This window comes from Streptomyces sp. CA-288835 (assembly GCF_050936385.1).
Classification (GTDB): domain Bacteria; phylum Actinomycetota; class Actinomycetes; order Streptomycetales; family Streptomycetaceae; genus Streptomyces.
The window spans coordinates 7,963,483-8,020,029 of sequence record NZ_JBNJMW010000001.1 but is presented as its reverse complement, the minus strand read 5'-3'; the positions used below and the strand labels follow the sequence as shown (position 1 = coordinate 8,020,029).

The window sequence follows — 56,547 nt, the reverse complement described above, 5'->3', positions numbered from 1 at the left end:
CCTCGACGCCCCGGCGGGCGTCCGGGCCGACCGCCGCGGTCGCGCCTCCGCCGAGCAGCTCGGCGGCCCTCTCGGCGGACAGCCGTTCCGTACCGGACGGGCCGGGGTCGGCGACGAGCTCCGGCGCGGGGAACCAGGTGTCGAGAACGGTGCCGTCGGCGGCGACCGTGGCGAGGCCGGCGGCGACAGCGCCGGTGGTGCGAGAAGCAGTCGTGTCGGTCATGAGGGAAACCTAACCGGCCGGGGGCGCGAGGGGCCAACCGGTGCGCCCGGCATCTCACGTGCCGGGCGCCACGCCGCTCCGCTCAGCCGCCGCTCAGGGGCGCTCGCCCTTCTTGTCGACGACCGCCAAGGCCAGTCGCGCATTGCTGATGACGGCTTCCCCCTTCTTCCACTCCTCGCCGTCGCGCTGGGCCACATCCCGCCGACCGCTGTAGAGGTAGGTGCCGGGATCCAGGAGCAGTTCGTACCGGTCCCACCCATTGCTCTTGTCCGGCCGGTACAGCGCGATGGCATCGCGTCCCTGCACGTCCTGAACCTGGGCGGCCCGTACACCGGGGATCGTGGCCATGGCCCGGTAGACCTTGGCGAGGTCCTCGGCGTCGTACGCGTACGCCCGGCTGATGACGACGGTCAGAGCGCGGTATTCGTGTGCGGTACGGGTCTCGGACTTGTCGGTGGCGTAGAAGAACTCGCGCGCCTTCTCCCGCACCTTCTTCGGGTCGTCGGGCAGGCTCTTGAGGAACTCGTACTGTTCCCTGGGCGAGTGATCGTCACCTGCCCGCCCGTCCTCCATGGATGGATCGGCGTACTTCGTCCAGTTCTCGTCCGTCTGCGGTCCCGGCCGCTCGTCGTCCGTGATGTTCACCTCGACGGCCTTCTCGTAGATCCACTGGCCGTCGCGCGCGGTGACCGGGGGACCGGCCTCGACCACGTCCGCGGCCTCGTTCAGCAGGTCCTTCGCGCTGCCCAGCTCCATGACGTACGTCGGCTGGGCCCCCGGCTGCGCTCCATCTCGGTCGTTGCCCACCACCTGGGTGCCGAGCACCGCCGCCGCCGTGATCGCCGCGGCGGCGCCCACCGCGGCGAGCCGCCAGTCGGCGCGCAGCCTCCGGCTCCGGCGGCCTCGCGCCGCCTCCCGCAGCAACAGCTCACGCCCAGGGGCAAGCCTCGTGTGCGGGGGCACGGGGGCCTCAGACCGCAGGTCACGGACCGCTGTCATCTCGTCCATCGTCAGACCACCTCCGTGGCGTCCAGAGTGAATGCGGGATCCGCGCCGAGTGCCGAACGCACCTTGCGCCGGGCGCGGTTGAGGCGGGAGCGGACGGTGCCGACGGGGATGTCGAGGGCCTCGGAGACCTCGACGTACGTCAGCTCCGCCCAGGCCACGAGCAGCAGTACGTGTCGGTCGCCGGCGGACAGCGAGGCCAGCGCTCCGGCAAGCGGGCCCTGTGCCGCCACGCGGCGGTCGGTGTCCTCGACCCAGGAGGCGGCGACGGGGTCGTGTCCGGTACGGGCCAGCGCCTTGAGGGCCCGTACTTCGGCGCGGCGCTGTTTGCCGATGAGGTTGCCCGCGATGCCGTACAGCCAGGGGCGCGCGTTGGGGCGCGTCAGGTCGTAGCGGGCGCGGATGCGGAAGGCCGTGAGGAAGGTGTCGGCGGTGATGTCGTCGGCGGGGCCGTCGCCGAGACGCCGGGTCACATACCGGTGGATGTCCGGCGCGTACTGGTCGTAGAGGCGGGCGAACAGCTCCGGGTGCTCAAGCGACTGGGCGACGACCTCCGCGTCGTCCCGCACGTCTGCACCCTGCGCCTGTTCATCCTGGTCCTGCGCCTCCGGTGGCGGTGGTGGTCCCGTCACAAGGCCTCCCCGTGCTGTGTCGTGCCGAGCTTGTCACCCCCTGTTCCCCGGTGGACCGAGGAAGGTTCACGGCTCACACGCCACGCACAGCCAAAGCTCAGGGGATCACGCGGGCCAGCACGTCACGGGCGTACTCCTCGTCGTACTCCACTCCCGTGAGCAGTACCTGGAGGCAGATGCCGTCCAGCAGTGCGACCAGGGCGCGGGCGGTGACCGGGTCGGTGCGGCGGGCGATGCTGTCGGCGAGGTCCTGGCACCATTCGGCGGCTACGGGGCGCAGGGCGGGGCGGCGGAGGGCGGCGAGGTAGAGCTCGTACTCGAGCTCCACTCCCGTACGGTCGCCCGCCAGCCACTCGCCCACCAGCCCGGCGAGTTCGGCGGCCACATCGCTCCCCGGGTCCTCCAGGGCGCCGCGCGCGGCGACCAGCTTGGCGAAGCCCTCGTTCGCCTGTCGGAGCGCGGCGACCATCAGCTCGTCGAGGGTCTTGAAGTGGTACGTGGTGGAGCCCAGCGGAACATCGGCCTCGGCCGCGACGGAGCGATGGCTCAGCCCGGCTATGCCCTTGGCGCCCACGACCCGGATGGCCGCGTCGATGATCCGCCGGCGCCGGTCGGGGTCGTAACGCCGGGCCATCAGCGCACGCCCCTCATGCCATGGCAGCCCATCAGTGCCCCCCGCCCAGGTGCAGCACGACCACGCCGACGATGATCAGCGCGATCCCGGCCGCCTTCGCCGCGTTCAGCCCCTCCCCCAGCCACACGATCCCGATCGCCGCGATGGCCGCTGTGCCGACCCCGGCCCAGATCGCGTACGCCGTGCCGACCGACACGGTCTTCAGCGTCTGCGCGAGCAGCACGAAGGAGATGACGTAGCCGACCCACGTCCCCACGGTGGGCCACAGCTTGGTGAACCCGTGGCTGTACTTCATGGCGGTCGTGGCGGCCACCTCGGCCGCGATGGCGGCCATGAGCGTTGCGTATCCCATGCGTACGAGCGTACACATCGATGCGTACGCCCGTACATAAGCGGGATGGGACGGTTTCAGTCGAGGAGCGTCTTCTTCGGCCGCAGTACGCAGAATTCGTTGCCCTCGGGGTCGGCGAGAACGGTCCAGGTCACGTCCTCGCCCTGGCCGACGTCGGCTCGGCGGGCCCCGAGCGCGAGCAGCCGCTCGACCTCGGCCGCCTGGTCGTCCGGCGTGAGGTCGATGTGCAGCCGGTTCTGAGTCGTTTTGCGTTCGTCGACGGGCAGGAAGCAGATCCCCGGCAGCGCGTCGGGGGCGGACGCGATGACGACCTCCTCCTCGGACTCGAACACCACGCGCCAGTCCAGGACTTGGCACCAGAAGCGGGCCAGCGACAGCAGATCGTGTGCCTGTACGGCGACTTGATACCAGCGGACAGCCATACGCCGCAGTCTCCCCCGGCCACCCCGCCCTCGCCACCAGAACGGACCCGCGACCGGGCGGCGGTGTTGTGCGGATCCGCGCAAGGCGCGCCACCGCTTGCGCGTATTCCGTTGTAGAGCCGGTGAGTTACCGCTGGTTAGGTGCGGTCATGAGCAAAGGAGCCGCACATCGCAACAGGCCCTGGACGCGCGCACTGGCCGCCGGAGCGCTGGCCGCGGCGGCGCTGACCGTGGCACCGTCGGCGGACGGGACAACGGGTCGTACCGAGAAGGCCGTGGAGTCCACGTCCCCGGTCACCGACGTCATCGAGACCAAGGTGTCGGTACGGATCCCGTTGCCGGCCTCGGTCGGCAGCCACCCGGCGCGCTGCGACTGGCTGTCGTATCTGCGCTACCGGTCCGCGGACGGGCCGTCGAAGTCCGCCGACGCCGACCGGATCCTGGTCGCCCAGCCGGGCATTCTGGAGGGCGCGGGCGCCTTCGACAGCGTGGCCCGGAACACGGTGAAGGCGGCGGCCGAGAAGGGCCGGCACATCGAGTTCTGGGCGCTGGACCGGCGTTCCAACTGCCTTGAGGACAACGCCGGGATCGCAACAGGCAGTGCGGCCAAGGCAGTTGACTACTACTACGGCGGCAAGCAGGTCGAAGGGCGTAAATTCGACGGCTTTCTGACGAGCGACAAGGCGGGCTGGCTCGCCGAGGTCGGCCTGGAGCAGACCGTACGCGACCAGTACGACCTGCTGGCCGCCGAACTGCCCGGCCAGAAGCTGCGCAAGGAGAAGGTGCTGTGCGGCGGGCATTCGCTGGGCGGCGTTCTCACCGGTGTCTTCGCCACCTGGGACTTCGACGGGAACCCGGCGACGAAGGCGGACGCGGGCTTCAACCAGTGCGCGGGCTACTTCGCCCTGGACACCACGATCTCCACCTCGCTGGACGACCTGAACGGCACGCCGTCCGGCGGGAACGGTCCCGGCGGGTCCCTGTTGCCGGGGCTGATCCCGGACACGAGCATCGGTTACGCCGCCGTACAGGCCGGGCTGCGCACCGGAGTTCTGCCCCGCTTCCTCGCACTGCCCGCGGTGCTCAACCCCGAGACGATGAACCTGCTCGCACTGAGCGGCCTGGCGGCCCGCGAAGCGCCCGACGCCGAATCCGCGCTGCTCGACTCGGTCCCGTCGAACACCAACATCGAGACGACGGGCCGCATGCTCTTCTCCAAGAACTCCGAGGTCTTCCTGAAGGGCAGCCCGACCATCCGCGACTTCCGGCTCACCAACGAGGCCGTACTGGGCGCCTTCATGGACGACCACTCGGCACCGCTCGCCTTCATCCAGACGAGCGTGGGCTTCTTCGACAGTGCGGGCGGTGCCGACGGCGGTGGCGGCCGGATCGTGGACAAGAACTTCCCCGTCTCGAACGATGCCCCGTCCCAACCAGCCCTCTTCGGTACGGAGTTGAAGGCCATCCCGGATGAGCCGGGCGGCCCTCTCTACACCTGGCGCAACTACAACCGGGTGGGCGCGGCCGACGACCCGGTGTACCGCTCGGCCAATGGCACCCCGTTCACCGCCGCCGCCAAGGAGGTCACCGACATCGGGGAGTTGGCCCGCAGCCTCTCCGAACAGCCGCTGGACTTCACGGAGGACTACTTCCCGACCAGGCTGGTCACGGACATCCAGCTGATCGACGATCCACAGCTCGCGCGCAAGTTGGTGCACAAGGAGGGCCTCACCGCGAACCCCAAGGTCACGTTCATCGCGGGCGACGGCATCCTGGCGGACCACATTCCGCAGGACGAGAACCCGGTGGTCCTGCCGGGCTACCAGCACCTGGACGTGCTCACTGCGGCGCCGGTTCAGAACGACGGCAGCCGGGAGCGGATCGCCGCCGGACTGTCGGCATTCGCCCGCTGACGTCACGTCATGTCCCGTGCGCTGCCTGCGCGGAGCGCACGGGACGGTGCAGGTCGGAGGGCCAAGTCAGGGCAATTTGCTTCAGGTTATGAAATTGTTCTCTGCGTTTTGAAACCGCTCTCTGAAACGTCTGCTCAGAACGTGCCGGGTCCACTACTGTTTCCACGTCGCGCACCGGAGTCCCCCGGCTACAGCCGTATGTTCCGGACGCCGCGACCTCCGCTTCCTCTCGTGTTCCGCCCCTGGCGAGAACACATGACCAATCCTCGTTCGCCTCAGGGCGACGCTGGAGGAACAGCGCATGCCAGACAGCAAGCCCGGACCCGGTCCGGACCAGCCCGCGCCCGAGCCGAAGGGTGCGCAGGCTCGCCCCCCACGTGCCGCTGCCCGTACGGCCGATCCGAAACTCCCCGCCGCCGCGGAAGCGCCCCCGAAGGTATGGGAGACCGGCGAGGACCTCGACGGCGGCCGCATACCCGGGACGCGCCGCCTCTACCTGGCCGGCGTACTGGCCGTGGCGGTGCTGGCCTCCACGGTGACCGCGATCGCGGTCCTCGACCAGACCGAGGGCAAGGAGTCGCAAGGGCCGCAGACCACCTCCGCCTCGCAACCGGTCGTCCCCGACTTCACGCCTCCCGAGGGCCCCACCACGGAGCCCAGCGGAAAGAGCGGCCTTGCCTCACCGCAGCCGAGCCCCGAGGAAGCCGCCTCGGACGGCAAGGGCGACTCCTCCGAGGAGCAGGGGCGGGGCTCCGAGCCCATCAAGCAACCGTCGAAGCCCTCCGCCCCCAACAAGCCCCCGGCCAAGCCGCCGGCTTCCACCTCGCTGAAGTCGGTCCAGGCGGTCAACTACCCGGACCGCTACTGGCACTTCAGCGACGGCACCGGCCGTCTCGACCAGGTGAGCTCCGGTAGCTCCGCCGAGACGCGGCAGGATTCCAGCTTCACGCTCGTGCCCGGCCTCGCCGACTCCAACTGCGTGTCCTTCTCCACGGGCGACGGCGGCTATGTCCGCCACCTCAACTTCCAGCTCCGTACGGGCCGCCACGATGGCTCGGAGCTTTTCAAGAAGGACGCCACCTTCTGCCCGCGCCCGACCTCGCACTCCGGCGCCGTGATGCTGGAGGCGGTCAACTTCCCCGGAAGCTTTGTGCGCCACCGCAACTTCCAGCTCCGCCTTGAGCGGTACGAGCACAGCGGTCTCTATCGGGCCGACTCGGCGTTCCGGCTGGTCGATGGCCTGAGCTGAGCCGACCGACAGAAGTGATCCCAAACGTGTGGGGGCCCCGGCAGCTGCCGGGGCCCCCACACACGTATAGGCGAACTCAGAGGTCTCAGACGTTGAACCCGAGTGCCCGCAGCTGCTCGCGTCCGTCGTCCGTGATCTTGTCGGGGCCCCACGGGGGCATCCAGACCCAGTTGATGCGGAGCTCGCTCACGAGGCCGTCCGTGGCGGACTTGGCCTGGTCCTCGATGACGTCCGTCAGCGGACAGGCCGCCGAGGTCAGCGTCATGTCGAGCGTCGCGATGTTCGCGTCGTCGATGTGGATGCCGTAGATCAGGCCGAGGTTGACGACGTCGATGCCCAACTCGGGGTCGACCACGTCGTACAGCGCCTCGCGGACCTCTTCCTCCGAGGCCGGTTTCATCTCAATGGTCTCGCTCATGCCGTCTTCCTTTCGGCGTCGGCCTCGCCCAGGGCCTGGGCCGTCGCATCCTTCCAGGCCATCCAGCTCAGCAGGGCGCACTTCACACGGGCGGGGTACTTGGAGACCCCGGCGAACGCGACTGCGTCCTCCAGGACCTCCTCCATCGCGTCGTCCGGCTCGAGGCGGCCCTTGGACTGCATCAGCTCCAGGAAGGTCTCCTGGATCTTCTGCGCCTCGGCGAGCTGCTTGCCGACGAGCAGTTCGTTCAGTACGGAGGCGGAGGCCTGGCTGATCGAGCAGCCCTGGCCCTCGTAGCTCACGTCAGCGATCTGCGTGCCCTCGTACTTCACGCGCAGCGTGATCTCGTCACCGCACGTCGGGTTGACGTGGTGCACCTCGGCGTCGCCATCCCGCAGACCACGCCCGTGCGGGTGCTTGTAGTGGTCCAGGATGACTTCCTGGTACATCGAATCCAGCTTCATGCGATCGCTCGCCAATCCCTCAGCCGAAGAAGTTCCGTACGTAGTCCAGGCCTTCCACGAGTGCGTCGATCTCACCCGGCGTGGAGTACAGATAGAACGACGCTCGCGTGGTCGCAGGAATTCCGTACCTCAGGCAGACGGGGCGGGCGCAGTGGTGGCCGACCCGCACCGCGATGCCCTGCTCGTCGAGGACCTGGCCCACGTCGTGGGGGTGGATGTCGCCGAGCGTGAAGGAGATCGCGGCGCCGCGCTCCTCGGCCGTGGTGGGGCCGATGATCCGCAGGTCGGGGACCTCCGACAGGCGCTTGACCGCGTACTCGGTCAGCGCGTGCTCGTGGGCCCAGATCTTCTCCATGCCGATGGAGTTCAGGTAGTCGATCGCCGCGCCGAGGCCGACCGCCTGCGCGATCGGCGGCGTACCGGCCTCGAATTTGTGCGGCGCCGGTGCGTACGTCGACGAGTGCATCGACACGGTCTCGATCATCTCGCCGCCGCCGAGGAACGGAGGCAGGTCCTCGAGGAGTTCCTGGCGGCCCCACAGGATGCCGACGCCGGTCGGGGCGCACATCTTGTGGCCGGTGAAGGCGACGAAGTCGGCCTGGAGTGCCTGTACGTCCAACGGCATGTGCGGCGCGGCCTGCGAGGCGTCGATGCAGACGAGGGCGCCGACCTCCTGCGCCCGGCGGATTATCGCCTCGACCGGGTTGAAGGTGCCGAGGATGTTGGAGACCAGCACGAAGGAGACGATCTTCGTCTTCTCGGTGATGATCTCGTCGATGTTCGACAGGTCGAGGCGGCCGTCGTCGGTCAGGCCGAACCACTTCAGCTTCGCGCCCGTCCGCTGCGCCAGTAGCTGCCACGGGACGATGTTGGAGTGGTGCTCCATCTCCGTGATGACGATCTCGGTCTCGTGGTCCACGCGGTAGGGCTCATCGGCCCAACCGAGCATGTTGGCCACGAGGTTGAGGGACTCGGAGGCGTTCTTGGTGAAGATCACCTCGTCGCGGCTGGGCGCGTTGATGAACTCCGCGACCTTGTCCCGCGCGCCCTCGTACAGCGCCGTGGCCTCCTCGGCGAGCACATGCACACCGCGGTGGACGTTGGCGTTGTGGCGCTCGTAGTACTCACTCAGGGCGTCCAGTACCTGGCGCGGTTTCTGCGAGGTCGCCGCGTTGTCCAGGTACACCAGCTTCTTGCCGTCGTGGACCTGTCGGTCCAGGACGGGGAAGTCCTTGCGGATCGCCTCGGTGTCGAGGAGGCCCGGCAGCTGTGTCACGCGGATACGCCACCCTTCGTGTATGCCTCGTATCCCTCGGCCTCGAGCTTGTCGGCGAGCTCGGGACCGCCGGACTCGGCGATGCGGCCGCCCGCGAAGACGTGGACGTGGTCGGGCTTGATGTAGCGCAGGATGCGCGTGTAGTGCGTGATGAGCAGCGTGCCCACCTCGCCGGTCTCGCGGACGCGGTTGACGCCCTCGGAGACGACTCGTAGCGCGTCGACGTCGAGGCCGGAGTCGGTCTCGTCGAGGATCGCGATCTTCGGCTTGAGCAGCTCCAGCTGAAGGATCTCGTGGCGCTTCTTCTCACCGCCGGAGAAGCCTTCGTTCACGTTGCGCTCGGCGAAGGAGGGGTCCATGTTGAGGTTCTGCATGGCCTCCTTCACCTCCTTGACCCACGTACGCAGCTTGGGGGCCTCGCCGCGGATGGCGGTGGCGGACGTACGGAGGAAGTTGGAGACCGAGACGCCGGGGACCTCGACCGGGTACTGCATGGCGAGGAACAGGCCGGCGCGGGCGCGCTCGTCGACGGACATCTCCAGGACGTCCTCGCCGTCGAGGGTGACGGTGCCCTCGGTGATCGTGTACTTGGGGTGACCCGCGATCGAGTAGGCGAGAGTCGACTTGCCGGAGCCGTTCGGGCCCATGATGGCGTGCGTCTCGCCCTGCTTCACGGTGAGGTCGACGCCCTTGAGGATCTCCTTCGTGGCGTTGTCGGCCTCGACGGTGACGTGCAGGTCTCGGATTTCAAGCGTTGCCATGGGTGCCTCAGGACTCCTGGGTGAGGGAGACGAGCACGTCGTCCCCTTCGATCTTGACGGGGTATACGGGAATGGGGCGGGTCGCGGGAAGGGCGTCGGGTTTCCCGGAGCGCAGATCGAAACGCGAGCCGTGCAGCCAGCACTCGATGTGGCAGTCGTCCACCTCGCCCTCCGACAGCGAGACGTTCGCGTGCGAGCAGATGTCGTGGATCGCGAACACCTCGCCCTCGGTCTGCACGACGGAGACCGGCGTGCCGTCGAGTTCCACCCGCTTCGGGGTGTCCTCCTCCAGCTCGCTCAGCCCGCAGGCGCGTACGAACGCGATGGCCATCAGACCGACGCCTCCAGCTCCTCGTCGATCTTCACGAGCAGCCGCTCCTCGATGTCGTCGACGCCGATCTGCTGGACCAGCTCGGCGAAGAAGCCGCGGACGACGAGGCGGCGGGCCTCGTCGGCGGGGATGCCGCGGGCCATCAGGTAGAAGAGCTGCTCGTCGTCGAAGCGGCCGGTGGCGCTGGCGTGGCCCGCGCCGACGATCTCGCCGGTCTCGATCTCGAGGTTCGGTACGGAGTCGACCCGGGCGCCGTCCGTCAGGACGAGGTTCCGGTTCATCTCGTACGTGTCCGTGCCCTCGGCCTTGGCCTCGATCAGCACGTCACCGATCCACACGGCGTGCGCGTCGTCGCCCTGGAGCGCGCCCTTGTAGGCGACGTTCGACTTGCAGTGCGGGGTGTTGTGGTCGACGAGGAGGCGGTGCTCCTGGTGCTGGCCCGCGTCGGTGAAGTACAGGCCGAAGAGCTCGGCCTCACCGCCGGGTCCGGCGTACTGGACGCGCGGGTGGAGGCGTACGAGATCGCCGCCGAAGGTCACCACGACGGACTTGAAGGAGGCGTCGCGGCCGATCAGCGCGTTGTGCTGGGCGACGTGGACGGCCTTCTCGTCCCAGTCCTGGACGGAGACGACGGTGAGCTTGGCGCCGTCACCGAGGACGTAGTCGACGTTGGCGGCGAGCACAGCGTCACCGGTGTGGTCGATGACGACGACGGCCTCGGCGAATGCTCCGAGTTCGACGACCTGGTGTCCGTAGGCGATGCCGCCCTCGCCGTGCACGGCGACGCGGATCGGCTCGGTGAGCACCGTCTCCTTGGGGACGGTGATCACGCCGGCCTGCTCGAACGCCGAGAACGCCTGGGCGGCGACGCGGTCCACCGGGGTGCCCGCCTTGCCGATGCGGGCGTCGTCGCGGCCGACGGTCTCGACGGTGACGCCCTCGGGGGCCTGCACGTCGACCTTCACGCCGGTGCCGGTGGCGACGGCGGTGCCGTCGTGCAGCCCGCGCAGCCGCTCCAGCGGGGTGAACCGCCACTCCTCCTCGCGGCCGTGCGGGACCGGGAAGTCCGCCACGTCGAAAGACGGGGGCGCGCTCATGCGCGTGGCGACGGTCGACTCGGCGGCGACCGCGATCTGGCCGGCGGTGGTGGAGCCCAGCGGTGGGGGTCCCCCCGCCCGAGCGGATTCGAGGGTGGGGGAGTTCGGAGCCTCAGCCATGGCTGTCGGTCTGCTCTCTTCCTACGTAATGAGTCTTCGGGCTGCTGGTGGGGGGCGGATCTTCCGCCCCCCTAGACGTTCTGGACGTCGGACCGGAGGTCGGTCAGCCGACCGCGCCCTCCATCTGCAGCTCGATCAGCCGGTTGAGCTCAAGCGCGTACTCCATGGGCAGTTCCTTGGCGATCGGCTCGACGAAGCCGCGCACGATCATCGCCATCGCCTCGAACTCGCTCAGACCGCGGCTCATCAGGTAGAAGAGCTGGTCCTCGGAGACCTTGGAGACGGTCGCCTCGTGGCCCATGGACACGTCGTCCTCGCGGACGTCCACATACGGGTAGGTGTCGGACCGCGAGATCGTGTCGACGAGCAGCGCGTCACAGAGCACGTTGGACTTCGAGCCCGCGGCGCCCTCGCCGATCTCCACCAGGCCGCGGTACGACGTACGGCCGCCGGCGCGTGCCACCGACTTGGAGACGATGTTGGAGGAGGTGTTCGGCGCCATGTGGACCATCTTGGAGCCGGCGTCCTGGTGCTGCCCCTCGCCGGCGAAGGCGATGGACAGGGTCTCGCCCTTGGCGTGCTCGCCCATCAGGTAGACGGCGGGGTACTTCATCGTCACCTTGGAGCCGATGTTGCCGTCGATCCACTCCATGGTCGCGCCCTCGTAGGCGACGGCGCGCTTGGTGACCAGGTTGTAGACGTTGTTCGACCAGTTCTGGATGGTCGTGTAGCGGCAGCGGGCGTTCTTCTTGACGATGATCTCGACGACCGCGCTGTGCAGAGAGTCCGACTTGTAGATCGGCGCCGTGCAGCCCTCGACGTAGTGCACATAGGCACCCTCGTCGACGATGATCAGCGTCCGCTCGAACTGGCCCATGTTCTCCGTGTTGATCCGGAAGTAGGCCTGGAGCGGAATCTCGACGTGCACGCCCTTCGGCACGTAGATGAAGGAGCCGCCGGACCACACGGCGGAGTTCAGCGAGGCGAACTTGTTGTCACCGACCGGGATGACGGTCCCGAAGTACTCCTTGAAGAGCTCCGGGTGCTCCTTCAGGGCCGTGTCGGTGTCCAGGAAGATGACGCCCTGCTCCTCCAGGTCCTCGCGGATCTGGTGGTAGACGACCTCCGACTCGTACTGAGCGGCGACACCGGCGACGAGGCGCTGCTTCTCCGCCTCCGGGATGCCGAGCTTGTCGTACGTGTTCTTGATGTCCTCGGGCAGGTCCTCCCAGGACTCCGCCTGCTTCTCCGTGGAACGTACGAAGTACTTGATGTTGTCGAAGTCGATGCCCGACAGGTCCGAGCCCCAGTTCGGCATGGGCTTCTTCTCGAACAGGCGCAGGCCCTTAAGGCGGAGCTTGGTCATCCACTCCGGCTCGTTCTTCTTCGAGGAGATGTCCCGGACGACGTCCTCGCTGAGGCCGCGCTTGGCAGAGGCACCGGCTACGTCGGAGTCGGCCCAGCCGTATTCGTACGTGCCCAAACCCTCGAGCTCAGGGTGGGCAGTCTCCGTGGGGAGAGTCATGCGGGGTTCCTCCCGGCCGTGCTTGCAGATGCGTTATCGGTGGTCTGGTGACTTGCCTTGGGGATGAACGTCGTACAGACGCCGTCGCCATGGGCGATGGTGGCCAGCCGCTGGACGTGCGTCCCGAGCAGCTGGGAAAAGATCTCGGTCTCCGCCTCGCACAGCTGGGGGAACTGCTCGGCGACATGGGCGACCGGGCAGTGGTGCTGGCAGAGCTGCTCGCCCTTCTGTGGAAGGGGAGCGCTGCGCGCCGTAGCAGCGTACCCGTCCGCGCTCAGGGCCTTGGCGAGGGCTTCGGTGCGCTTGTCGGGGGTGGCGGCCTCGATGGCCTTGCGGTACGCCCCGGCCTGTGCGGCGATCCTGGCGCGGGCGAACGCGGCGACGGCTTCGTCACCGCCCTCGCGCTCGGCGATCCAGCGCAGCGCGTCCGCCGCGAGCTTGTCGTACGACTGGTCGAAGGCGTCCCGGCCGCAGTCCGTCAGCGCGAAGACCTTGGCGGGGCGACCGCGCGTACGCGCTCCGTAGACACGCTTCTCGCGGGGCTCCACGACGTCGTCGGCGACGAGGGCATCCAGATGCCGGCGTACGGCCGCCTGGGTGAGGCCGAGGCGGCCGGCCAGGTCGGCGACGGTCGACGGGCCGTGGTCCAGGATGGACCGCGCCACCCGGTTGCGCGTGGAGCGCTCCCCGGTCGCGAGTTCCTCCTGCGGAGCCTGGCCGACGTTTTTCACAACACCATTGTTGCGTAATTCCCGAGAGCGTGACAACCCGCGTCCGGGTCGCCCGGCGTGCGGTGCATCACTTAGGCATACCTAAGGTGACCTGCGCGAACGATCTTTGATCGATCAGCGGCGTCCCGCACACCTCTGGGGGCTAAGGGCCTCATGTGGCGAGAGATCCATGTTGACCCTAATTTGGAAGTAACTGCCCCACTTGACCGCCCTCTTGGATCGGACTGGCGATGGGCTCTGAGCAGGGACTCGTACATGTCCTGGTGATCGAGGACGAACGGGATGTCAGTGCCCTGCTGGAGCGGCATCTCGGTGGCCTCGGGTGCCGTGTGACCGTCGCGGACACCGGTGAGGAAGGGCTGGAGCTGGCGTTCGCCGAGCCTCCGGACATGGTGATCATCGACGTACTGCTGCCCGGCATCGACGGACGGGAGGTCATCCGGAGGCTACGGGCGGACGAGCGGACGAAGCGGTGCCACCTCGTCGTCTCGTCCGTGCTCAACCGGGAGGACCTGGTCGAGCTGGCGACGGACGGGCTGCTGGCCAAGCCGTTCCGGCAGCCCGCGGTGGCGCGGCTCGTCGATTCCTACCGAAACCGAAGCTCCGTAGCGCAGGAGGAGTAATGGCTCGTGTCCTGATCGCCGACGACGACGCCGACATCCGGGATCTCGTGGCGTTCAAGCTGGTCCAGAGCGGCCACCAGGTCACAGCCGTGGAGGACGGCATGGCCGCGCTGCGCGTGGTGCGCGAGCAGCCGCTGGATCTCGTACTCCTCGACATACGGATGCCGGGGATGTCGGGACTGGACGTCTGCCGGGAGGTCCGCTCCGCGCCCGAGACCGCGTCGCTGCCCGTCATCCTGATCACCGCCCGGTCCCAGGAGGGAGACGTCGAACTGGGCTTCGCGGCGGGCGCCGACGACTACATCATCAAGCCCTTCAGCCCCCGCGAACTGTCCAGCCGGGTCACCGCGATGCTCACCCGGGTCGATCGGTGATCAACACCGCCGTCGTCACCTGGGCACCGCTGTGCCTTCCGGCCTTCGTACTGATGCTGAGCCTGCTGACCGTCACCAAGGCGCTCGGGGTGACCGGCGCCATTTTCCGGGCCGCCGAGGTGGCCCGTGCGCTGCGCGAGGAAGCCGACATCGAGGTACGGACCCGGGCGGCCCACGCCCCGCAGGAGTGGGGCTCGATGACGCGCAGCGGATTCGGCGCGCCCGAACAGGTCCGGGAGGGCGGTGATCGGCATTGAGGAGCACCACCAGGCGGCGCGGTGTGGCACGCAGGCTCGCCGTGACCTTCGGACTTCTGATCGCTCTGCTTCTGCTCGTCGGAGCGGGCGCGCTGACCACCGCCAGAATGGCGGACGAGTTGCACGACGAGGCCGTCGATCAACTGGCGCCGGTGGTACGCGAGAACCACGGCGTGCACGACCAGGCGGGCCATATGCACCGATCCGTGCGCACGTACCTGCTCACGGGAGACGCGACCGAGCGGAGCAGCTACCTCCGGTCGCGTGACGATGTCTTCGCCACCCTGGCCATGGTCCGGCGACATACCACCGAGGCGGCCCGGCGGAATCTCACGACGCAGGAACGTCACCTGCGTGCCTACGTACGCATCGCCGACCGGCAGGCGAAATCCTCGCCCGGCAGCCAGGGTGCCGTCCGGCTGACCACGCAGGCGGCGCGGCCGTTCGCGGCCTTCGAGGCCGCCAACCACCGGCTGGAGGAACAGCTCAACGCCGACATCGAGCGTACGGAGGACCGCGCCGACACGATCCTCGACCTCGGCGCCTGGAGCGTCGGCCTCCTCATGGCGACAGGCGGAGCACTGGCCCTCTACGCGGCGGTACGCACCACCCGCGCCCTCACCCGGCCACTGCAGAGCACCGTTTTGGCCCTGTACCGGCTGGCCTCGGGCGACCACTCGGCGCGGGCGGAGGAGAAGGGACCGGAGGAGATCAAGGCGGTGGCGCGGTCGGTGAACGTGCTCGCCGACGAGAGCGACCGGATGCGGGAGATCGAGCAGGAACGCGCCGAACTGGCCGGGGTCGCACGGGCGGTGGGCATCCACATCCGGGAGCACCTCGACGTGGAAAAGGTGCTCGACACGGCGTGCGCCGGACTCGGCGAGGGCCTGGACGCCGATCACGCCTTCGTCCTGCTCACCGAAAAGGACAGCCCCGTCGTCCGCGTGGCACGCGCGTGGAGTGCGGGCAGAGGTCTGCTCCCCGCGCACGAGCAGCCGATTCCGCCCGTCCCCCTCGACGTCGTACGCGATCACTACCGGCGGGGAACGGCCTGGTGCCACAACGATCTGCCCACCGCGCTGGCCGAGGGATCACCGCTGCCCGGAGCGCCCGGCACTTTCGGCGAGGACGTCCTGCCGCCGGACGCCCGGGCGGCGGCCGAGGCGCTGGGCCTGGTCGGCATACTCGTCGTCCCGGTCGGCGTCGGTGACCAGCCACTCGGTGCCGTATTCCTCGCGCGGACCCGGCAGGACCGCCCCTGGCGCCCGGTGGAGATCGAGACCGCCGAGTTCATGGCCGCCGGTGCCGGCCGCGCACTGCACACCGCGCTGCTCTACAAGCAGGAGACGCACCTGGTGGAGAAGCTGCGCGCCCTGGACAAGGCCAAGAGCGACTTCCTGTCCACGGTCTCCCACGAGCTGCGCACCCCGCTGACCAGCATCGTCGGGTATCTGGAGTTGCTGAAGGACGAGGAGACCGGACCGCTCACCGAGCCGCAACAGCACATGCTGGACGTCGTCGACCGCAACGCCAACCGCCTGCGGACGCTCATCGAGGACCTGCTGACCCTCTCGCGCATCGAGTCGGGCGCGTTCAGCTCCAAGAAGGGACCCGTGGACCTGTGCCGCCTGGTGGCGTCGGCGGCCGACGCCATCCGGCCGACCGCCGGGGCCGCCTCCGTCACCGTGGAGACACGGCTCCCCTCCCGGCCCCTGGTGCTGCGGGCGGACAGCGACCAGCTCGACCGGGTCCTGATGAACCTGCTGTCCAACGCCGTGAAGTTCACCCCGGAGGGCGGGAAGGTCACCGTCCGCGCCGAAGCCCGGGACCGACAGGCGGTCCTGAGCGTCAGCGACACCGGCATGGGCATCCCCGCCGACGAACAGGAGAAGCTCTTCCAGCGGTTCTTCCGCGCCTCGAACGCGACCGACGCGGCCATTCCGGGCACGGGCCTCGGGCTGACGATCGTCCGCACGATCGTGGCGAACCACGGCGGCGAGATCCAGGTCAGCTCCGAGGAGGGACACGGCACCACCTTCACCGCCCTGCTGCCGATCGCCGACGCGAACGGGGCGGCCCCTCCGACCTGAGCCGCCCCGCCGTACACGAACACCTCAGAAAACGGTGTCCTCGAAGGTCACCCCCCGCGTCCGGTAGTCGGTGACGGCGGCCGTCACCTCGGCCGGGCTGAGGATCTGGTCCTGGGAGAAGTACACGTAGTCGACCTTCTCCTCGTACGCGCGTGTCCTCCGGCTGCTGATGCCCGTCAGGTTGATCAGCCAGTGGTTGAAGCGGATGCTCATCGTCGACTCGGGCAGATACGGCTCGACGTGCCGGGCGAATAGCCGGCCGTCGATGTAGTAGGTGACCGCCTCGGTGTCGACCGTGATGACCAGGTCGTGCCACCCGGCGAAACTGGCCCGCTCCTCGGTGGTCGTGTGCACCTCCACAGGCGGAGTCTCCGAGTACGTCTCCCAGGAGGAAGCGAGCAGCGCACTGCTCGGCCTGCCCCAGCCGCCGTTCGGCAGGTACTCGAAGTCGAGTTCGCTGTAGGCCGGGTCCAACGGGAAGTTCAGCGGCGAGATGGTGAAGAACGTCTGCACCATGCGGTCGCCGTCCGGTCCGGTGACCGGTACGTCGCTGAAGCGGACCCGCGCGGCGTAGGTGCCGTAGTGGAACTTGCGCTGGTGGTAGATCTCGGTGTGCTGGGTGGTGCTCGCGGTCCCGCTGGTGCCCGATCGCATCGTCATGATCGAGTTACCGGACTCGGTGCCGAACGTGAAGTTCTGCGGCCGCCACGTGGCGCCCGGCACGCCGGGGCCGCCCTGGCCGGACCTGAGGGTCCAGCCGTGCTGGGAGATCCGCGGGTCGGTGTAGCCGGTGTAGTTGAAGTCGTCGAACAGTGCCGGGCCGACGGGCTGCGCACTCGCGGGTGATGAGCCGGGGAGTACGACGAGGGTCGCGCACAGCATCCCGAAGGCGAGGAGGCCGGCGGCGGCTCTCAGCCGTGAGCACGAGGTGCTTCTGATCATGTGTCAACTGCCTTTCTGCGGAAGGGAGAAGACGTCCGCTTCCGCCCTGGGCGGACCATGACAACTGAAGCACCGCCTAAAGATCGCCATATGGCAGTTAGATCCGATTCACCCGAACAGCCCAAAGTGCGCAGTGTCAGGGGTACCGGTTCACACCGAGCGGAGGACCCGGCGAAGGGGATCGCAGGGGTTCTCAGGAGGTTCACCAACCCGCCCGATCCGGGCGCCGGGCGCGTACCTAGACTCGGGGCCATGCGAAGTGACCCCGTCGTCCAGGTCCAGGCCCTGGTGAAGCGGTACCGCACGAAGACCGCGGTGGACGGCCTCGACCTGGTGGCCGGGACGGGGATCACCGCCGTACTGGGTCCCAACGGGGCGGGCAAGACAACCACGGTCGAGACCTGCGAGGGGTACCGGAAGCCGGACTCGGGGACGGTACGCGTCCTAGGGCTCGACCCGGTGCGCGAGGCCGCGGCCCTGCGCCCCCGGATCGGCGTGATGCTCCAGTCCGGCGGCGTCTACTCGGGCGCCCGCGCCGACGAGATGCTCCGCCACATGGCCAAGCTGCACGCGGATCCACTGGACGTGGACGCGCTGATCGAGCGCCTGGGGCTTGGCAGTTGCGGCCGTACGACCTACCGGCGGCTGTCCGGCGGCCAGCAGCAGCGGCTCGCGCTCGCGATGGCCGTCGTCGGCCGGCCCGAACTGGTCTTCCTGGACGAGCCGACCGCCGGACTCGATCCGCAGGCGCGCCGGGCCACTTGGGACCTCGTACGCGATCTACGTGCGGACGGCGTCTCGGTGATCCTCACCACGCACTACATGGACGAGGCCGAGCAACTCGCCGACGACGTGGCGATCATCGACGCCGGCCGGGTCATCGCCCAGGGCTCCCCCGAGCAGCTGTGCCGCGGCGGCGCCGAGAACACGCTCCGCTTCAGCGGCCGTCCCGGCCTCGACATAGGTTCCCTGCTCAAGGCCCTTCCGGCGGACTGCACGGCGGCCGAACTGACGCCGGGCGCATACCGCGTGGGCGGCAAGATCGACCCCCAACTGCTCGCGACCGTCACCTCCTGGTGCGCCCAGCACGGAGTGATGCCGGAGAAGATCTCGGTGGAACGGCACACCCTGGAGGACGTGTTTTTGGAATTGACCGGCAAGGAGCTTCGTTCGTGACTACGGCCGGTACGTACACCCCGAAGCCCGGGGCGGCCCCGCTGACCCGCATGATCGCGGCGCAGGCGGTGCTCGAGACGAAGATGCTGCTGCGCAACGGCGAGCAGTTGCTGCTGACGGTCGTCATCCCGACGCTGCTGCTCGTGCTGTTCAGCTCGGTGGACATCGTCGATACGGGCGAGGGCGAGGCGGTCGACTTCCTGGCCCCCGGCATCCTGGCGCTCGCGGTCATGTCGACGGCGTTCACGGGGCAGGCCATCGCGACGGGATTCGAGCGGCGGTACGGCGTACTGAAGCGTCTCGCCACCTCACCGCTCCCCCGCTGGGGGCTGATGGCGGCCAAGACGCTCTCCGTGCTGGTCACGGAGATCCTCCAGGTCATCCTGGTCACGGTGATCGCCTTCGCCCTCGGCTGGTCGCCGAGCGGCAACCCCCTCGCCGTCCTGCTCCTGCTCGTCCTCGGCACGGCCGCCTTCTCGGGCCTCGGCCTGCTGATGGCGGGCACGCTGAAGGCGGAGGCTACGCTGGCCGCCGCGAACCTGGTCTTCTTGCTCTTGCTCGTGGGCGGCGGGGTAGTCGTCCCGCTCGACAAGTTCCCGGACACCGCCCAGTCCCTGCTCGGCCTGCTGCCGATCTCGGCCCTCTCCGACGGGCTGAGGGACGTGCTCCAGCACGGCGCCGGGATGCCGTGGGGGAACCTCGGGATCCTGGCCGCCTGGGGAGTCGTGGGCCTCGCTGCCGCCGCCCGTTTCTTCCGCTGGGAGTAGCGGGGAGTATGCCTGAGCAGGGCGGATCAGACGCCTTCCCCCCTCGTGAAGGCGTGCACAAGCGGCCGCCTACCATGGTGCCCGTGCCGAATCTGACCCGCGCGAACGCCGTCGAGGCCGTGCGCAACCCGCTCGCCTTCATCGCCGAACGCTGGACCCCGAAGCCCCGGACGGTTCAGCGAGCGGCCCTCGCCGCACTCGTCATGGCGGTGGTCATCGTGGTCACCGGCGGCGCCGTACGGCTGACCGGCTCCGGGCTCGGCTGCCCGACCTGGCCCAAGTGCTCCGAGGACTCGCTGACCAACACGCACGAGATGGGCATCCACGGGTACATCGAGTTCGGCAACCGGATGCTGACGTACGTCCTGAGCGCCGCGGTCGGCTGGGCGATCATCGCGGCCCGCTCCGCGAAGCCGTGCCGGCGCGGCCTCACCCGCCTCGGCTGGGCGCAGTTCTGGGTCGTGATGGGCAACGGGGTGCTCGGCGGCATCGTCGTCCTGGTGGGCCTCAACCCGTACACGGTCGCCGCCCACTTCCTGCTGACCTCCGCCCTGATCGCCGTCGCCACCGTCATGTGGCAGCGCACCAGGGAGGGCAACTCCGCGCCGCATCCGCTGGTCAGCAAGTCGGTGCAGCAGCTCGTGTGGGCCCTGGTCGCCGTCACGGCCCTGCTGATCGCGGTGGGCACGGTGGTCACGGGCGCGGGCCCGCACGCCGGTGACTCTAGAGAGGTCGAGCGCATCCCGCTGGACTGGGAGAACGTCACCAGGCTGCATGCCGTCCTGGCCTGGATCGTGGTGACGTTGGCCTTCGCCCTGTGGTTCGTCCTACGGGCCGTCGACGCCCCCAAGGTCCCCCGCCACCGCACCCGCGACCTCTTCCTGGTGCTTCTCGCGCAGGGAATCGTCGGCTATGTCCAGTACTTCACGGACCTCCCCGAGATCCTGGTCGGCGCCCACATGCTCGGCTCCTGCCTGGTGTGGATCGCGACGCTGAGGGTGCTGCTGTCGCTGCGGGAACGGCACGAGGTCGTGGAGGCTCCGGGGGCCGGGCAGCCGACGGAACGGGTCGCCACGCGCGCGTAGGTGCAAAAACGAGTCGCCACGCGCGCGTAGACACGAAAACGTGCTCCACGCGCGCGTGCGTCACGCATAGGCCCGTACGAGGCTGTCGATCGCCTGCCCGAGATAGGCCCGGGTCAGCTCGGCCCTGCGCACGGTCCACTCCTCACTCGGCGGCGCACCATCGCCCCCGTACCGCCTCCGTCTGACGTCCTCGACCACCTCTACAGGGGCGCCGAATCCGGGCAGCAGCTCCAGTGCCTCCTGCTTGGTGATCAGCCGCCCGTCCTTCAGCGTGACCGCGGCACGGGCGTGTGTGACGAGCCCGTAGTCCACCCAGATGTCCTGCGTCCAGTTGCTCGCCCGGTCCACCTCCCGTCGCAGGAAGTCCCGCTGGTCGCGCAGGACGAACTCGGCGAGTTCGTGGTCCGGTACGGGCGGCAGCAGGCCCGTGGGCGGCTCGCCCTGCAGGACCAGCCCGAAGCTGTGCAGCTCACGCCGAGTAACCGGCGTGACGGGGAACTTGGCCAGGCGCTCGTGCCGCCAGATGAGGTGCCGTCGCTCCGCGCCCGCCGCAGTGCCGGGCGTCAGGTAGGCGCAGTGCAGCTTGTCGACGAGTGGCTCGTTGCGCAGTCGGGCGTGCAGCCGCGCCACCCGCCACACCGTCCTCGCCGTGATCGGGTCGTCCAGGACCGCGATCAGGTCCAGGTCGCTACGGCCCTCCTGGTAGTCGCCCCCGCCGAGGGAGCCATGCGCCCATACGGCGACGGGGGCAAGCTCGCGCAGTTCGCCGAGGAAGCGATCCAGGAGCCGGTCGGTCGCGTCGCTGCGTGTCATGCCCACAGTCTGCGCACGGTGCGGGCGACTCACTCCAGCCCGTAGACCCGCCGCGCGTTTCCGGCCGCGATCAGCCCCGCCACCCGCTCCGCGTCGGCCAGCGACCACGCCCCCTCGGCGACCCAGGTACCGAGCACCCTGGCCAGCGCCTCGCGGAAGAGGCGGGCGCCGACCACATGGAGTTCGGGCAGTCCGTGGGCGCCGGAGGAGAAGAGGAGCTTGCCGAAGGGGGCGAGTTCGAGGATCTCGGAGAGTACGGCGGAGGCGCGGGCGCCCGTACGGACGAGGGCGGCGCCCAGGTCGGCGTACACATGCGGGAAGACGCCGGAGAGATGCGCGGCGTGCCGGTGGTACGGGTAGCCGTGCAGCAGGACCAGGTCGGTGCCGAGGCCGGCCGTGGCGCGGGCGAAGTCGGTGAGCAGGACGGGGTCGGTGCGGTCGATGCGCAGGTCCCCTTCGCCGAGTCCCGCGTGCAGTTGCAGCGGGCGGCCGGAGGCGACGGCGATCCACAGGAGGTGCCGCAGCAGTACCGGGTCGGACAGGGTGCCGCCGACGCGGCGGTCGGTGAGCCAGCGGCCCGCCGCGCCCCGCACCTCACCGGGGTCCGGCGGTTCGGGCGCCAGCGCCAGACCGTGTCGTACGCCTGCCACCGATGTGAACGCCACGGCGTTGGCCGCCGCCGCGTGCACCGACTCGGCGAGGTTGGCGAGAAACGACTCGACGGTTCCGGAGGTGTCGGCGACCTGCTCGGCGAGCAGTTCCAGGCGGACGATCTCGTGGGCGTCGGCGCCCCCGGCCGAGGCCATCTCGCCGGGCCCGGTCAGATCGCCCGGCAGACCGGTGTCGACCAGATAGGTCGTGATCCCGCTGCCCCGCAACAGCCTGCGCCCCGACTCCAGTACGCCCAGCTCACGGCGTCGCGCGAGGTAGTGGGCGGGCGGACAGTGCGGCTCCAGACCGAGGAGGGGCGGGCACCAGCGGCGTACGGCGAACCCGGTCTGGGTGTCGAAGAAGGTCGTGCCGGCAGCGGGTCTGCCCTCTCCCCCGGCGAGGTGCGCCTCGAAGGTGCCAAGGCCCAGCTCCGTGCGCAGCACACCATGGCAGTACTGGTCCACCAGCGACGGCGTTTCGATCATCGGGACTCCCCCGCGGTTGGGCCCTGCTCTTGCAGGTCCTAACGGGTGAGCCGGTGGTCGGGTGTTGCTCTGCGGAAGCGCAGTTCTCTGCGCCCCCGCCGGGAAGCGTCAGGTATTGCGCGGGCCGCCCAGTTGGATCCCGGCCATCCGCTTCCACTCGTACGGTCCCGTCTTGACCTTCGCCGCAAACTCGCCGTCGAAGGACTCGTGGACGGTGATGCCGGACTTCTGGACCGCCTGCTCGGCCATCGCGTAGGTCGGGGCCACCAGGTCGCCCCATTCCCCGTCCTCGCCGACGAGGACGATGCGGGCGCCCCGCTGTCCCAGGTACGCGATCTGGCCCTCGGCACCGCCATGGGCCTTGGCGAAGGACGAGATCTGCTTGGTGAGGCGCGCCACACGACGCTCCGCCCCGGCGGCCTTCTTGCCGTCCGCGGCCTCGTCGGCCTGCTGGGTGTCTGCCGTATCTGCCGTGTCTTCCATGGTCAGGATGCTACCGACGGGTAGATCAAACGGCGACGGGCGGGGTACGTGGCCTTGACCACGCCCCCACCCGTCGCCGTACGAGTCGTACGAACTGCGGCTACCGAAGGAAGGGATCCACCGCCACCGCCACGAACAGCAGCGACACGTACGTGATCGACCAGTGGAAGAGGCGCATCTCCTTGAGCTTGGCGCCCACGGCCCCGTCTTTGGCGCGGGCCTGCAGCCCGTGCGCCTCCCAGAGCCAGAAGCCGCCGGTCACCAGGGCGACGGACGTGTAGAACCAGCCCGTATAGCCCAGCGGCGTCAGCAGGAGGGAGACGGCGACCATCGCCCAGCTGTAGAGGACGATCTGCCGGGCGACGACCTTGTTGGAGGCGATGACCGGAAGCATAGGCACGCCCACGCGCGCGTAGTCGTCCCGCACCCTCATGGACAGCGGCCAGTAGTGCGGCGGCGTCCAGAAGAACATCACGAGGAAGAGGATGACCGGGGCCCAGGACATGGAGTTGGTGACCGAGGACCAGCCGATGAGGACGGGCAGGCAGCCTGCGATGCCGCCCCAGACGATGTTCTGCGACGTACGCCTCTTGAGGATCATCGTGTAGACGATGACGTAGAAGAGGAGGGCCCCCAGCGAGAGCCAGGCGGACAGCCAGTTGACCGTCAGGCCGAACAGGAGAGTCGAGATAACGGCGAGCGAGATGCCGAAGACCAGGCACTCGCGCGGGCTGACCATCCCGGTGACCAGCGGACGCTGCGAAGTGCGCGCCATGAGGGCGTCGATGTCGCGGTCGATGTACATGTTCAGCGCGTTGGCGCCGCCCGCGGAGAGGTAGCCGCCGACACAGGTGAGGAGGACGAGCTGAAGGTCGGGCACGCCCTGCTCGGCGAGGAACATCACCGGCACGGTGGTGATCAGCAGCAGCTCGATGATCCGCGGCTTCGTGAGCGCGATGAACGCCTTGATGCGGGCCCCGAACGGCCGGTGCTTCGTGCTCTGACTCGTCTCGAGCACACCCGCAGGACGGGATTCAACGGCCGTCACGTACACCCCTACAGAGACATCCCAGCGAGCCCCGAGTGTGAACTCCGGGTAAAGGCCCGCGCGTACCACGCCACTGTAGACGTTGCCCAGACCCCGCTCTTCGCGGGGGTCGGGTCGTGTTGAAGGGGACCCCGCGAAGGGTTCGGCAGTCCTTGATTCGGCTTGATTGAGCAGTCGGATCACCGGCTGCGTATTCACGTTCATTCCCTGCCCGACCGCGGAACGCGCCGGTCAGGGAGGCAGTGCCGGAACACACCCGGCACTGTGGAATGAGTCGAAAAAATGCGTGTTCCTACGGGGGTAGGCTCGACAACGGCCGGTGGGCGCGCATGTGCACCGGCATTCGACATGTGGAACATGTGGAGAGGAGCCCTGACTCAGGGTGAGCACCAAGCCGACCACCACAGACCTCGAGTGGACCGAATTGGACCAGCGAGCCGTCGACACGGCCCGCATCCTGGCCGCCGATGCCGTACAGAAGGTCGGCAACGGCCATCCGGGTACGGCGATGAGCCTGGCGCCCGCCGCGTACACCCTCTTCCAGAAGGTGATGCGGCATGACCCGGCGGACCCGGACTGGACCGGACGGGACCGTTTCGTCCTCTCCGCCGGCCATTCCTCCCTGACCCTCTACACCCAGCTGTACCTCGCCGGATTCGGCCTGGAGCTGGACGACCTGAAGGCGTTCCGCACATGGGGGTCGAAGACCCCGGGCCACCCCGAGTACGGGCACACGGCGGGCGTGGAGACGACGACAGGGCCGCTGGGCCAGGGTGTCGCCAACGCGGTGGGCATGGCGATGGCCGCCCGCTACGAGCGCGGCCTGTTCGACCCGGAGGCCGCCCCCGGCACCTCCCCCTTCGACCACTACATCTACGCGATCGCCGGTGACGGCTGCCTCCAGGAGGGCATCTCCGCCGAGGCGTCGTCCATGGCGGGCCACCAGAAGCTGGGCAACCTGGTCCTGCTGTGGGACGACAACCACATCTCGATCGAGGGCGACACCGAGGCGGCCGTCTCCGAGGACACCGTCAAGCGGTACGAGGCGTACGGCTGGCATGTGCAGCGCGTCGAGCCGAAGGAGAACGGCGACCTCGACCCGGCCGCGCTGTACGAGGCGATCGAGAAGGCCAAGGCGGTCACCGACAAGCCGTCGTTCATCGCGATGCGCTCGATCATCGCCTGGCCGGCCCCGAACGCGCAGAACACCGAGGCCGCGCACGGCTCGGCGCTCGGCGACGACGAGGTCGCGGCCACCAAGCGCGTCCTCGGCTTCGACCCGGAGCAGTCCTTCGAGGTGGCCGACGAGGTCATCACGCACACCCGCGCGCTCGGTGACCGCGGCCGTGAGGCCCGCGCCGAGTGGGAGAAGTCACTCGCCGCCTGGCGTACGGCCAACCCGCAGCGGGCCGCCGAGTTCGACCGCGTCAACGCGGGCGAGCTGCCCGAGGGCTGGGAGTCGCACCTCCCCGTCTTCGAGCCGGGCAAGGGCGTCGCCACGCGTGCCGCCTCCGGCAAGGTGCTCCAGGCGCTGGGCGAGGTCATCCCCGAACTGTGGGGCGGCTCGGCTGACTTGGCGGGCTCCAACAACACCACGATCGACAAGACGAGTTCGTTCCTGCCGCAGGGCAACCCGCTGCCGGAGGCGAACCCGTACGGCCGCACGATCCACTTCGGCATCCGCGAGCACGCCATGGCCGCGGAGATGAACGGCATCGCGCTGCACGGCAACACTCGTATCTACGGCGGTACGTTCCTGGTGTTCTCCGACTACATGCGCAACGCGGTGCGCCTGTCGGCCCTGATGCACCTGCCGGTGACGTACGTATGGACGCACGACTCCATCGGTCTCGGCGAGGACGGCCCCACCCACCAGCCGATCGAGCACCTCGCCTCGCTGCGCGCGATCCCGGGCCTGAACATCGTCCGCCCGGCCGACGCCAACGAGACCGCCATCGCCTGGCGCGAGATCCTCAAGCGCTACACCAAGGAGTTCGGCAAGGGCGCCCCGCACGGGCTCGCGCTGACCCGGCAGGGCGTGCCGACGTACGAGCCCAACGAGGGGGCGGCGAAGGGCGGTTACGTGCTCTTCGACGCCGAAGGTGGCGAGCCGCAGGTCGTGCTCATCGCGACCGGTTCCGAGGTGCATGTGGCCGTCGAGGCGCGCGAGCAGCTGCAGGCCGCCGGGGTGCCGACGCGGGTGGTGTCCATGCCGTCGGTGGAGTGGTTCGAGGAGCAGGACCAGGGGTACCGGGACAGCGTTCTGCCGCCGTCCGTCAAGGCGCGTGTCGCGGTCGAAGCCGGGGTCGGTCTGACCTGGCACAAGTACGTGGGGGATGCCGGACGCATCGTTTCCCTGGAGCACTTCGGTGCTTCGGCCGACGGCAAGGTCCTCTTCCGCGAGTTCGGCTTCACTGCCGAGAACATCGCCTCCGCCGCCCGGGAATCGATCGCCGCAGCCCAGCGCTGACGCTGACATACGACACGTAGGAGATGCATTTTCCATGACAGACGCACTGAAGCGCCTCTCCGAAGAAGGCGTCGCGATCTGGCTGGACGACCTGTCGCGCAAGCGGATCACGTCCGGCAACCTCGCCGAACTGATCGACCAGCAGCACGTCGTGGGCGTCACGACCAATCCGTCGATCTTCCAGAAGGCGATCTCAGGCGGTGACGGCTACGAGCAGCAGGTCGCCGATCTCGCCGCCCGTGAGGTCACCGTCGAAGAGGCCGTCCGCATGATCACGACGGCGGACGTACGCGACGCCGCCGACATCCTGCGCCCCGTCTTCGACGCCACCGGCGGCCAGGACGGCCGCGTCTCGATCGAGGTCGACCCCCGCCTCGCGCACAACACGCGGGCGACGGTCGCCGAGGCCAAGCAGCTCGCCTGGCTGGTGGACCGCCCGAACACCCTCATCAAGATCCCGGCCACCCGGGCGGGCCTCCCGGCGATCACCGAGACGATCGGCAACGGCATCAGCGTGAACGTCACGCTGATCTTCTCGCTGGAGCGCTACCGCGAGGTCATGGACGCCTACGTGAGCGGACTGGAGAAGGCCAAGGCCAAGGGCCTGGACCTGTCCAAGATCCACTCGGTGGCGTCCTTCTTCGTGTCCCGCGTGGACACCGAGATCGACAAGCGGATCGACGCCATGGGCACCGACGAGGCCAAGGCCGCCCGCGGCAAGGCGGGCGTCGCCAACGCGCGGCTCGCCTACCAGGCGTACGAGGAGGTCTTCTCCTCCGACCGCTGGGCCGCCCTGGACAAGGCGCAGGCCAACAAGCAGCGTCCGCTGTGGGCGTCGACGGGCGTCAAGGACAAGGCGTACAAGGCCACCCTGTACGTCGACGAGCTGGTCGCGCCGAACACGGTGAACACCATGCCGGAGGCCACGCTCTTCGCCACCGAGGAGCAGGGCGAGATCACCGGCAACACCATCGCCGGTACGTACGAGCAGGCCCGCGCCGACCTCGACGCGCTCGAGAAGATCGGCATCTCGTACGACGAGGTCGTCCAGCTGCTGGAGGACGAGGGCGTCGAGAAGTTCGAGGCGTCCTGGAACGACCTGCTCAAGTCGACCGAGGCGGAGCTCAAGCGCCTCGCCCCCTCGGAGGGCTGAGACCTTGACTCCTTCTCCCGGCACCGGAGCGAATCCGCTTCGTGACGCCGCAGACCGACGGCTCCCGCGTATCGCGGGGCCGTCGGGCCTTGTCATCTTCGGCGTCACGGGCGATTTGTCCCGTAAGAAGCTGATGCCCGCTGTCTACGACCTCGCCAACCGCGGCCTGCTCCCGCCGGGTTTCTCGCTCGTGGGCTTCGCCCGCCGCGAGTGGGCGGACGAGGACTTCACGCAGGAGGTCCACGACGCGGTCAAGGAGCACGCCCGTACCCCCTTCCGCGAGGAGGTCTGGCAGCAGCTCATCCAGGGCATGCGGTTCGTCCAGGGCACCTTCGACGACGACGACGCCTTCGAGAACCTGAAGGCGACCATAGAGGACCTGGACAAGGCGCAGGGCACGGGCGGCAACTTCGCCTTCTATCTGTCCGTACCGCCGAAGTTCTTCCCCAAGGTCGTGCAGCAGCTGAAGAGGCACGGCCTGGCCGACCAGAAGGACGGCTCCTGGCGGCGCGCGGTCATCGAGAAGCCGTTCGGCCACGACCTGAAGTCGGCCGAGGAGCTCAACCGGATCGTGCACGAGGTCTTCTCCCCTGACCAGGTCTTCCGTATCGACCACTATCTGGGCAAGGAGACCGTCCAGAACATCCTGGCGCTGCGCTTCGCCAACCAGATGTTCGAGCCGCTCTGGAACCGTTCGTACGTCGACCACGTACAGATCACGATGGCCGAGGACATCGGCATCGGTGGCCGCGCCGGCTACTACGACGGAATCGGCGCCGCCCGCGACGTCATCCAGAACCATCTGCTCCAACTGCTCGCGCTGACCGCGATGGAGGAGCCCGCCTCCTTCGACGCGGACGCGCTCGCCGCCGAGAAGACCAAGGTGCTCGGCGCGGTGAAGCTGCCCAAGGACCTCGGCCGCAACACGGTGTTCGCGCAGTACGCGGCGGGCTGGCAGGGCGGCGAGAAGGTCATCGGCTACCTCGAAGAAGACGGCATCGACCCCAAGTCGAAGACCGACACGTACGCGGCCGTCAAGCTGGAGGTGGACAACCGCCGTTGGGCGGGCGTCCCCTTCTATCTCCGCACCGGCAAGCGCCTGGGCCGCCGCGTCACCGAGATCGCGGTCGTCTTCCAGCGCGCCCCGCACTCCCCCTTCGACCACACGGCGACGGAGGAACTGGGCCAGAACGCGCTGGTCATCCGCGTCCAGCCGGACGAGGGCGTCACGGTCCGCTTCGGGTCCAAGGTGCCCGGCACCTCCATGGAGGTCCGGGACGTGTCGATGGACTTCGCGTACGGCGAGTCCTTCACGGAGTCCAGCCCGGAGGCGTACGAGCGGCTGATCCTCGACGTCCTACTCGGCGACGCGAACCTCTTCCCGCGTACCGAGGAGGTCGAGCTGTCCTGGGAGATCCTCGACCCGATCGAGGAGTACTGGGAGAAGCACGGCAAGCCCGCGCAGTACCCGTCGGGCACCTGGGGCCCGGCCGAGGCGGACGACATGCTCGAACGAGATGGACGGAGCTGGCGCCGGCCATGAAAATCGACCTTACGGACACCACGGCCAGCAAGATCAACAAGGCGCTGGTACAGGGCCGCCGGGCCATCGGCACTCCCGCCGTCGGCATGGTCCTCACCCTCGTCATCGTCACCGACGAGGAGAACGCCTACGACGCGCTGAAGGCCGCCTCCGACGCGTCCCGCGAGCACCCCTCGCGCACCCTCGTGGTCATCAAGCGCGTCTCCCGCTCGCCCCGCGACCGCACCACGTCACGGCTCGACGCCGAGGTACGGGTCGGCGCGGACGCGGGCACCGGCGAGACGGTGATACTGCGGCTGTACGGCGAGGTGGTCGACCACGCGCAGTCGGTCGTCCTCCCCCTGCTGCTGCCGGACGCGCCGGTGGTCGCCTGGTGGCCGGTGAACGCGCCGCTGGACCCGGCCAAGGACCCGCTGGGCGCCCTGGCGCAGCGCCGCGTCACCGACACGTACGCCGCCGAGCAGCCCGTACGGGAACTCGGTGCCCGCGCCGACGCCTACACCCCCGGCGACACGGACCTGTCGTGGACCCGCATCACGCCCTGGCGTTCGATGCTGGCCGCGGCCCTGGACCAGGTCACCTGCGAGGTCACCGCGGTCGAGGTGGAGGGCGAGGAGTTCAACCCGAGCTGCGAACTGCTCGCGATGTGGCTCGCGGACCGGCTCGACGTCCCGGTCAAGCGCTCGCTGTCCTCCGGGCCTGGTCTCACCTCCGTCCGGATGGCCACCAGCTCCGGACCGATCGTCCTGGACCGCGCCGACGGCTCGCTGGCGACGCTGTCCATCCAGGGCCAGCCCGACCGTGCGGTGGCGCTGAACCGCCGCGACACGGCCGAGCTGATAGCGGAGGAACTGCGGCGGCTGGACCCGGACGACACGTATGCGTCGGCGCTGCGCTTCGGCGTGGAGCGGCTGGGCAGCGGGGGCTTCAAGTCCGGTTCGCCGGCGGGGGGTTCCGCGGGAGGATGGGCTGAGGGCTCCAGGGGCGATGCCTCCGGGAGCTCGGCTGCTCCGGCGGTGGGTTCCCGGGCGGCGGCCTTCCGGGCCGGGGTCTCTGGGGCAGCGGAGTCTACGAGTTCTGCGGATTCTGCGGCCGGGACTTCCGTGGCTGGGACTTCCGTGACCTCGGGTTCTGCGGCCAGGGCTCTCGAAGCCGGGCCATCCGGAACGGGAGCCTCCGAGGCTGGGGCTTCCGGATCTGGAGACTCCGACGCCGGGGCTTCCGCTACGGAGGCACCGGCCGAGGCGTCCGCCCAGGAGCCGGCGAAGGAGACCGACAAGGCGGCTCCGGCCACGCCCGCCGACCTGGCCAAGAAGGTGGCGTCCAAGTGAGCACCGCGCCACAGCTCGTCGTCCACCGCGACAAGGAACTGATGGCCCAGGCCGCCGCGGCCCGGCTCATCACGAAGATCGTGGACGCACAGGCCTCCCGGGGCTACGCCTCGGTGGTACTCACGGGCGGGCGCAACGGCAACGGCCTCCTCGCGGCGCTGAGTTCGGCCCCCGCGCGGGATGCCATCGACTGGGGCCGACTGGACCTGTGGTGGGGTGACGAGCGGTTCCTGCCCGAGGGCGACCCGGAGCGCAATGTCACCCAGGCCCGCGAGGCGCTCCTCGACTCGGTACCGCTGGATCCGCACCGCGTGCACGCCATGCCCGCGTCGGACGGCCCGTACGGCAAGGACGCCGACGCGGCGGCGGAAGCGTACGCCGCCGAACTGGCCAAGGCCTCGGGCCCCGAGAACCATGGCACCGTCCCCACCTTCGACGTCCTGATGCTGGGCGTCGGCCCGGACACGCACGTGGCGTCGCTCTTCCCGGAGCTCCCCGCCGTACGCGAAACCGAACGCATGGTGGTAGGCGTACACGGCGCCCCCAAGCCCCCACCGACCCGCATCTCGCTGACCCTGCCCGCGATCCGGGCGGCTCGCGAGGTGTGGCTCCTGGCAGCGGGCGAGGACAAGGCAAAGGCAGCGGCCATCGCGCTCTCGGGAGCAGGCGAGATCCAGGCGCCGGCGGCGGGCGCGTACGGCCGCTCCCGCACACTGTGGCTACTGGACGCGGCAGCGGCATCCCAACTGCCGCGGTCGTTGTATCCACCGGCGTCGCCCTGAGGCACTCGCGTGCGATCTTCACGCCCCTAAAAAGGAGGCCGCAGGCCTTCCTTTTTAGGGGCGCGGGGCTGTGTCAATTTGCGGCTCCGCCGCGTGGGCGCGACCAGCCCAGAACCACCCGCAGCCCGCACTCAACCGCACCCTCTGCGGCGCTCCCCGCAGCCCCCGCACCCAGCGGAGCGCTTAGGCAGCCACGCGATAGACGCTGCCGTCCCGCTCACGCACAAGCAACCCACTATCCACGCAATACCGCCGCAACGCCGACGTATCGTCATGCACGGTACGAAACGCCGCGTTGACCTCTGCCTCGGAGTAGCCACGCTCACTCTCGAAGAGCGTGCCCGTGAGATGCGCGAGCAGCTCACGCCGTACAGCCGGCCGCACCGGAATCGCGGTAAGCCGCCCCTGCGCGAAGAACCCCACGAGCCGACGCGGAACCCCGGGATGCGCCTCCTCCACGGGCCGAGCACGCCGGAACACAGCGGAATCGGCCCGCAAGGAGCCGTCAGCCATCCGCTCGACAAGCCCCGCAGCGATCAGCCGCCCCAGGTGTTTGCGCACCACGGCGGAGTCCTGCTCGCCCGGCGGCAGCTGGTCCAGCACGATGCGGGCATACAACCGCTGGCGTTCGGGATCCGCGAGTGCGGCAAGCAGCTGGTCCATGACGTCCTCCAGGCAAGTGACAGCGCCGAAGCAGTGTCACCCGCCGGGAGCGGGCCGTGCATCCGATTAACGGAGCCGCGGCCCAAGCCCTCGACCCGAGCCACCCCGGCTCAACGCCCCCGCAGCTCCCGGTACTTGGCAACCAGCGCCTTCGTCGACTCATCGAGCCCCGGCACATCCGCCCCCTCGGTCAGCGCCGGCTCAACGCGCTTGGCAAGCACCTTGCCCAGCTCGACGCCCCACTGGTCGAAGGAGTCGATGCCCCAGACGGCGCCCTGCACGAAGACCTTGTGCTCGTACAGCGCGATCAACTGACCGAGCACCGACGGAGTGAGCTCGCGCGCGAGGATCGTGGTCGTCGGATGGTTGCCCTGGAACGTCTTGTGCGGCACCAACTCCTCGGGCACCCCCTCCGCACGCACCTCGTCCGGCGTCTTCCCAAAGGCAAGCGCCTGCGTCTGCGCGAAGAAGTTGGCCATCAGCAGATCGTGCTGGCCGACAAGCCCCGGCAGCAGATCCGCCACCGGCTCGGCGAACCCGATGAAGTCGGCCGGGATCAACTTCGTGCCCTGGTGGATGAGTTGGTAGTACGCGTGCTGCCCGTTGGTCCCCGGCGTGCCCCACACGACGGGCCCGGTCTGCCACTCCACGGGCTCGCCGTCCCGCCCCACGGACTTGCCGTTGGACTCCATGTCCAGCTGCTGCAGGTACGCAGTGAACTTGGACAGGTAGTGCGAGTACGGCAGCACCGCGTGCGACTGCGCGTCATGGAAGTTGCCGTACCAGATCCCCAAGAGGCCGAGCAGCAACGGCACGTTGGACTCGGCGGGCGCCGTACGGAAGTGCTCGTCGACCAGCCGGAAACCGTCCAGCATCTCGCGGAACCGGTCAGGACCGATCGCGATCATCAGCGAAAGCCCGATCGCCGAGTCGTACGAGTACCGGCCGCCGACCCAGTCCCAGAACTCGAACATGTTGGCCGTGTCGATGCCGAAGTCCGACACCTTCTCGGCGTTCGTCGACAAAGCCACAAAGTGCTTGGCGACGGCGTCCTGGTCCGCCCTCAGGCCGGTCAGCAGCCAGTTGCGCGCCGAGGTGGCGTTGGTGATCGTCTCGATGGTGGTGAAGGTCTTCGAGGCGATGATGAACAGCGTCTCGGCCGGGTCCAGGTCCCGTACCGCCTCGTGCAGATCGGCCCCGTCCACGTTCGACACGAAGCGGACCGTCAGCTCGCGATCGGTGAAGGCCCGCAGCGCTTCGTACGCCATCGCCGGACCCAGATCCGAGCCGCCGATGCCGACGTTGACCACATTGCGGATGCGCTTGCCGGTGTGCCCCGTCCACTCTCCCGAGCGGACGCGGTCGGCGAAGCCGGCCATCTTGTCGAGCACCGCGTGCACACCCGGCACGACGTTCTCGCCGTCGACCTCGATGACCGCGTCGCGTGAAGCGCGCAGCGCGGTGTGCAGGACGGCGCGGTCCTCGGTCGTGTTGATCTTCTCGCCGCGGAACATGGCGTCCCGAAGCCCGAACACATCGGCCGCTGCGGCCAGTTCACGCAGCAGTCGCAGTGTCTCGTCGGTGACCAGATGCTTGGAGTAGTCGACGTGCAGATCGCCGACCTGAAGTGTGTATCCGGCGCCGCGCCCCGGGTCCGCGGCGAACAGCTCACGCAGCCGCACCTCGCCGAGTTCCTCGCGGTGCTTGGCCAGAGCGGTCCACTCGGGCTTCTGGTTGAGCCGGGTACGGCTGTCTGCATTCATCTCGGACTTCAGCCTCTTCTTTCATAGCTGTCCTGCTGCGTACGTTGCCCCGCTGCCGGTCCCAACCTAACGGAGCAGGGCTTTATGCCACGCAACAGCTCCGGCCGCGCACCCGTGGGTGCCCGGCCGGTTCTCTCAAGTCCTAGATTTCGCCCCGCAGTTTGGCGAGCGCCTCGGCGAGAATCGCCTCGCCGTCCGCGTCGCTGCGCCGCTCCCGTACGTACGCCAGGTGCGTTTTGTACGGTTCGGTGCGCGGCGGGTCCGGCGGGTTGTCCCGGTCCTGTCCAGCCGGAAAGCCGCAGCGCGGGCAGTCCCAGGTTTCGGGAACCTGCGCGTCGCTGGCGAAGCTCGGCTGCGTCTCGTGTCCGTTGGAGCACCAGAAGGAGACGCACAGCCGCGGCGCGGACTCGCCGCGCTCGGCCTCGCCCATCGGCCCCGCCCCGACCCGGCTTCCTCGGATCGCGTTGCCACTTGCCACGGTCGTAACTCCCTGCGTAATGGTGCTGCGAAGCGAGTCGGCGTGATGCTTCGCTGCGAGCGCCTCAGTGTACGTAAGGGCCAACGCGCGTCCAGTGACTGGAGTTACACCCCCACCCAAAGACGCAAGCCCCATGATAGGCCGCGCTCGCGAGCGCGTACCGAACATGGGGCTTTATGCGAAAGATGCGCTGTCGTACCGACGTCAGCCGCTGGTCAGTTGGTGACCTTCATCAGGATGCCGAGTACGACGATGCACGCGGCCCACAGCAGACCGACCACGACGGTGATGCGGTCGAGGTTGCGCTCGGCGACCGAGGAGCCGCCGACGGACGACTGCATGCCGCCACCGAACATGTCGGAGAGGCCGCCGCCCTTCCCCTTGTGCATCAGCACCAGCAGCATCAGCAACAGGCTGAAGACGATCAGGGCGATCGAGAACCCCATAACCACGGCTGGACCAACTTCCTCGGACTTGTACGGACGACGGGGGCCGGAGCTCCGTAAGAGAAGCCACCCGGCCCCCGCAAGGGTACGACGTATCGCCGCCGACGCCTACTTACTGGTCACCGGACCGATGCTTACTGGTCGCGGAACCGGACGATCTTGACGAACTCGTCGGCGTCCAGCGAGGCACCGCCGACCAGGGCGCCGTCGATATCGGGCTTCGCCATGATCTCGGCGACGTTCCCGGCCTTCACTGAACCGCCGTACTGGATGCGGACCTGGTCGGCCAGCTCCTGCGAGTACAGCTCGGCGAGCTTGCCGCGGATCGCCGCGCAGACCTCCTGGGCGTCGTCGGCGCCGCAGACCTTGCCGGTGCCGATGGCCCAGACAGGCTCGTACGCGATCACGATGGACTCGACCTGCTCGGCCGGTACGTCCTTGAGGCCGCCCTCGACCTGCGCGAGCGTGTGCGTGACGTGGTTGCCCGCCTCGCGGACCTCCAGCTCCTCACCGACACACAGGATCGGCGTGAGGCCGTGCTTGAAGGCGGCCTTGACCTTGGCGTTGCAGAGCTCGTCGCTCTCCTTGTGGTACTGCCGGCGCTCGGAGTGGCCGACCGCCACGTAGGTGCACTTGAGCTTGGCCAGCATCGGGGCGGAGATCTCACCGGTGTAAGCGCCGGAGTCGTGCGCCGAGACGTCCTGGGCGCCGTACTTGATCTTGAGCTTGTCGCCGTCGACCAGGGTTTGTACGGAGCGCAGGTCGGTGAAGGGCGCGAGGACGGCGACCTCGACGGCCTCGTAGTCCTTGTCGGCCAGGGCGAAGGCGAGCTTCTGGACGTGGGCGATGGCCTCGAGGTGGTTGAGGTTCATCTTCCAGTTGCCGGCCATCAGCGGCGTACGAGTGGTCATGCGGGGTCGTCCTCCAGTGCGGCGAGGCCGGGGAGCGTCTTGCCCTCGAGGTATTCGAGGGAGGCGCCGCCACCGGTCGAAATGTGGCCGAAGGCCGTCTCGTCGAAGCCCAGGATGCGAACCGCCGCGGCGGAGTCACCACCGCCGACGACTGTGAAGGCCGGAGAGTCGAGAAGGGCTTGGGCGACCGACTTGGTGCCCTCGGCGTAGTCGGGGTGCTCGAAGACGCCCATGGGACCGTTCCAGAAGACGGTGGCGGCGTCGGCGAGCTTCGAGGCGTACAGCTTGCGGGACTCAGGGCCGATGTCCAGGCCCATCTGGTCGGCCGGGACGGCATCCGCGGCGACGGTGGTGGGGTTGGCGGGGGCGTTGGTCTTCAGGTCCGGGAACTCCGTGGAGACCAGCACGTCGACGGGGAGGACCAGTTCGACACCGGTCTTCTCCGCGCGCTCGATGTACTCCTTGACGGCCGGGATCTGGTCCTCCTGAAGGAGGGAGGCGCCGATCTCGTACCCCTTGGCCTTGAGGAAGGTGTACGCCATGCCGCCGCCGATCAGCAGCCGGTCGGCCTTGCCGAGGAGCTGGTCGATGACGGCGAGCTTGTCGGAGACCTTGGCGCCGCCGAGCGCGACGACATAGGGGCGCTTGACGTCCTCAGTGAGCTTCTTCAGGACACCGACTTCGGTGGCGATGAGGTGGCCGGCGTAGTGCGGCAGGCGCGCCGGGAGGTCGTACACGGAGGCGTGCTTACGGTGCACCGCGCCGAAACCGTCGCCTACGTAGACATCGGCCAGGGCCGCGAGCTGGTCCGCGAACTCGCCGCGCTCGGTGTCGTCCTTCGACGTCTCGCCTGCGTTGAAGCGCAGGTTCTCGATGACCGCGACCTGGCCGGGCTGCAGGCCGTTCACGGCGTCGTGGGCGGCGGGGCCGACGGTGTCCTGGGCGAACGCGACGGGCGCGCCGAGGAGTTCACCGAGCCGCTCGGCGGCGGACAGCAGCGAGAAGGCGGGGTCCGGGGCGCCCTTGGGGCGGCCCAGATGCGAGGCGACGACCACCTTGGCGCCCGCTTCCGCGAGGGCCTTGACGGTGGGCAGGACGGCGCGGATGCGCCCGTCGTCGGTGATACGGCCTTCGGCCAGCGGCACGTTGAGGTCGGCGCGCACGAAGACCCGCTTGCCGTCCACGCCTTCGGAGAGGAGTTCGTCGATCGTCTTCATAAGGGGACTCCTGGGATAGCTCTGTTGTCCTGGAGGGCTAATCGATCAGCACGTGGCGCAGGGCCCGGGCAGCACTTTCCTTGCGCTGCCCGGGCCCTGTGTTCACATCGAGGTGCCTTGCTCTGGGACTTAGAGCTGGCCGCCGACGAAGACCGTGAGGTCCACGAGGCGGTTGGAGTAGCCCCACTCGTTGTCGTACCAGCCGAGGATCTTCACCGACTTGCCCTCCTGGACCATGGTCAGGGAGGCGTCGAAGGTGCAGGAGGCCGGGTCGCCGACGATGTCCGAGGACACGATCTCGTCCTCCGTGTAGTACAGGTAGCCCTTGAGCTCACCGTCGGCGGCCTTCTTGAAGACCGCGTTGACCTCGTCCTTGGTGACCTCGCGGGAGAGCTCCACGACCAGGTCGGTGGCCGAGCCGGTCGGGACCGGGACGCGCATCGCGATGCCGTCGAGCTTGCCCTTGAGCTGCGGAAGGACCAGCGCGGTGGCCTTCGCGGCACCGGTGGTCGTCGGGATGATGTTCTCGGCGGCGGCACGGGCCCGGCGCAGGTCCTTGTGCGGGAAGTCCAGGATGCGCTGGTCGTTCGTGTACGCGTGCACCGTCGTCATCAGGCCCTTGACGATGCCGAAGTTCTCGTCGAGAACCTTGGCCATCGGCGCCACACAGTTGGTGGTGCAGGAAGCGTTGGAGATGACGTGGTGGTTGGCTGCATCGTACTTGTCCTGGTTGACGCCCATCACGATGGTGATGTCCTCGTCCTTGGCCGGAGCCGAGATGAGGACCTTCTTGGCGCCGCCTGCGATGTGCTTCTCGGCGTCGGCCTTCTTCGTGAAGATACCGGTCGACTCGATGACGATGTCGACGCCCAGCTCGCCCCACGGGATGTCGGACGGGTTGCGCTCAGAGAGCACCTTGATCGTCTTGCCGTCGACCGTGATGGTGTCCTCGGTGTGGGACACCTCGGCCTTCAGACGGCCCAGAATGGTGTCGTACTTCAGCAGGTGAGCGGTGGTCGCGGTGTCACCCAGGTCGTTGACAGCCACGATCTCGATGTCTGCACCCTGCTCCAGCAGCGCGCGGAAGTAGTTACGACCGATGCGGCCAAAGCCGTTGATGCCTACGCGGATCGTCACGAACCGATCTCCTCGTTGGTACGCCGGTTCAGATGCCGGCGAGTTGTATGGGATGTCCCCGACCGCCTACGACCCTACCTCCCTGAGGCCCCCAGAGTGACATCCGAGTGCCCATACACGGCACCGCGGTCCGTACCCACCAGTAGGGGTACGGACCGCCCGGGCATCGACCCCCGTAGGGGCGTAGGGAGTTGCGTCGGCGGCCGCGCTGTCAGCCCACGAGATTGTCGGCCAGTTCCTCGGAGATGCTGGACTCCGTCCCCGGAATGCCCAGGTCCTGGGCCCGCTTGTCGGCCATGGCGAGCAGTCTGCGGATACGGCCCGCGACGGCGTCCTTGGTCAGCGGCGGGTCGGCGAGCGCGCCCAGCTCCTCCAGGGAGGCCTGCTTGTGCTCCATGCGCAGCCGTCCGGCGGCGGCGAGGTGCTCGGGGACCTCGTCACCAAGGATCTCCAGGGCGCGCTGCACGCGGGCTCCGGCGGCGACGGCGGCGCGGGCGGAGCGGCGCAGGTTGGCGTCGTCGAAGTTGGCGAGGCGGTTCGCCGTGGCGCGCACCTCGCGGCGCATCCGGCGTTCCTCCCAGGCCAGTACGGCCTCGTGGGCACCGAGCCGCGTCAGCAGGGCGCTGATCGCGTCACCGTCACGGACGACCACCTTGTCAACGCCGCGCGCCTCACGGGCCTTGCTGGCGATCTGCAGTCGCCGGGCGGCGCCGACGAGCGCGAGCGCGGCCTCGGGTCCCGGGCAGGTCACCTCCAGGGAGGAGGAGCGGCCCGGCTCGGTCAGCGAGCCGTGCGCCAGGAACGCCCCGCGCCAGGCCGCCTCGGCGTCACAGGTGGCGCCCGAGACCACTTGCGGGGGCAGCCCGCGGATCGGCCGGCCCCGGCCGTCGACGAGCCCGGTCTGACGGGCCAGCTGGTCGCCACCGGCCACCACACGGACGACATAGCGGGAGCCGCGGCGCAGGCCCCCGGGAGCCATCACGATCAGCTCGGAGCTGTGGCCGAAGATCTCCAGGACATCCCGTTTCAGGCGGCGCGCCGCCATCGCGGTGTCCAGCTCCGCCTCGATCACGATGCGGCCGCTCACCAGGTGGAGGCCGCCGGCGAACCGCAGAAGGGAGGAGACCTCCGCCTTTCTGCAGCAGGTCCGGGTGACGGGGAGCCGGGAGATCTCATCCTTCACCGCTGCCGTCATCGCCATGGGCCGATCCTTCCATGCATCCGAAAAATACGGTCGTACGCGGCGGCCAACAGCTCCGGATCGTGCCTCGGAGTTCCGTCGGGGCGGGCCACCGGCGCCAGCTCGACCGCGGCCCCGAACCGCTGGGCGGCTTCGGTGAGTAAATCGCGGTCGGGCACGGCGGCCTCGTCGGCCAGTACCACGTCCAGGGCGAGTTTAGGGGCGTGTCGTCCCAAAACCTCCAAATGACGCTGCGGGGAGAAGCCTTCGGTTTCTCCCGGCTGCGGGGCGAGGTTCAGGGAGAGCACCCGGCGCGCCTTCGTCTCCGTAAGTGCGTCGAGTAGATCGGGCACAAGGAGATGCGGGATCACCGAGGAGAACCAGGAGCCGGGGCCGAGGACCACCCAGTCCGCGTCGAGGACCGCCGCGACGGCCTCGGGGACGGCGGGCGGGTCGTGCGGCACCAGGTGCACGGACTGCACTTCGCCGGTCGTCAGGGCGACGTTGGCCTGGCCGCGCACCGTCTCGATGCCCTCGGGCCGCTCCGGATCGTGGCCCTTGACGAGCGCCTGGAGCTCCAGGGGTACGGCGGACATGGGCAGCACGCGTCCCTGCGCGCCCAGGAGCTTGCCGACCAGGTCGAGGGCCTGCACATGGTCGCCGAGCTGCTCCCAGAGGGCGACGATCAGCAGATTGCCGACCGCGTGCTCGTGCAGCTCACCCTTTGACTGGAAGCGGTGCTGGATGACGCGGGCCCAGGTCTGGCCCCAGTCGTCGTCGCCGCACAGCGCGGCGAGGGCCTTGCGCAGGTCGCCGGGCGGGAGCACACCGAGCTCGTCCCGGAGGCGGCCGCTCGAGCCCCCGTCGTCGGCGACCGTGACGACCGCGGTGAGGTCGCCGGTGATGCGGCGCAGGGCGGCGAGCGAGGCGGACAGGCCCATGCCGCCGCCGAGCGCGACGACCTTGGGCTGCGCGCCGCGGCGGCGCGGCTTGCCGCCGCGCGCCTCGGCGGGCTTACCGCCCTGCCCTTCGGTGCCGACCCGGCGCAGCCTGCGCAGTCGCAGAGAACGACCCGTCATTCGCGGCCCATGTCCCGGTGGACGACGACCGTCTCCACTCCCTCGGACACCAGACGGGCGGCGAGCTTCTCCGACATCGCGACGGAGCGGTGCTTGCCTCCGGTGCAGCCGACGGCGATGGTCACATAGCGCTTGCCCTCGCGGCGGTAGCCGGCCTGGATGAGGCGCAGCAGCTCGGCGTACCGGTCGAGGAACTCCTTGGCTCCGGGCTGGTTGAAGACGTACGCCGCGACCTCTTCATTGAGCCCGGTGTACTGGCGCAGCTCCGGAACCCAGTGCGGATTGGGCAGGAACCGCATGTCCACGACCAGGTCGGCGTCGACCGGCAGGCCGTACTTGAAGCCGAAGGACATGACCGTGGCCCGCAGCTCGGGCTCCTCCTCTCCGGCGAACTGGGCGTCCATCTTGGCGCGCAGCTCGTGCACGTTCAGGCTGGAGGTGTCGATCACCAGGTCGGCGTCGCCGCGCAGTTCGCGCAGCAGCTCGCGTTCGGCGGCGATGCCGTCGACGATGCGGCCGTCGCCCTGGAGGGGGTGCGGGCGGCGCACGGACTCGAAGCGGCGCACCAAGGCGTCGTCGGAGGACTCCAGGAAGACGATCCGCCGGGTGACGCTCTTTGACTCCAGGTCGGCGAGGGACTCACGGAGGTTGTCGAAGAAGCGGCGGCCCCGTACGTCGACGACGACCGCGATCCTGGCGACGTTGCCCTGCGAACGGGCGCCGAGTTCCACCATGGTGGGGATCAGCGCGGGCGGCAGGTTGTCGACGACGAACCAGCCGAGGTCCTCCAGACACTTGGCGGCGGTCGACCGGCCCGCGCCGGACATACCGGAGATGATCACCAGCTCGGGGATGGCCGCTTCAGGGACCCCGGCTGTTTCGATGCCCGTACTCACTTGTGCTCCGTCTTGCCGGCCCGCTTCGGGCGCTTGCTCGCCCGATTGCTTGCCCGCTTGCTCGCTCGCTTCGGACGGCGAGTGATCTTCGCTCGCCGTCTTCGGCGGTTTCTTGTGTTCCGCCGTGCGCCCGGCTTCCTGTTCGGCTGTGCGCTCGGTGTCCTGCTCGTCCTGCTCGTTCATGGTTCCTGCCCCCGTCGCTCGTTCGAGGATCCCGCGGACACGGGCTCCTGAGCGGAACCCGCCGTCGTCCCGGGTGCCGCTTCTTCCTCGTCTTCCATGATCTCTCCAGTCGCCGTGTTCACGGCGGGTGCGGCCGGGGTCGCCTCGGCGAGGGCCACGGCGATCACCTCGGCCGTCTTGCGGCCTATGCCGGGGACCTCGCAGATCTGCTCGATGGTCGCGGATCGCAGCTTCTTCACCGAACCGAAGTGCTTGATCAGCGCCTGTTTACGCGTCTCGCCGAGACCCGGCACATCGTCCAGCGGGCTCGCCCTGAAGCGCTTGGCCCGCTTGGTGCGCTGGTAGTTGATCGCGAAGCGGTGCGCTTCGTCGCGTACACGCTGAAGAAGATAGAGCCCTTCGCTGGTGCGTGGCAGCACCACCGGGTCGTCATCTCCGGGCAGCCAGACCTCTTCGAGGCGCTTGGCGAGGCCGCACACGGCGATGTCGTCGATACCGAGCTCGTCCAGGGCCTTCTGGGCGGCCGCGACCTGAGGCTGTCCGCCGTCGACGACGACCAGCTGCGGCGGGTACGCGAACCGCTTGGGCCGCCCGTCCTCCTCGGTGAGCGTGTTCTCCCCGTCCGCCCACTCGCCGGTCTTCTCCTTTTCGGCGAGGTAGCGCTTGAAGCGGCGGGTGATTACCTCATGCATGGAGCGGACGTCGTCCTGCCCCGCGAAGCCCTTGATCTGGAAACGGCGGTACTCGCTCTTGCGCTGAAGGCCGTCCTCGAAGACCACCATGGAGGCCACCACGTCATCCCCCTGGAGGTGCGAGATGTCGTAGCACTCGATGCGCAGGGGCGCGCTGTCCAGGTCGAGGGCCTCGGCAATCTCCTCCAGGGCGCGCGAGCGGGTCGTGAGGTCGGAGGCGCGCTTGGTCTTGTGCAGCCCGAGCGCCTGGAGCGCGTTGCGCTGCACGGTCTCCATAAGGGCCTTCTTGTCACCGCGCTGTGGGATGCGCAACGAGACATTGGAACCCCGGCGCGTGGTGAGCCACTCCTGGACGGGCTCGACGGGATCGGGCAGTGCCGGGACGAGCACCTCCTTGGGCACGGAGTCGCCGGTCTCCTCGCCGTACAACTGCTGGAGGGCGTGCTCGACGAGATCCCCGGTGGTGACGGCCTCCACCTTGTCCGTCACCCAGCCCCGCTGGCCGCGCACCCGTCCGCCCCGTACGTGGAAGATCTGCACGGCGGCTTCCAGCTCGTCCTCGGCGACCGCCATCAGATCGGCGTCGGTCGCGTCGGCGAGCACGACCGCGTTCTTCTCCATGGCCTTCTTGAGGGCGTCGATGTCGTCGCGGAGGCGGGCCGCCCGCTCGTACTCCATCTCCTCGGCCGCGTCCGTCATCTGCCGCTCCAGACGACGGATGTACGTCCCTGTGCGGCCGGCCATGAAGTCGCAGAATTCCTCGGCGAGTTCACGATGGTCCTCGGCGGAGATCCGCTCCACACAAGGGGCCGAGCACTTGCCGATATAGCCGAGCAGACAGGGGCGGCCGGTGCGCTCGGCGTTCTTGAAGACGCCGGCGGAGCAGGTGCGGACGGAGAAGACCCGCAGCAGGAGGTCCACGGTGTCGCGGATCGCCCACGCATGCCCGTACGGGCCGAAGTAGCGCACGCCCTTGCGTTTCTGGCCCCGCATCACCTGCACGCGCGGGAACCGCTCGTTCATCGTCACCGCGAGGTACGGGTAGCTCTTGTCGTCGCGGTACTTGACGTTGAACCGGGGGTCGTACTCCTTGATCCAGGAGTACTCCAGCTGCAGCGCCTCGACCTCCGTGGACACCACCGTCCACTCCACCGACGCGGCCGTCGTCACCATGGTGCGCGTACGCGGATGGAGGCCCGCCAGGTCCTGGAAGTAGTTCGCCAGGCGCTGGCGCAGGCTCTTTGCCTTCCCGACGTAGATCACCCGGCGGTGCTCGTCGCGAAACCGGTAGACCCCCGGCGAGTCGGGGATCTGCCCCGGCTTGGGGCGGTAGCTGGAGGGGTCGGCCATGTCTCACACCCTACTGGCGAGGTGTGACACCGCGACGGGCCTGTGGATGAAGCCTCGGCGCCCTTGTGGACAGTGCCACTGGGGCTTGATCCGGGGCGGAACAACGCCCCTGAAGCAGGCCGCAGGCCTTCCTCCAGGGGCGCGGGGGCTGTATCAATGTGCGGCTCCGCCGAGGGCGCGACCAGTCGCAGGCGGCCCGCAGCTTCGAACCAGTTGTCGAGCCGTGATCAACCCGCTTCAATGCGGGGTGACTTGGGGCCACAACCCTCGGCATTCACAGAAGGGCTCCTGCATGCGGCACGGCACAGAGCACGCGGACGTCGCCACGGCCGAACTGGAGACCGCCCTGCAAGGCGGCCCCTTTCACGTCGCCCTGCGCGCCGCGATCGCCGCCCGCGGACTGCCGCTGCAGCGCGTCCAGCACCATCTGTCGCGATACGGGGTCAAGGTCGGCGTGACGAGCCTGAGCTACTGGCAGCAGGGCGCCCGCCGCCCACAGCGCCCGGAGTCTCTGCGGGCCGTACGCGCCCTGGAGGAGATACTCCAGCTGCCCGACGAGTCGCTCGTACGACTGCTCGCCCAGGCCGAGGAGCACCCTGGTCAGGCACGTCCCGGGGCCCGTTCGTACCGCGCCTTGGTGGAGGCCTCCGGCGCCCTGGAGAAGCTGCTCGCCGAGTTGGGAGCGTCGCTCGACAGTGGACTGCACCTGCTCGGCCAGCACGAGCGGGTGCGGATCGGTTCGCGCCGGGAGCTGTCGGGGCGCGACTCGCAGCACATCGTGCGCGCCCACAAGGACGGCATCGACCGCTATGTGGCCGTCCACCACGGCGACCCTGGGTGCGCGCCGGAGCGCATGGTGGTGCACGCCCTGGAGAACTGCCGTACAGGGCGCGTGCGTTGGCACCACGACACCGGGGTGCTCGTGGCGGAGCTGCTCTTCGACAACCGGCTGCGGATCGGCGACACCTGTCTGTTCCGCTACGGCGTCGAGGACGGCACGGCCGGCGCGTCCAGCGAGTACGTGCGCGACTTCGGCTCTCCGGGCGGGCAGTACGCCCTGGAGGTGCGGTTCGCCGATGACGCACTGCCTGTGCGCTGCAACCGGTTCACCCAGCACTCGGCGGCGGCGCCGCGCAGCGGCCGTCAGGAACTGACGCTCAGCGAGCGCCATCTGTCGGTTCACATGGTCGAGCCGCGGGTGCGGTCGGGGATCGTGGGGATCGGGTGGGACTGGGAGTGATCGGCTGAGGCGGGGCTGAGGCGGGGCTGGGGCGCTGGGGCGCTGGCGGGACGTAAACGCTTACGTAATCGCTTGCGCAAGCGTTTACGTCTGCCCGTCCCGTGGGGTACGGTCCCGTCCAGAGCGTGCCCGGCCGGTGGGCTGGGGCGCGGGTGGGAGGAGGAACCCCATGGCGACCATGGTCGACGTGGCCCGCAGCGCGGGCGTATCCGTCGCGACGGTCTCGCACGTCCTCAACAACACCCGTACCGTGCGGCCGGCCACCCGCCAAGCAGTGCTCGATGCCATCGACGAGCTCGGCTACACGCCCAACTCGCTGGCGAGATCCCTGGTCACGGCGCGTACCCGGTCCATCGGGCTCGCGGTGTCGGCGATCAGCAATCCGTACTTCACAGAGATCCTGCAGGGCGTCGAAGCCGGAGCCCTGGAGCAGGGGTACAGCCTGCTGATCGCGGACCCGCACGACGATCCGGCGCACGAGCGCAAGGTGGTCCAACTGCTGCACGAGCGGCGGGTTGACGGCATGATCGTGGCGCCGTCGGTGCAGCCGGACGAGCTCATCGGCTACCTCGGGCGGCATGACGTACCGACGGTGTTCCTGGACCGGCTGGTCGACGAGGCTGCGACGCCCGGCTTCACGTTCGACCAGGTCTGCGCGGAGAACACCGAGCCCGTCAGGCAGCTGGTCACCCACCTCGCCGAGCTGGGCCACAAGAGGATCGGTCTGGTCGGCGGCCTGCCGGGGCTCAGCACCACGAGCGAGCGGATCTCGGGGTACCGGCACGGGCTCGCGTACGCGGGGCTCCCGTACGACGAACGTCTCGTCGTCTCCGGCAGCTCGGAGGCGGAGGGCGCCGAACGCGCGACCGGGGACCTGCTGTCCCTCCCGGCACCGCCGACGGCACTCGTCACCGCGAACAACACCATGACCATCGGCGCACTGCGAGCCCTGCGCGAGCGGGGTCTGTCGGTGCCCGACGACGTGGCCCTGTGCTGTTTCGACGACTTCTCCTGGGCGGACCTCTTCTCGCCCCGGCTCACCGTGATCTCCCAGCCCAGCAAGGAGATCGGGGCCCAGGCCGTACGGCTGCTCCTGGAGCGGCTGGCCTCCCCCGACCGTCCGGGCCGTACGCTCCGGCTGCCCTCCACCTTCGTTCACCGCACCTCGTGCGGCTGCCCCGAGAAAGGACCCGACTCGTGATCGTCGTCGCCGGTGAGGCCCTGATCGACCTGGTGCCGCAGGAGGCGGGCGCGCTCGCGGGACTGGATCCGCGCCGCGGCGGCGGCCCGTACAACACGGCGGTGGCTCTGGGCCGTCTCGGCTCGCCGGCCGCCTTCTGCTCCCGGGTGTCGTCCGATGCCTTCGGCGAGGCCCTGCTCGACGGGCTGCGCGAGGCGAATGTCGACGTGTCGTCCGTGCAGCGGGGCACGGAGCCGACGACGCTCGCCGTCGCGTCGATCGGCTCAGACGGCTCGGCCCGTTACTCGTTCTACGTCGAAGGCACGGCGGACCGGCTGTTCTCGGCTCCGGACCAACTCCCGCCCGGGACAAGGGCGGTGTCCTTCGGCACCTGTTCGCTGATCCTGGAGCCGGGCGCGAGCGCGTACGAGGAGCTGATGCGGGTCGCGTCCGCGCAGGGCGTGTTCACCGCGCTCGACCCGAACATCCGCTCCGTGCTGATCGCCGACGCGGACGCCTATCGGGCTCGGTTCAAGAGCTGGCTGCCCTCGGTGTCGCTGCTCAAGCTGTCCGAGGAGGACGCGGACTGGCTCGGCGGCACCCCGCGCGAATGGCTGGCGTCGGGCCCGGCGGCCGTCGTGGTCACGCACGGCGGTGACGGTCTGACCGTCTTCACCCGCGACGGCGCGGACCACTCCGTGCCGGGTGAACGGGTCGACGTGGTGGACACGATCGGTGCCGGCGACACGGTGAACGCGGCGCTGCTGCACGGCCTCGCCCGCCGCGACGCCCTGTCCGCGGCAGCGCTGGCAGACCTGGGCGCCGACGGCTGGAGCGAGCTGCTGCGCTATGCGGCACGCGCAGCGGCGATCACCTGCTCACGAGCGGGCGCGGAACCGCCGTACGCCCATGAGGTGGACGGCTTCTAGCGGGCTTGTCTGACGGCTGCGGGTTCATTGTGGCCGGCGGTTCCGCAGCGCCCCTTCAGGGGCGCGGGGCTGTGACATATGCGGCTCCGCCGCGGGGCGCGAGCAACCACAGCCAACCCGCAGCCGTCGAACCGCCTAACCAGCGGAGCGCGCCGTCGCCTTCCTGCGGCTCACAGCCTTCTTTGATGGTGCCTTCGCCGAACCCGCAGCGTCGCTGATCTTCTCCGGCTGCAGGATCTCGCGCAGGAACTTGCCGGTGTGGCTGGCCGGTACCCCCGCGACCTGCTCGGGCGTGCCCTCGGCGATGACGAGGCCGCCTCCGCTGCCGCCCTCGGGGCCCATGTCGACGACCCAGTCCGCAGTCTTGATGACATCGAGATTGTGCTCGATGACGATGACCGTGTTGCCCTTGTCGACCAGGTCCGAGAGGACCGAGATCAGCTTGCTGATGTCCTCGAAGTGCAGACCGGTGGTCGGCTCGTCCAGTACGTAGACCGTGCGTCCCGTCGACCGCTTCTGGAGTTCGGAGGCCAGTTTCACGCGCTGGGCCTCGCCTCCGGAGAGGGTCGGCGCGGGCTGGCCGAGGCGGACATAGCCGAGACCGACGTCGTTGAGGGTTCTCAGGTGTCGGGCGATCGCGGGCACGGCCTCGAAGAAGCTGTGGGCCTCCTCGATGGGCATGTCCAGGACCTCGGAGATGGACTTGCCCTTGTAGTGGACCTCCAGGGTCTCCCGGTTGTAGCGCGCCCCGTGGCAGACCTCGCAGGGGACATACACGTCCGGCAGGAAGTTCATCTCGATCTTGATGGTGCCGTCACCGGAGCAGTTCTCGCAGCGGCCGCCCTTGACGTTGAAGGAGAAGCGCCCCGGCATATAGCCGCGGACCTTCGCCTCGGTCGTCTCGGCGAACAGCTTGCGGACGTGGTCGAAGACTCCGGTGTACGTCGCCGGGTTCGACCGGGGCGTACGGCCGATGGGCGACTGGTCGACGTGTACGACCTTGTCGACGAGGTCGTCTCCGTCCACGCGCGTGTGCCGCCCGGGAACGTTCCGGGCGCCGTTCAGCTCGCGGGCCAGGTGGGTGTAGAGGATGTCGTTGACGAGCGTCGACTTTCCGGAGCCCGAGACGCCCGTGACGGCCGTGAGGACGCCCAGGGGGAAGGACACGTCGATGTCCTGGAGGTTGTTCTCGCGGGCGCCGTGCACGGTGAGTTTGCGGACCGGGTCGGCGGGGCGGCGGATCTCCGGGAGCGCGATCTCCTTCTTGCGCGCCAGATACTGCCCGGTCACTGACTCCGGGTTGGCCAGCAGCTCCTTCAGGGGGCCGCTGTGCACGACCTTGCCGCCGTGCTCCCCCGCGCCGGGGCCGATGTCCACGATCCAGTCGGCGACCTTGATCGTGTCCTCGTCGTGTTCGACGACGATGAGTGTGTTGCCCATGTCCCGCAGCCGGACCAGGGTCTCGATGAGGCGGTGGTTGTCGCGCTGGTGCAGGCCGATGGAGGGCTCGTCCAGCACGTACAGAACGCCTACGAGCCCGGAGCCGATCTGGGTGGCCAGGCGGATGCGCTGGGCCTCGCCGCCGGAGAGGGTGCCGGCCGCGCGGTTCAGCGAGAGGTAGTCGAGGCCTACGTCGACGAGGAACCGCAGCCGTTCGTTGACCTCCTTCAGGACGCGCTCGGCGATCTTCTTGTCGCGCGCGTTGAGCTTCATCTCGCCCAGGAATTCCGCGCAGTCGCTGATGGACATCGCGGAGACTTCGGCGATCGACTTGCCCAGGATGGTGACCGCGAGGATGAGGGGCTTCAGGCGTGTGCCCTCACAGGTGGGGCAGTGCACCTCGCGCATATAGCCCTCGAAGCGCTCGCGGCTCGCGTCGCTCTCGGCCTCGCTGTGCCGCCGCTTCACAAAGGGAACGGCCCCTTCGAAGGGCGTGGTGTAGACGCGCTCGCGCCCATAGCGGTTTCTGTACCGCACTTCGATCTGCGTCTTGTGCCCGTGCAGGAGGGCCTTTTTGGCGCGCTGCGGGAGGCCCGCGAAGGGGATGTCGGTCCGGAATCCCAACGCGTTGGCGAGGGCTCCGATCAGCCGCCCGAAGTAGTCCTTGGTGTGCCCGTGGGACCAGGGGTGGATGGCTCCCTCGTCGAGGGACTTCTCCTCGTCGGGGACGATCAGCTCGGGGTCGACCTCCATGCGCGTACCGATACCCGTGCACTCCGGGCAGGCGCCGAAGGGCGAGTTGAAGGAGAAGGAGCGGGGCTCCAACTCCTCGAAGGACAGGTCGTCGTACGGGCAGTAGAGGTGCTCCGAGTACATGCGCTCGCGCTCGGGGTCGTCCTGAGGGAGGTCGACGAAGTCGAGTACGACCATGCCGCCGGACAGGCCGAGCGCGGTCTCCACGGAGTCCGTGAGGCGGCGCTTGGCGCCCTCCTTCACCGTGAGGCGGTCGACGACCACCTCGATGGTGTGCTTCTCCTGCTTCTTCAGCTTCGGCGGTTCGGAGAGCTGGATCGTCTCTCCGTCGACCCGGGCGCGGCTGTAACCCTTGGTCTGGAGATCACCGAAGAGGTCGACGAACTCGCCCTTGCGCTCACGCACCAGGGGCGACAGGACCTGGAAACGGCTCCCTTCGGGCAGCTCCAAGACCCTGTCCACGATCGCCTGTGGCGACTGGCGCGAGATGGGGCGGCCGCACTCAGGGCAGTGCGGCTTGCCGATGCGCGCGAAGAGCAGGCGGAGGTAGTCGTAGACCTCGGTGATGGTGCCGACCGTCGAGCGCGGGTTGCGCGAGGTCGACTTCTGGTCGATGGAGACAGCCGGCGACAGTCCCTCGATGAAGTCGACATCCGGCTTGTCCATCTGCCCGAGGAACTGCCGGGCGTACGAGGACAGCGACTCGACGTACCTCCGCTGTCCTTCGGCGAAGATCGTGTCGAACGCGAGCGAGGACTTGCCCGACCCGGACAGACCCGTGAAGACGATGAGCGAGTCGCGCGGGAGGTCGAGCGAGACGTTCTTGAGGTTGTGCTCGCGCGCCCCACGGACGATGAGACGGTCGGCCACGCCGGTCCGCACCTTTCTTGAGAGAAGTGACAGGGGCGGGGCCCCCGTCTTTTTTCAGACTAGGGGGAGCCACTGACAGCGCCGGTTGGTTTCCCTGGTTGGTAACAATCCCGGGCCATCCAGCATGCCCGACGCCGCGCCTGAGCCTATAGCACGCGCATTCGATTTGCAGGGGCGGTCCGCCACCTTCACCCGAACGTGTTGCGAGGCTAGGGTCGTTGCCATGAACGATCATGTGCGCGACCTGGCGTCAGTACGTGACGCGACCGAACGGCTGCTCACCGCAGCGGCCAAACTCGACGATGCCTCCGTGGCCGAGCCGTCCCGGCTGCCCGGCTGGAGCCGCGGCCACATCCTGGCTCACCTCGCCCGCAACGCGGACGCGCTCGTGAACGTCCTCGAAGGGCGCCCCATGTACGCCTCGGCCGACGCCCGCGACACCGACATCGAGCGGGACGCGCCCAGGCCGCTGGACGTCCAGCTCGCCGACGTACGCGAGAGCGCGGCCCGCTTCCAGGCGACGGGCGCCGCGCCTGCGGACTGGTCCCGCACGGTGCTGCTGCGCAACGGCGTCACTGACGCGGCATCCCGGGTGCCGTTCCGGCGGTGGGTCGAGGTGGAGCTGCATCACGTCGATCTGGGGATCGGGTACGAGCTGGAGGATCTGCCGGAGGAGTTCACTGAACGGGAGATCGGCTTCCTCGCCGAACGCTTCACCGGGCATCCCGAAGTGCCGCCCACACGCGTCACGGACGGCACGCGCGCGTGGAGCACGGGAAGAGTGGCGACCGAGCCGGAGATCACCGTCACAGGGCGCCAGGCGGACCTCCTCGGCTGGCTCTGCGGCCGCCGCGACGGATCCGTGCTGACCACCGAAGGCGGACCGCTCCCCGCACTCCCCCCGCTATAGGCTGAACAACATGACGTACAGCGGAGCGGTGAAGGTCGGCGGCCCTGCGGATGTGCACGAGTTGCAGGACCTGATGATCTCCAAGGTCGCGGTCGGCCCGATGGACAACAACGCCTATCTGCTGCGCTGCCGGGCCACCGACGAACAGCTGCTGATCGACGCGGCCAACGACGCCGGGACACTGCTCACGCTGATTGGAGCCGACGGCATCGCGTCCGTGGTCACCACTCATCGGCACGGCGACCACTGGCAGGCACTCGCGGAGGTCGTCGCGGCCACGGGCGCGCGTACGCACGCGGGTCGGGACGACGCGGAGGGCATTCCCGTACCGACCGACGTCCTGGTCGACGACGGCGACACGATCCGGGTGGGGCGCGTGGAGCTGACCGCGCGCCACCTGGTGGGACACACGCCCGGCTCGATCGCGCTCGTCTACGACGATCCGCATGGGCATCCCCATGTCTTCACGGGTGACTGTCTTTTCCCCGGTGGCGTCGGCAACACCCGTAAGGATCCAAAGGCGTTCGTCAGCCTGATCCACGATGTGGAGACGAAGATCTTCGACGTGCTGCCGGACGAGACATGGGTCTACCCGGGGCACGGCAACGACACCACGTTGGGCGCGGAGCGGCCGCATCTGCCGGAATGGCACGCTCGGGGCTGGTGAACTGCCCGGCTTCGGCAGTGAGTTGGTGATCCGGTTGTTCGTCGGGCGCGGCTTGGCGCTGGCGACTCGTCCACCGGGGACGCGCGTGTCGCGGGCGCGCGCCGTCGCGCGCCCCGTGTGAACCGAGCGCACACGCCGGTGTCACGCACGCGCTCCCGGCGCACGTGGCGGCGCGGTCCACTGGAGGCAGCCCGCGCAGGAAGACGGCTCCTGAGCGGAGGGGCAGCCGGCCACCCGATCCCCGCCCTCGGGCCGGCGGCCCACCACGGTGGCGGCCGGTCGACGTCCGGCGGCCGGCCACCACCGTGGCGTCACGGGAACACCTGCGGCTGGCTCTCGAGAACCGGGCCCGCCCTGTGCGGCCCAGGCGTCAGGCTTCCGCCCGACCCGCTCCCACCAGCGCCGCGACCCGTTCGACCCCGAACACATAACCCTGCACGCCACAGCCCGCGATGACCCCGTCGGCACGAAGCGAAACATACGAGTGGTGCCGGAACTCCTCACGCTTGTGGATGTTGGAGATGTGGACCTCCAACACGGGCATGTCGTCACAGGTGTTGAGGGCGTCCAGGATCGCGACGGAGGTGTGCGAGTAGGCGCCGGGATTGATCACGATGCCGGCATGGTTCCGACGGGCCACGTGGATCCAGTCGACCAACTCGCCCTCGTGGTTGGACTGTCGGAAGTCCACCGTGCCGCCGTACGTGGCCGCCGCCTTGGCGCACATCACCTCGATGTCGGCGAGTGTGTCCGAGCCGTAGATCTCCGGCTGGCGCTGCCCCAGGAGGTTGAGGTTGGGGCCGTTGAGGATCATGATCGGGGCGGTGGCGAGGGTGCGGGGCACTGCTCCTCCGGTTCTGTCGGCTGGTCGGTCGCCCGAGGGAGCCTTTCAGCTCTGCTGCTCGGGTCTGCTGCTCGGACTCGGTTTATCACGGTGCGCCGAAGCGGTGACGGCTCGTACGCTCCGGTCATGACGCCACCGACCTATCCGCCCAAGCCGTCGCCCGGCGACCGCATCGCCGTCATCTCGCCGTCCGCGGGGCTCCCCGGTCTCTTCCCGCTCCCCTACGAACTGGGCCTGGAGCGGCTGCGCAAGGAGTACGGCCTCGAACCGGTCGAGTACCCGACGACCCGCATGATGGGCGCGACACCTCGCGCGCGGGCCGACGACATCCACGCGGCGTTCGCCGATCCGACGGTCAAGGCGGTCTTCGCGTCGATCGGCGGCGACGACCAGATCACCGTACTTCCGCTGCTGGACCGGGAGTTGATCCGCGCGAACCCAAAGCCGTTCTTCGGCATGAGCGACAACACGAACCTGCTGATGTTCCTGCGCAACACGGGCATCGTCGGCTATCACGGCGCGCCGGTGATGACCGCGCTGGGCCGCCCGGTCGCCATGGACCCCTTGACGGCGGAGTCGCTGCGGGCGGCGCTGTTCACGTCGGGCGAGTACGAGTTGAAACCCGCCGACCGCTGGAACGACGTCAACCGTGACTGGGCGGACCCTGCGACCTTCGACGCCGAACCGGAGATGCTGCCTGGCACCGGATGGACGTGGGTGAACCCCGACCGGGTGGTGGAGGGCCGCAGTTGGGGCGGCTGTCTGGAGATCGTCGGCTGGCTGCTGATGGCCGACCGGGAGATCCCGCGCGATCTCTCTGAGTTCGACGGCGGAGTGCTGCTCATGGAGACGTCGGAGGAGATGCCGAGCGGCGAGGAAGTCTTCCGCACCCTGCGGAACATGGGCGAACGCGGGCTGCTCCAGCGCTTCTCCGCGCTTCTGATGGGCCGGGCCAAGGCCTGGTCCTTTGAGCGTCCCAATAGCCCTGAGGAGGGCGCCCGTTACGCCACCGAACAGCGTGAGGCCGTCCTGCGCGCCCTGCGCGTGTACGCCCCCGACATGACGATCGTCTTCGACGTGGACTTCGGTCACACCGATCCGCAACTGGTCGTCCCCTACGGGGGCTTGGTCCGCGTGGACGGCCCGGCCCGGCGCATCACGGTCACGTACTGATCGGAGGCCGAGCCTCCGCCCGCGCGGCGGCTCGCGGCGGCCGCCTCAGCGCACGTCGCCCTCTGGGAGGGGCGGATGCAGGACGGAAGCGAGCACCGGGAGCGGCCGTCGGCAGGGCGCCGAACTTCGCTCCCGGCGCCAAGTGGCCTCGGGGCAGTGATGCACGCCCCGAGGCCGCTTAGTTGTCGCTGCTTTCAACGCCGTCAGGCTCAGGCCTCGATGCTGTCCTTCGGAGTGCCTTCGGTCTCCTTCTGGGCCGCCTCGGCCGCCGCCTGCTTCTTGGAGGCCATCAGGCTGGTGATCGTGGTGATGATCAGGACCGCGCAGATCACACCGAGCGAGACCGGTATGGAGATCTCGGGGACGTGGACGCCGGACTCGTGCAGCGCGTGCAGCACGAGCTTGACGCCGATGAAGCCGAGGATGACCGACAGACCGTACGACAGGTGGACCAGCTTCTTCAGCAGGCCGCCGATCAGGAAGTACAGCTGCCTGAGGCCCATCAGCGCGAACGCGTTGGCCGTGAACACGATGTACGGGTCCTGGGTCAGGCCGAAGATCGCCGGGATCGAGTCGAGCGCGAAGAGCACGTCCGTCATACCAATGGCGAGCATCACGACCAGCATCGGCGTCATGACCCGCTTGCCGTTCTGCTGGATCCACAGCTTGGTGCCGTGGTAGCGGTCGGCGACCCCGAAGCGCTTCTCGACGGCCTTGAGGAGCTTGTTCTCCTCCCACTCCTCCTCGGGCTCGTCGGCCCTGGCCTCCTGGATCAGCTTCCAGGCGGTGTAGATGAGGAACGCGCCGAATATGTAGAACACCCACGAGAAGCTCGCGATGATCGCGGCGCCCGCTGCGATGAAGATCGCCCGGAGCACGAGGGCTATCAGCACGCCGACGAGCAGGACCCGCTGCTGGTACTGCGAGGGCACCGAGAACTTCGCCATGATCAGGACGAAGACGAAGAGGTTGTCGACGCTCAGCGATTTCTCGGTGATGAAGCCGGCGAAGAACTCTCCGGCGGGCTGGCCGCCCGAGAAGACGAGCAGACCGAGTCCGAAGAGCACGGCAAGGACGATCCAGACGACCGTCCAGATCCCGGCTTCCTTGATCGATACGTCGTGGGGTTTGCGGCCGATGAAGAAGTCGACCGCGATGAGGGCGGCAAGGCCCACGATGGTCAGGACCCAAAGGGTCGTCGAAACATCCACTGCGCCTCCGGCAGTACGTAACGGCAAATGTCAGCGTCGTCGCTGCCGGAGGTCTCTTCCACCCGGGGCTCCTGGGACGCAATGAGCGCCTGTTGCCTTCGGGCCGACGCCCCGGGATCTGGCCAGATCCGTATTGACGGGTACGCCGCAGTAGGTAGGGAGTACTCCCCTCCGCACGAAGAACAGTACCCCAATCACCAAGGATTGGTAAAGAGATTGGCAAAGGAAAGGACAAATGCACTGGTCAGACGGCTTGACCAAGGCTTGGGACGACACGCGGCACTGAGCGTGACCCGTCAGGCGACGGACTCCGCGGAGCGTCAGCGGTTCCAGGTGCGGCGGGCCTCCGCGACCTGAGTGAGGACGTGATGGAGCACCTGACTGCCGGGCGGTACGAGCGAGGGCTCGTACGTCCACGCATGCCCGACCCAGGGGTCGGCGAGGTGGTCGTCGGGCACGGGGGTGAGGCGCAGAAGCGAGCGCCAGAGCGGGTCGAGCAGCGGTCCGTACGCGGCGGCGTCCTCCCGGTCGGCCACCAGCATGAGGTGGACGCCGACGGCCGGTCCCTCGTCCGCGAGGTAGCGCAGCTGGGTCACCGCACGGTCGTCGAAACCGTGCGGGAAGTCATTGACGATCAGCAGCTGCTCGGCCGTGTCGAGGTCGGGCGGCAGTGAGTCGGCCGCGCCTGCGCGGATCGCCATCTGCACGAGGTCGACGCGCTGGGTGAGCCTGGCCAGGACATCGGTGACACCTGCGGCGCCGACGGCGGGCGGGCTGTGGAGCACACCGGTCTGGACGAGCGGGGCGAGCGACGAGGCGCCGGAACCCGCCGGGTCGATGACGTGCACCGTGTACTCGCCCGCCGGGTACACGGCGAGCAGCCGGGCGGCAAGCGCCACCGCTGTGTCCACGGCGAGGCGGCGCAGTTCATCGGAGTCGGCGAGCGAGCCGTCGAGGGATCCGGCACGGCCGCTGTCGATCCACAGGCCACGCTCCAGCGGCAGCCGCACCAGCATCGGGATGCTCAGGCCGGAACTCTCGGGCAGCTGGAGGTCGCCGAGGCGCAGGGCCATGGGGATCTCCATCGGTACGCGGTATCCCTGCCAGACGGGGTTGTCCCAGCGCGCGAACGCCGGGGGCAGCGCGGGCTCGACGACTTCGGCTTCGGCGCTGAGCTGGGCGAGGTCACGGTCGAGCGCGGCCCTGGCCTGGTCGACGAGCTGGGAATGCTTGGCGCGGGCCGTCTCACGCGCGGCGTCCGCCTGTCCGCCTATGCGGCTGCGCGGGTCGGACAGGACCTTGTCGAGCTCCTGTTCCATACGTGAGTCGGCGAAGTCGACGGCGCTGCGATAGGCGGCCGTGGTGCGGGCCAAGTCCTCGAACATGCCCCACACCTGGTTGTAGAGCCGCTCCTCCATGGACCAGCCGGTCGCGTCGCCCGCGACGGGCTGCGCGGGCTGTCCGGGCTGGGCCGGTGGCGCGGTCGGCGGGGGTGACGGAGGCGCGGCGGCCTGCCGGGCGGGGTGGCTGTAGTTGACCGGACCACCGCTTCCTGGCATGGAAGGCTGCGTGGCGGCGGCCGGATCCGGCTGAGCGGGTCCTCCGGAGTAGCCGGCCTGCTGCGATATGTGCCCGGCGGCGCCCTGAGGGGTGGGGCCGCCCTGGTCGGGGCCCAGCGCGGATGCCGCGGTGTGCCGGGAGCGGTCGCCGTCGGCCGTGCGCGGCGGAGACGCGGCCACCGAGCGTGCCAGGCCGCGGGCCACCGCTTCGTTGATGTCGTTCGCGAGTTGGGGTGCCTGGGGCAGCCCTTGGTCGGTGAGGAGTTCGGCGAGGCCTCCCGCGTACCCCTGGCCGACCGCGCGCACCTTCCAGGCACCCTGCCTGCGGTACAGCTCAAGAGCGACGACGGCCGTCTCGGCGTCGAGGCCCGTGATCGTGTAGCTGGCGATCTCGGTCCCGTCGAGTCCGGTGACCGCCACGAAGGGGGCGGCGACGGAGCCGAACCGGGCCGGGCCTCCGACTCCGGTCGGCAGTGCGAGGAGCACACTGACCCGGTGCACGGCCTCGGGGAGGGCGTCCAGGTCGAAGGCGAGACGGTGGTCGGCCGCC

The 56,547-nt window shown here is 69.0% G+C and carries 54 protein-coding genes (2 of these 54 cut by a window edge); 20 read left to right on the top strand and 34 right to left on the bottom strand.

The annotated features are described in order from the left end of the window. The 6 genes from dapD to ACQEVY_RS36165 form a co-directional block, all read right to left on the bottom strand. On the bottom strand, positions 1–223 hold the beginning of the coding sequence (dapD, locus tag ACQEVY_RS36190) for a 2,3,4,5-tetrahydropyridine-2,6-dicarboxylate N-succinyltransferase (RefSeq protein WP_328772464.1). 767 nt of this gene lie to the left of the window's left edge; the window shows 223 of its 990 coding nt (coding positions 1–223); it begins with the start codon at positions 221–223; its stop codon lies beyond the left edge, outside the window. Positions 224–316: 93 nt separating this feature from the next. Then, complete coding sequence (locus ACQEVY_RS36185) at positions 317–1,231, bottom strand: CU044_5270 family protein (protein ID WP_432953719.1); 915 nt, start codon at positions 1,229–1,231, stop codon at positions 317–319. Positions 1,232–1,233: 2 nt separating this feature from the next. Continuing rightward, positions 1,234–1,860 carry an RNA polymerase sigma factor gene (locus ACQEVY_RS36180; protein WP_432953717.1) on the bottom strand — a complete coding sequence of 209 codons (627 nt, stop codon included), beginning with the start codon at positions 1,858–1,860 and terminating at the stop codon, positions 1,234–1,236. A 97-nt stretch (positions 1,861–1,957) separates the two neighbouring features. Further along, complete coding sequence (locus ACQEVY_RS36175) at positions 1,958–2,494, bottom strand: TetR/AcrR family transcriptional regulator (protein ID WP_432953715.1); 537 nt, start codon at positions 2,492–2,494, stop codon at positions 1,958–1,960. Positions 2,495–2,525: 31 nt separating this feature from the next. Continuing rightward, the gene (locus tag ACQEVY_RS36170) at positions 2,526–2,846 is read right to left on the bottom strand and encodes a DMT family transporter (RefSeq protein WP_432953713.1); all 321 of its coding nucleotides are present in this window, start codon (positions 2,844–2,846) and stop codon (positions 2,526–2,528) included. Between the two features lie 56 nt (positions 2,847–2,902). Further along, positions 2,903–3,268, bottom strand: a complete 366-nt coding sequence (locus ACQEVY_RS36165; protein ID WP_432953712.1) for a VOC family protein — start codon at positions 3,266–3,268, stop codon at positions 2,903–2,905. A 149-nt stretch (positions 3,269–3,417) separates the two neighbouring features. Between ACQEVY_RS36165 and ACQEVY_RS36160 the strand changes: the two genes are divergently transcribed. After that, positions 3,418–5,181 carry a hypothetical protein gene (locus ACQEVY_RS36160; protein ID WP_432953710.1) on the top strand — a complete coding sequence of 588 codons (1,764 nt, stop codon included), beginning with the start codon at positions 3,418–3,420 and terminating at the stop codon, positions 5,179–5,181. A 301-nt stretch (positions 5,182–5,482) separates the two neighbouring features. After that, entirely contained in the window at positions 5,483–6,430 is a 948-nt protein-coding gene (locus ACQEVY_RS36155) for an AbfB domain-containing protein (RefSeq protein WP_432953708.1), read from the top strand. An 85-nt stretch (positions 6,431–6,515) separates the two neighbouring features. On the opposite strand, the gene ACQEVY_RS36150 is transcribed toward ACQEVY_RS36155, so the two are convergent. From ACQEVY_RS36150 to ACQEVY_RS36115, 8 genes are all read right to left on the bottom strand, one after another. Beyond that, a complete protein-coding gene (locus ACQEVY_RS36150; RefSeq protein ID WP_033317897.1) occupies positions 6,516–6,848 on the bottom strand; it encodes a metal-sulfur cluster assembly factor in 333 nt (110 codons plus the stop codon). Further along, positions 6,845–7,312 (bottom strand): Fe-S cluster assembly sulfur transfer protein SufU, encoded by a 468-nt coding sequence (sufU, locus tag ACQEVY_RS36145; RefSeq protein WP_328772458.1) that lies wholly within the window; start codon positions 7,310–7,312, stop codon positions 6,845–6,847. Before sufU ends, ACQEVY_RS36150 begins: the two co-directional genes overlap by 4 nt. Before the next feature lie 19 nt (positions 7,313–7,331). Continuing rightward, positions 7,332–8,588 carry a cysteine desulfurase gene (locus ACQEVY_RS36140; protein ID WP_432953706.1) on the bottom strand — a complete coding sequence of 419 codons (1,257 nt, stop codon included), beginning with the start codon at positions 8,586–8,588 and terminating at the stop codon, positions 7,332–7,334. After that, the gene (gene sufC, locus ACQEVY_RS36135; protein WP_432953704.1) at positions 8,585–9,349 is read right to left on the bottom strand and encodes a Fe-S cluster assembly ATPase SufC; all 765 of its coding nucleotides are present in this window, start codon (positions 9,347–9,349) and stop codon (positions 8,585–8,587) included. The genes ACQEVY_RS36140 and sufC overlap by 4 nt, the downstream gene beginning before the upstream one ends. 7 nt (positions 9,350–9,356) lie before the next feature. After that, positions 9,357–9,674, bottom strand: a complete 318-nt coding sequence (locus ACQEVY_RS36130; protein WP_165340025.1) for a non-heme iron oxygenase ferredoxin subunit — start codon at positions 9,672–9,674, stop codon at positions 9,357–9,359. Between the two features lie 5 nt (positions 9,675–9,679). Further along, positions 9,680–10,897 carry a Fe-S cluster assembly protein SufD gene (gene sufD / locus ACQEVY_RS36125; protein WP_432953703.1) on the bottom strand — a complete coding sequence of 406 codons (1,218 nt, stop codon included), beginning with the start codon at positions 10,895–10,897 and terminating at the stop codon, positions 9,680–9,682. A gap of 103 nt (positions 10,898–11,000) precedes the next feature. Continuing rightward, on the bottom strand, positions 11,001–12,422 hold the full coding sequence (gene sufB, locus ACQEVY_RS36120; protein WP_432953701.1) for a Fe-S cluster assembly protein SufB: 1,422 nt from the start codon (positions 12,420–12,422) through the stop codon (positions 11,001–11,003). Next, complete coding sequence (locus tag ACQEVY_RS36115) at positions 12,419–13,153, bottom strand: helix-turn-helix transcriptional regulator (protein WP_432953699.1); 735 nt, start codon at positions 13,151–13,153, stop codon at positions 12,419–12,421. The genes sufB and ACQEVY_RS36115 overlap by 4 nt, the downstream gene beginning before the upstream one ends. Before the next feature lie 230 nt (positions 13,154–13,383). On the opposite strand from ACQEVY_RS36115, the gene ACQEVY_RS36110 reads away from it, so the two are divergent. Genes ACQEVY_RS36110 through ACQEVY_RS36095 form a run of 4 tightly spaced genes read left to right on the top strand, consistent with a single transcriptional unit; the run spans position 13,384 to position 16,497 of the window. Further along, positions 13,384–13,776, top strand: coding sequence for a response regulator (locus ACQEVY_RS36110; RefSeq protein WP_432953697.1), 393 nt, complete (start codon positions 13,384–13,386; stop codon positions 13,774–13,776). Further along, positions 13,776–14,150 (top strand): response regulator transcription factor, encoded by a 375-nt coding sequence (locus ACQEVY_RS36105; RefSeq protein WP_328772451.1) that lies wholly within the window; start codon positions 13,776–13,778, stop codon positions 14,148–14,150. The genes ACQEVY_RS36110 and ACQEVY_RS36105 overlap by 1 nt, the downstream gene beginning before the upstream one ends. After that, a complete protein-coding gene (locus tag ACQEVY_RS36100) occupies positions 14,147–14,407 on the top strand; it encodes a hypothetical protein (RefSeq protein WP_432953695.1) in 261 nt (86 codons plus the stop codon). Before ACQEVY_RS36105 ends, ACQEVY_RS36100 begins: the two co-directional genes overlap by 4 nt. A 23-nt stretch (positions 14,408–14,430) precedes the next feature. Continuing rightward, positions 14,431–16,497 (top strand): ATP-binding protein, encoded by a 2,067-nt coding sequence (locus tag ACQEVY_RS36095; RefSeq protein WP_432953693.1) that lies wholly within the window; start codon positions 14,431–14,433, stop codon positions 16,495–16,497. 24 nt (positions 16,498–16,521) lie between these two features. On the opposite strand, the gene ACQEVY_RS36090 is transcribed toward ACQEVY_RS36095, so the two are convergent. Further along, the gene (locus ACQEVY_RS36090) at positions 16,522–17,439 is read right to left on the bottom strand and encodes a glycoside hydrolase family 16 protein (protein WP_432953692.1); all 918 of its coding nucleotides are present in this window, start codon (positions 17,437–17,439) and stop codon (positions 16,522–16,524) included. Between the two features lie 252 nt (positions 17,440–17,691). Here ACQEVY_RS36090 and ACQEVY_RS36085 point away from each other — a divergent pair, with 252 nt between their 5' ends. From ACQEVY_RS36085 to ACQEVY_RS36075, 3 genes are all read left to right on the top strand, one after another. Next, positions 17,692–18,615: an ABC transporter ATP-binding protein gene (locus tag ACQEVY_RS36085; protein WP_432953690.1), complete on the top strand. Its 924-nt coding sequence runs from the start codon at positions 17,692–17,694 to the stop codon at positions 18,613–18,615. A 50-nt stretch (positions 18,616–18,665) separates the two neighbouring features. Then, entirely contained in the window at positions 18,666–19,382 is a 717-nt protein-coding gene (locus ACQEVY_RS36080) for an ABC transporter permease (protein ID WP_432955586.1), read from the top strand. 74 nt (positions 19,383–19,456) lie between these two features. Then, on the top strand, positions 19,457–20,467 hold the full coding sequence (locus tag ACQEVY_RS36075; RefSeq protein ID WP_432953688.1) for a COX15/CtaA family protein: 1,011 nt from the start codon (positions 19,457–19,459) through the stop codon (positions 20,465–20,467). Positions 20,468–20,527: 60 nt separating this feature from the next. Here the strand turns inward: ACQEVY_RS36075 and ACQEVY_RS36070 are convergent, their stop codons facing one another. The 4 genes from ACQEVY_RS36070 to ACQEVY_RS36055 all read right to left on the bottom strand — a co-directional run bounded on the left by ACQEVY_RS36070 (position 20,528) and on the right by ACQEVY_RS36055 (position 23,953). Further along, complete coding sequence (locus tag ACQEVY_RS36070; protein WP_432953686.1) at positions 20,528–21,280, bottom strand: nucleotidyltransferase domain-containing protein; 753 nt, start codon at positions 21,278–21,280, stop codon at positions 20,528–20,530. 29 nt (positions 21,281–21,309) lie between these two features. Next, positions 21,310–22,416, bottom strand: coding sequence for an amidohydrolase family protein (locus ACQEVY_RS36065; protein WP_432953684.1), 1,107 nt, complete (start codon positions 22,414–22,416; stop codon positions 21,310–21,312). Positions 22,417–22,524: 108 nt separating this feature from the next. Beyond that, positions 22,525–22,899 carry a hypothetical protein gene (locus tag ACQEVY_RS36060; protein WP_432953683.1) on the bottom strand — a complete coding sequence of 125 codons (375 nt, stop codon included), beginning with the start codon at positions 22,897–22,899 and terminating at the stop codon, positions 22,525–22,527. A gap of 100 nt (positions 22,900–22,999) precedes the next feature. After that, complete coding sequence (locus ACQEVY_RS36055) at positions 23,000–23,953, bottom strand: heme o synthase (RefSeq protein ID WP_432955585.1); 954 nt, start codon at positions 23,951–23,953, stop codon at positions 23,000–23,002. Positions 23,954–24,329: 376 nt separating this feature from the next. Between ACQEVY_RS36055 and tkt the strand changes: the two genes are divergently transcribed. From tkt to pgl, 5 genes are read left to right on the top strand one after another with little or no spacing between them, the layout of a single operon-like run. Then, the gene (tkt, locus tag ACQEVY_RS36050) at positions 24,330–26,417 is read left to right on the top strand and encodes a transketolase (RefSeq protein WP_432953681.1); all 2,088 of its coding nucleotides are present in this window, start codon (positions 24,330–24,332) and stop codon (positions 26,415–26,417) included. Between the two features lie 34 nt (positions 26,418–26,451). Next, the gene (tal, locus tag ACQEVY_RS36045; RefSeq protein ID WP_432953680.1) at positions 26,452–27,570 is read left to right on the top strand and encodes a transaldolase; all 1,119 of its coding nucleotides are present in this window, start codon (positions 26,452–26,454) and stop codon (positions 27,568–27,570) included. A gap of 4 nt (positions 27,571–27,574) precedes the next feature. Beyond that, positions 27,575–29,113: a glucose-6-phosphate dehydrogenase gene (zwf, locus tag ACQEVY_RS36040; RefSeq protein ID WP_432953678.1), complete on the top strand. Its 1,539-nt coding sequence runs from the start codon at positions 27,575–27,577 to the stop codon at positions 29,111–29,113. Beyond that, positions 29,110–30,444, top strand: a complete 1,335-nt coding sequence (gene opcA, locus ACQEVY_RS36035) for a glucose-6-phosphate dehydrogenase assembly protein OpcA (protein ID WP_432953676.1) — start codon at positions 29,110–29,112, stop codon at positions 30,442–30,444. Before zwf ends, opcA begins: the two co-directional genes overlap by 4 nt. Then, positions 30,441–31,226, top strand: coding sequence for a 6-phosphogluconolactonase (pgl, locus tag ACQEVY_RS36030; RefSeq protein ID WP_432953675.1), 786 nt, complete (start codon positions 30,441–30,443; stop codon positions 31,224–31,226). Before opcA ends, pgl begins: the two co-directional genes overlap by 4 nt. A 183-nt stretch (positions 31,227–31,409) precedes the next feature. Here the strand turns inward: pgl and ACQEVY_RS36025 are convergent, their stop codons facing one another. The 11 genes from ACQEVY_RS36025 to uvrC all read right to left on the bottom strand — a co-directional run bounded on the left by ACQEVY_RS36025 (position 31,410) and on the right by uvrC (position 43,221). Then, entirely contained in the window at positions 31,410–31,685 is a 276-nt protein-coding gene (locus tag ACQEVY_RS36025) for a DUF2087 domain-containing protein (protein ID WP_432955583.1), read from the bottom strand. A gap of 314 nt (positions 31,686–31,999) precedes the next feature. Beyond that, a complete protein-coding gene (gene pgi / locus ACQEVY_RS36020) occupies positions 32,000–33,652 on the bottom strand; it encodes a glucose-6-phosphate isomerase (protein WP_432953674.1) in 1,653 nt (550 codons plus the stop codon). A gap of 142 nt (positions 33,653–33,794) precedes the next feature. Beyond that, the gene (locus ACQEVY_RS36015; protein WP_432953673.1) at positions 33,795–34,130 is read right to left on the bottom strand and encodes an RNA polymerase-binding protein RbpA; all 336 of its coding nucleotides are present in this window, start codon (positions 34,128–34,130) and stop codon (positions 33,795–33,797) included. Between the two features lie 215 nt (positions 34,131–34,345). Next, positions 34,346–34,576: a preprotein translocase subunit SecG gene (gene secG / locus ACQEVY_RS36010; protein WP_165342601.1), complete on the bottom strand. Its 231-nt coding sequence runs from the start codon at positions 34,574–34,576 to the stop codon at positions 34,346–34,348. A gap of 134 nt (positions 34,577–34,710) precedes the next feature. After that, positions 34,711–35,487, bottom strand: a complete 777-nt coding sequence (gene tpiA / locus ACQEVY_RS36005; RefSeq protein WP_328772436.1) for a triose-phosphate isomerase — start codon at positions 35,485–35,487, stop codon at positions 34,711–34,713. Continuing rightward, positions 35,484–36,704 (bottom strand): phosphoglycerate kinase, encoded by a 1,221-nt coding sequence (locus ACQEVY_RS36000; protein WP_432953671.1) that lies wholly within the window; start codon positions 36,702–36,704, stop codon positions 35,484–35,486. The genes tpiA and ACQEVY_RS36000 overlap by 4 nt, the downstream gene beginning before the upstream one ends. Positions 36,705–36,833: 129 nt before the next feature. Beyond that, entirely contained in the window at positions 36,834–37,841 is a 1,008-nt protein-coding gene (gene gap / locus ACQEVY_RS35995) for a type I glyceraldehyde-3-phosphate dehydrogenase (protein ID WP_328772434.1), read from the bottom strand. 211 nt (positions 37,842–38,052) lie between these two features. After that, positions 38,053–39,042 carry a DNA-binding protein WhiA gene (gene whiA, locus ACQEVY_RS35990; RefSeq protein WP_328772433.1) on the bottom strand — a complete coding sequence of 330 codons (990 nt, stop codon included), beginning with the start codon at positions 39,040–39,042 and terminating at the stop codon, positions 38,053–38,055. Next, on the bottom strand, positions 39,033–40,100 hold the full coding sequence (locus ACQEVY_RS35985) for a gluconeogenesis factor YvcK family protein (protein ID WP_432953669.1): 1,068 nt from the start codon (positions 40,098–40,100) through the stop codon (positions 39,033–39,035). Before ACQEVY_RS35985 ends, whiA begins: the two co-directional genes overlap by 10 nt. After that, positions 40,097–41,179, bottom strand: a complete 1,083-nt coding sequence (gene rapZ, locus ACQEVY_RS35980; RefSeq protein ID WP_432953668.1) for an RNase adapter RapZ — start codon at positions 41,177–41,179, stop codon at positions 40,097–40,099. Before rapZ ends, ACQEVY_RS35985 begins: the two co-directional genes overlap by 4 nt. After that, positions 41,176–43,221: an excinuclease ABC subunit UvrC gene (gene uvrC, locus ACQEVY_RS35975; RefSeq protein ID WP_432953667.1), complete on the bottom strand. Its 2,046-nt coding sequence runs from the start codon at positions 43,219–43,221 to the stop codon at positions 41,176–41,178. The genes rapZ and uvrC overlap by 4 nt, the downstream gene beginning before the upstream one ends. A gap of 292 nt (positions 43,222–43,513) precedes the next feature. Between uvrC and ACQEVY_RS35970 the strand changes: the two genes are divergently transcribed. The 3 genes from ACQEVY_RS35970 (at position 43,514) to ACQEVY_RS35960 (ending at position 46,570) form a co-directional block, all read left to right on the top strand. After that, positions 43,514–44,461: a hypothetical protein gene (locus ACQEVY_RS35970; protein ID WP_432953665.1), complete on the top strand. Its 948-nt coding sequence runs from the start codon at positions 43,514–43,516 to the stop codon at positions 44,459–44,461. 169 nt (positions 44,462–44,630) lie between these two features. Then, positions 44,631–45,662, top strand: a complete 1,032-nt coding sequence (locus ACQEVY_RS35965; protein ID WP_432953664.1) for a LacI family DNA-binding transcriptional regulator — start codon at positions 44,631–44,633, stop codon at positions 45,660–45,662. Further along, positions 45,659–46,570, top strand: a complete 912-nt coding sequence (locus tag ACQEVY_RS35960; protein ID WP_432953662.1) for a carbohydrate kinase family protein — start codon at positions 45,659–45,661, stop codon at positions 46,568–46,570. Before ACQEVY_RS35965 ends, ACQEVY_RS35960 begins: the two co-directional genes overlap by 4 nt. Positions 46,571–46,705: 135 nt before the next feature. On the opposite strand, the gene uvrA is transcribed toward ACQEVY_RS35960, so the two are convergent. Next, positions 46,706–49,633 carry an excinuclease ABC subunit UvrA gene (uvrA, locus tag ACQEVY_RS35955; protein WP_432953660.1) on the bottom strand — a complete coding sequence of 976 codons (2,928 nt, stop codon included), beginning with the start codon at positions 49,631–49,633 and terminating at the stop codon, positions 46,706–46,708. 223 nt (positions 49,634–49,856) lie between these two features. Between uvrA and ACQEVY_RS35950 the strand changes: the two genes are divergently transcribed. Both ACQEVY_RS35950 and ACQEVY_RS35945 read left to right on the top strand, forming a co-directional pair. Further along, positions 49,857–50,543, top strand: a complete 687-nt coding sequence (locus ACQEVY_RS35950) for a maleylpyruvate isomerase family mycothiol-dependent enzyme (RefSeq protein ID WP_432953658.1) — start codon at positions 49,857–49,859, stop codon at positions 50,541–50,543. Between the two features lie 10 nt (positions 50,544–50,553). Continuing rightward, entirely contained in the window at positions 50,554–51,210 is a 657-nt protein-coding gene (locus tag ACQEVY_RS35945) for an MBL fold metallo-hydrolase (RefSeq protein ID WP_432953657.1), read from the top strand. Positions 51,211–51,580: 370 nt separating this feature from the next. Here the strand turns inward: ACQEVY_RS35945 and aroQ are convergent, their stop codons facing one another. Then, positions 51,581–52,054 carry a type II 3-dehydroquinate dehydratase gene (aroQ, locus tag ACQEVY_RS35940; protein WP_165342586.1) on the bottom strand — a complete coding sequence of 158 codons (474 nt, stop codon included), beginning with the start codon at positions 52,052–52,054 and terminating at the stop codon, positions 51,581–51,583. Between the two features lie 126 nt (positions 52,055–52,180). Between aroQ and ACQEVY_RS35935 the strand changes: the two genes are divergently transcribed. Next, positions 52,181–53,227, top strand: a complete 1,047-nt coding sequence (locus ACQEVY_RS35935; RefSeq protein ID WP_432953655.1) for a S66 family peptidase — start codon at positions 52,181–52,183, stop codon at positions 53,225–53,227. A 209-nt stretch (positions 53,228–53,436) separates the two neighbouring features. Here ACQEVY_RS35935 and ACQEVY_RS35930 read toward each other — a convergent pair whose 3' ends face one another. Further along, positions 53,437–54,438, bottom strand: a complete 1,002-nt coding sequence (locus ACQEVY_RS35930) for a TerC family protein (protein ID WP_432953653.1) — start codon at positions 54,436–54,438, stop codon at positions 53,437–53,439. Between the two features lie 320 nt (positions 54,439–54,758). After that, positions 54,759–56,547: the 3' portion of a TerD family protein gene (locus ACQEVY_RS35925; protein ID WP_432953652.1), read on the bottom strand. The gene runs 191 nt beyond the window's last position; the window shows 1,789 of its 1,980 coding nt (coding positions 192–1,980); its start codon lies beyond the right edge, outside the window; its stop codon occupies positions 54,759–54,761.

What these genes read in the sequence shown, in the direction of transcription:
- ACQEVY_RS36185 (WP_432953719.1), bottom strand. Translation starts at nt 1,231, where the DNA reads ATGGACGAGATGACAGCGGTCCGTGACCTGCGGTCTGAGGCCCCCGTG.
- ACQEVY_RS36175 (WP_432953715.1), bottom strand. Translation starts at nt 2,494, where the DNA reads ATGGCCCGGCGTTACGACCCCGACCGGCGCCGGCGGATCATCGACGCG.
- ACQEVY_RS36170 (WP_432953713.1), bottom strand. Translation starts at nt 2,846, where the DNA reads ATGGGATACGCAACGCTCATGGCCGCCATCGCGGCCGAGGTGGCCGCC.
- ACQEVY_RS36165 (WP_432953712.1), bottom strand. Translation starts at nt 3,268, where the DNA reads ATGGCTGTCCGCTGGTATCAAGTCGCCGTACAGGCACACGATCTGCTG.
- ACQEVY_RS36160 (WP_432953710.1), top strand. Translation starts at nt 3,418, where the DNA reads ATGAGCAAAGGAGCCGCACATCGCAACAGGCCCTGGACGCGCGCACTG.
- ACQEVY_RS36155 (WP_432953708.1), top strand. Translation starts at nt 5,483, where the DNA reads ATGCCAGACAGCAAGCCCGGACCCGGTCCGGACCAGCCCGCGCCCGAG.
- ACQEVY_RS36150 (WP_033317897.1), bottom strand. Translation starts at nt 6,848, where the DNA reads ATGAGCGAGACCATTGAGATGAAACCGGCCTCGGAGGAAGAGGTCCGC.
- sufU (WP_328772458.1), bottom strand. Translation starts at nt 7,312, where the DNA reads ATGAAGCTGGATTCGATGTACCAGGAAGTCATCCTGGACCACTACAAG.
- sufC (WP_432953704.1), bottom strand. Translation starts at nt 9,349, where the DNA reads ATGGCAACGCTTGAAATCCGAGACCTGCACGTCACCGTCGAGGCCGAC.
- sufD (WP_432953703.1), bottom strand. Translation starts at nt 10,897, where the DNA reads ATGGCTGAGGCTCCGAACTCCCCCACCCTCGAATCCGCTCGGGCGGGG.
- sufB (WP_432953701.1), bottom strand. Translation starts at nt 12,422, where the DNA reads ATGACTCTCCCCACGGAGACTGCCCACCCTGAGCTCGAGGGTTTGGGC.
- ACQEVY_RS36110 (WP_432953697.1), top strand. Translation starts at nt 13,384, where the DNA reads ATGGGCTCTGAGCAGGGACTCGTACATGTCCTGGTGATCGAGGACGAA.
- ACQEVY_RS36105 (WP_328772451.1), top strand. Translation starts at nt 13,776, where the DNA reads ATGGCTCGTGTCCTGATCGCCGACGACGACGCCGACATCCGGGATCTC.
- ACQEVY_RS36090 (WP_432953692.1), bottom strand. Translation starts at nt 17,439, where the DNA reads ATGATCAGAAGCACCTCGTGCTCACGGCTGAGAGCCGCCGCCGGCCTC.
- ACQEVY_RS36085 (WP_432953690.1), top strand. Translation starts at nt 17,692, where the DNA reads ATGCGAAGTGACCCCGTCGTCCAGGTCCAGGCCCTGGTGAAGCGGTAC.
- ACQEVY_RS36080 (WP_432955586.1), top strand. Translation starts at nt 18,666, where the DNA reads ATGATCGCGGCGCAGGCGGTGCTCGAGACGAAGATGCTGCTGCGCAAC.
- ACQEVY_RS36075 (WP_432953688.1), top strand. Translation starts at nt 19,457, where the DNA reads ATGGTGCCCGTGCCGAATCTGACCCGCGCGAACGCCGTCGAGGCCGTG.
- ACQEVY_RS36070 (WP_432953686.1), bottom strand. Translation starts at nt 21,280, where the DNA reads ATGACACGCAGCGACGCGACCGACCGGCTCCTGGATCGCTTCCTCGGC.
- ACQEVY_RS36065 (WP_432953684.1), bottom strand. Translation starts at nt 22,416, where the DNA reads ATGATCGAAACGCCGTCGCTGGTGGACCAGTACTGCCATGGTGTGCTG.
- ACQEVY_RS36060 (WP_432953683.1), bottom strand. Translation starts at nt 22,899, where the DNA reads ATGGAAGACACGGCAGATACGGCAGACACCCAGCAGGCCGACGAGGCC.
- tal (WP_432953680.1), top strand. Translation starts at nt 26,452, where the DNA reads ATGACAGACGCACTGAAGCGCCTCTCCGAAGAAGGCGTCGCGATCTGG.
- opcA (WP_432953676.1), top strand. Translation starts at nt 29,110, where the DNA reads ATGAAAATCGACCTTACGGACACCACGGCCAGCAAGATCAACAAGGCG.
- pgi (WP_432953674.1), bottom strand. Translation starts at nt 33,652, where the DNA reads ATGAATGCAGACAGCCGTACCCGGCTCAACCAGAAGCCCGAGTGGACC.
- secG (WP_165342601.1), bottom strand. Translation starts at nt 34,576, where the DNA reads ATGGGGTTCTCGATCGCCCTGATCGTCTTCAGCCTGTTGCTGATGCTG.
- tpiA (WP_328772436.1), bottom strand. Translation starts at nt 35,487, where the DNA reads ATGACCACTCGTACGCCGCTGATGGCCGGCAACTGGAAGATGAACCTC.
- ACQEVY_RS36000 (WP_432953671.1), bottom strand. Translation starts at nt 36,704, where the DNA reads ATGAAGACGATCGACGAACTCCTCTCCGAAGGCGTGGACGGCAAGCGG.
- whiA (WP_328772433.1), bottom strand. Translation starts at nt 39,042, where the DNA reads ATGGCGATGACGGCAGCGGTGAAGGATGAGATCTCCCGGCTCCCCGTC.
- ACQEVY_RS35985 (WP_432953669.1), bottom strand. Translation starts at nt 40,100, where the DNA reads ATGACGGGTCGTTCTCTGCGACTGCGCAGGCTGCGCCGGGTCGGCACC.
- rapZ (WP_432953668.1), bottom strand. Translation starts at nt 41,179, where the DNA reads ATGAACGAGCAGGACGAGCAGGACACCGAGCGCACAGCCGAACAGGAA.
- uvrC (WP_432953667.1), bottom strand. Translation starts at nt 43,221, where the DNA reads ATGGCCGACCCCTCCAGCTACCGCCCCAAGCCGGGGCAGATCCCCGAC.
- ACQEVY_RS35970 (WP_432953665.1), top strand. Translation starts at nt 43,514, where the DNA reads ATGCGGCACGGCACAGAGCACGCGGACGTCGCCACGGCCGAACTGGAG.
- ACQEVY_RS35965 (WP_432953664.1), top strand. Translation starts at nt 44,631, where the DNA reads ATGGCGACCATGGTCGACGTGGCCCGCAGCGCGGGCGTATCCGTCGCG.
- ACQEVY_RS35950 (WP_432953658.1), top strand. Translation starts at nt 49,857, where the DNA reads ATGAACGATCATGTGCGCGACCTGGCGTCAGTACGTGACGCGACCGAA.
- ACQEVY_RS35945 (WP_432953657.1), top strand. Translation starts at nt 50,554, where the DNA reads ATGACGTACAGCGGAGCGGTGAAGGTCGGCGGCCCTGCGGATGTGCAC.
- ACQEVY_RS35935 (WP_432953655.1), top strand. Translation starts at nt 52,181, where the DNA reads ATGACGCCACCGACCTATCCGCCCAAGCCGTCGCCCGGCGACCGCATC.